Source organism: Synechocystis sp. PCC 6714 (assembly GCF_000478825.2).
Taxonomy (GTDB): domain Bacteria; phylum Cyanobacteriota; class Cyanobacteriia; order Cyanobacteriales; family Microcystaceae; genus Synechocystis.
Window position 1 is genome coordinate 2,243,805 of record NZ_CP007542.1, and the last position, 57,671, is coordinate 2,301,475.

Here is a 57,671-nt window from a genome sequence, read left to right on the forward strand (position 1 = left end):
TTAGAAAAACCAGACGATATAATGTTAATTACCGGGAAACTTCAACAGGAATTACCGCACCTAGAGGGAAGATCCAATAAAGCTAAATCTTCCTTGGCCAATGGAATTGATTACCGCCGCCATTTAACTTGGATAATTAAAGGACAACCCGGACAAAAATTGACTATCACTGCCCAAGCTGAGCGGGCAGGCACAGTACAAGCTGAGTTATTTTTACCCTAGGATGCTGACAATGGCAAAATCTTTTTCAAGTAACCCAACAAATCAAAAAAATAAGGAATGGGTATGACTGTAATTTTGGTATTGATAGCATTGGTAATCATATTTTTACTGGTAATTTTATTCCAGGGAGGATCACCGAAAAATAGTGAAGATTTTATTGACATTGAGCAAAAAACTTCCCAACTATCAGCCGGAGAGAAGAAACAAATTATGATATTAATTGGGCAAGGCAGAAAGATTGAGGCGATAAAAATCTGTCGCTCCCTAACTGGTTACGGGTTAAAAGAAGCTAAACAAATAGTAGAAAAACTGGAGAAGGAAATGTGAACGCACTCTTTTCTATCCCAGGTATAGCAAAAAGTGGGCTGTTTAGGACATTTTCAATTTTAAAACCCTTATTTGGAAAGGGTCTCAGTGATTATTCATCCTAACCGTCCTAATCTTTGCTATAACGGCCAACACCTAGGTTGACTTCGGGTGACAGTGGAGTTATTTATACACAAAAAGTGATTGAAGAGCAGGCAATCAAATCAAATTTTTTACTGGATAACATCAAATAACACTTGGCTCATATATCGTTCTGCCCAGGCGTCCCCAAATGCTTTTTCCAGCACCCGGCGGGTTTTGTCATTTTTTTGCTGTTGTTGACAGTAATGGATTTGCCCCTGACGATGTTCCAGTGCTTGAATTTCATTCAAAGGCTCGGCGGCAATCGCCTGATGGCAGTGAATTTGGAGGAAATCAGCCACTAGTTGTACAAACTGCTCTTCTTCAGTGGCATTGCCAGGGCGAATGAATAAACAATAATCGGAAAATATTTCCCCCCAGGGAGGCAGTTCCCGTTGTTGCTCAAATTCCGGTTTGTCTAACTGAGCCAACGCTTTTTGGTACCCTGCCGGTAATTGGCGATCGCCTTGGGTGGGGGAAAGATCCGCAATGGCCGCACTAACTCCGGCGGGCCCTGCCACAATGTCACAGCCAAACAAGGGTAAACCGTATAAAGGCTCGGGAAACATTACACAGTGGAGAATATCCAACCCCTTGCCCACCTTGGCCAGCTCCAGATGCATTTTGCGGAACTGGGACGTTTGATAACAGCGATTTTCAATCACCAATTTTTCGCCTTCCAATCGGCCTTCCACGTAGCCCAAATCCTCCGGCAATTGATAGGGTTTGAGGGGCAAAGTCTGCCAACTAGTGGAGATGGCCAGGGCCAACTGTTGAATCATCGGGTTCAACGTCGCCATGAGGTAGGAATTAGTCAAATCTAAATCGGTGACGGCCATAAAAAAACTCAAATTTAGGGCAAATTAATCGAACAATAGAATAATAGAGAGAATAAGTGAACTAAATGTAAACCTTTTAATATTCTGGGCAAATGCCACAGTCTATGCAGGAGTGCTACTTCCCTCCTCTATGGAAAGTTCCAAGCAATAGCCCGCCCCATAGACCGTTTTGATAAAGCGAGGCCGGCGGGGATTTGGTTCCAACTTAGTGCGGAGATGGCGAATATGTACCCGAATGGTCTCAATATCATCATCCGGTTCATAGCCCCACACTTCTCGCAAAATATCACTGGGGGAAACCGTCTGCCCATGGCGTTGCAGTAGGCAATGGAGCAATTCAAACTCCAAATGGGTCAACTTAATACTTTTGCCAAACCAAATGGCCTCAAATCTTTCCGGTACTAAGGTCAGGGGCCCTTGGTTGAGAATTTCCGAATGTTTAGCGGCCTGGGGAATGCGATCGGTGCGCCGCAAAAGGGCTCTCACCCTAGCGAGCATTTCTTCCACGTCAAAGGGCTTAGTCAGATAATCATCGGCCCCAGAGTCAAAGCCTTGGATCTTATCCTGGATCTGTCCCAACGCCGTTAGCATTAACACTGGAATATCGGCAGTGCGGTCATCCCGCCGCAAACGTTGACAGACGGTAAATCCATCCACTTTGGGTAACATCAAATCCAACATGATCAAATCCGGTTGCAGCTGCACCGCCAACGCCTGACCCTTAATGCCATCCATCGCCTGCTGGACATCGTAGCCCGCCATTTCTAGATTAATGGAGACTAAATCTGAGATTGCGGGGTCGTCATCGATGATCAGTATTCGGGGCATGCGCTGGAACGAAGGGAAGACAAAATAATTCTAAGGCGCAAACCATTATAGGAGCTTTTAAAGCCCAAAGGCTCGAAATTATTGGCTTTTTATCCCCAACCATGGAGCGCATTAGTTCCTTTTGACTAGTTTTAATGCTCTATTGATGTGGACAAAATTGACCGTTTGGGCTTAAAGTTGCAAATCCACAGACACCCGATTAGAAAATTGGGAGAGTTTCACCACCAAAGCCTCGGCGGAGATGGGATTAAGACCCAAATTTTTACTCCATGTTAATCATCAGAAAAATGGGTTTGAAACCCCCGGCTTTAGCAAGGCTTTACATTAAAATGGGAGTGCCGAAAACGAAAACCAAGTAGTCGGCACAGCACCTTGAAAACTAGGCTTAGGGGGGTCTTGCTAGGAATGCTTGGCAAGGTAAAAAGTCTAAGCACTAAGTACGAAAAGCATTTTACTTAAACCGTACCGATGGGCTATCGGGATCGGACTTCTGAAATGGAGTGAAAGTCTGTGGACTCTGTGTAAAACAGTACATATCTTTTTAGCTGTGGTATGCGACAGTGAATGAAACAGAAAATTGAATCGTGAGGCTCAGTGATCCTTCGCCTTTAGGCCAAGGAGGATGTCAATTCTATTCCTGGGGCATTGGGGCAACGGGGATAGCTGTTCCCTCCGCAGGAATAACTTGAATTAGGTTATCTTCCGCCGGATTCTTGCTGGCGGGGGGAGCAATGGGATCGGCACCGGGTAAGGCTTTTTTCGGGGCTGGATTGTTGATAATAGCTGTGTCGACGGCTTTTTGTTCAATGGGAGCCCCCAGGGGACTATGGAGTGGGGGTGTGGAGTTTTCTACCGGGGCACTCTGTTCTGAGCTAGTGGTGGTTTCGATGGGAAGAATATTTTCTTCAATTTGTTGGCTAGCTTCGGTTTCCACTACTTTGGCTGTTTCGGGGCTGGGAACACCAATTTTGTCTGATTTATCCCTTGCCGAAGCATTGGGAAGCAAACTGGAATTAACCAGTCGGGCAGCATTATCCTGGGGAGTGGCATTTTCCGGTTGGGCGATCGCCGGAGGACATTCGGTACTGCTGAGCCCCACCCGACAACGCAATTCTTCCCTAGCCAGGGAGACAAAAATGCCAGTGCCCGAAAGGAGTAAAGCGAAAACAGTTAAAACGTTTCTCATGACTACTAACTAAACTTGAATCGGTGTTGTCGTCCGGGCCACTGATCTGAATGATCCCGGGCCATTGCTTTAACTAAAGTGAATCCATGGCTATCGATCCTAGCCGATGGCAACGGAAAGTTTCAGCGTCCAGGGCCATTTTGGCGATCGCCTGTGGTATCCAGTGGACTGAATCGAATCAATTCCAGAATGAGCTAATCGAACCAACCAATGTCCTCATCACTCAAACGGGTCGGGGGCTGTTGGGGAGCCACGTAACGGGGAGGCATGGCCCTGGGGAGGGTGGTGATGGCCCTACTGGATGTTGTGGTTAAATCCCCCTCTAGATCCTGGATTTTGCCGTAAAGCTTGCCCACTAAATTTTTTTCCTCTGTCAACTCGGTTTGCAACTTCTCCACCAATTGCACTTTGTCCCGGAGTTTTTTCACCCGGGCCTGCTCTTGCTTCAAACTCTGCTCTAACTCTTTAACCCTTTCCTGCGTTGTTTTTTCCTGCTGCTGGCGATCGTTCCACTGTTGCAATTGCTGTTTTAGTTTTTGCCCCTGGTTTTTTTCCTCTGCCAAGGCCGTTTTGAGGCTATCCAGTTGAGCTTGGAGTCGGGCTAAATCGGCGCTGGAAGTTGGTTCCTCTGGGGTAGGCGGAGAAGGAGCAGAAACCTCCGCTTCGACTTCCGGTTGGGACTGGGCTTGAACTTCTTGCTTGAGCAAATCCGATAAACTTTTTCTGGCCATGGCAAGGGAAGTAATATGAAAGGGGATTTAAATTAGGCTCTGGGGAAAAATGGGCAAAGCAGAATAAATTTGGGTAAAAGCAGCGAAAATCCTAGAGTAATTCCCGCAAAAGTTCGTCCGCCACCCGACGATAATCTGATTGGGCTTCCTTAGCGTGTTTACCTTTCCACTGGGTAATGGCCACCCCATCCAATACTGATCGTTCATGGGCCTTATAGCTACGCACAAAGGCGTGGTAAGCGGGAATACCCAATTGCAAAAGGGTGTTTTGGGCTTCTAGGGTTTCATTAAGGCTACGGGAGTCCACTTTAGTCAACAGCACCCGATGGGCCACCTGTAGGGGATTGACGGCAGTCTTGACTGTGTCGATCAACGCAGTTAAATCCATGGGGGCCGGAGGAGTGGGCAGGACTAAATAATCCGCTAAACGAATAACCGTTTTTAAGGCCTCGGAACGGAGAGCCGGGGGAGTATCCACCACAATGATTTGATAGTTATTCGCCTGGGGTAAATCCATCAATACCCGGGGATTATTTTCCCGGCTGAGCTGGAAACCCATTTTTTCTTCACTGCGCTCCACCCACCAACTGGCAGAGCCTTGGGGATCTGCGTCCACTAAAAGTACTGAGAGCTTTTCCGCCAGAATCGCGGCCAGGTTAACTGCGGTTGTGGTTTTGCCAACGCCGCCCTTGCCGTTAACTACTGCCAAAATCTTTGGTGTTGACACCGGTTTTCCCTGCCTTGCCCTATTGCCATTGCCCCCCAACATACCATAATTGTTCCTTGGATTTAGGGAATTATACTGGGGGCAAGAGTTCATTTTTGCCCATATCCTGGGGACTTAGCTGGTATACGAAATTCGTTGGTTGTTGATCGTACTGATGGCATCTCACCCTATTCCCCTCGAACAATCGCTCATGGAGCTGGTTTGTCATCCCCCAGCCCACGAATCGGTGCCCCCACTATTGGCGGAAAGGTTGGGACAAGCCTTAGGGGCGGCAGGGGTTGTCTGGGTGGTTGGCCAAGGACAGCCTTGGTTTTGGTGTCCAGAGAAAAGCCATGGCCGTTGGCCAGGTGGGGATTTTTGGCAGGGTTGCCACTCCCAAACCCTAGAGGCGATCGCCAATGGACGGGCACTGATTTTAGCGGGGGAGGATTGGCCGGAGCTACAGGAATTTTTTCATCTACATTCTCCTAGGATAGAAGCCATTAAAACTTCTTTTCAAAGGAAAGAAAATGGTTGGGTGATAATGGTTGGTGACCCCCAGACTATGGGCAACTCTGCAAGAAAAAATCAGTCATTTCCTCTACAAAGCCTACAAGATAGTTTGGGGGTTATTAATCAACTGCTATTGGAAACTGATCTGCCCAAGGATGAATTGTTGGAAAATTTCCCCATGGCAGGCATCTACGATCCAGGGGTAATTTGCGCCCCCTATATGTCCCGTAGTTTTTTTGAAAAGAGCCCCATTTTAAGAATTTGGTATGAAGCTAGTCGGCAACAGCTAGAGCAACAAAAACAATGGAATGAAAACTTAATTAACAACATTGTTACCACTATGAGTGACCAAACTCGTAACCCTTTAGCGAATATTCGCATGGTGGTGGCAACCTTACGTACCAGTACTCCCACCCCGGAAAAATTAGCGCAAAGATTGGCTATTCTTGAGCAAGAATGGCATAAATTGAACGAAATTAATGGCAAGATTTTACAGTTACGTCAACTTAAGCAAGAACAAAATTCGTTACAATTGCAGGATTTTGACGCCATTCCCTTACTCAAAAAAGCTATCCATCAGCACCAATGGGAGAAAAAGAACCAAGGGATAGCCATGGAATTCCATTGCCCAGGGGAAATTTATTTAGTTAAAGCAGATTCTGTTTCCCTGGGGCAAATTTTCCAAGAATTGTTAATCAACGCTCAAAAATTTGCTCCGGCTAGTAGTGTTGTTACTATTACCATAGACAATTATGACCAGACTCTAATCCAAGGAACAAGAATGGTCAAATTTACCTTTAGTAACCAGACTAACGCCATGGATAATAAGAATTTGGAATATTTGTTTGATCCGTTTTATCGGGAGCAATGGGTAATTGATTCGGCGATCGCCGGCATAGGGCTAGGCTTGACCATTGTCCGCACTTTAATCGAACAGCTCAATGGTAAGATTAGCGTTGTTGGGGAGCCCTCCAGCCAGCCAGGCCAAAGCGTGATAACTTTTACCCTAATGATTCCCGGGTCTGGGGCGACTGAATAATTTTTCCTCCATTGATGATGCTCATTTCGCAACCGGTGGCGGATCGGTACCTGAGTTGGTCAGGCTTGTCCCGTCGGCCCTGGCGCAGACAACTAGCGGTCACTAGGGTTTTTCTATCTTTTCTCTTTTTTTTATTCTGGGATCGGCTCACTGCCCCCAATTCTAGCCGACGTCGTTATCACCGAGCCCAATGGTTGGTGCAGCAGTTACTTTACCTGGGCCCCACTTTTATCAAAATTGGCCAGTCCCTCTCCACCAGAGCCGACATTATTCCCGCTGAGTATATCCAAGCCTTTGCCCAACTCCAAGACCGGGTGCCCCCCTTCGATTCCCACCAGGCGATCGCCGTCATTGAACAGGAATTGCATGGGGCGATCGAAGACCTTTTTCAACAATTTGAAATCACCCCCCTAGCTTCAGCCAGTTTAGGGCAAGTACATCGGGCCGTACTACCCACTGGGGAAACGGTGGTAGTGAAAGTACAAAGGCCTGGGTTGGACAGTTTACTAAACCTCGATTTTGAGCTTTTACATCAAACTTTAAGACTGGCCAGGCGGTGGTTGCCGGGGTTTCATAGCCTAGCTCAAAAATATGAAGTTGAGGCCATTTACCAGGAATTTTTTTCCCTACTCTTTTTAGAAATTGATTATATTCACGAAGGCAAAAACGCGGAAAGATTTCGCCAAAACTTTGCCGATTATCCCCGGGTCAAAGTGCCAAAAATATATTGGCAATATACCACTCGTATGGTTTTAACATTGGAATACTTGCCCGGTATTAAAGTAGACGATCGCCAAGCATTGGAAACCGCTGGCATTAATTTAGATTTAGTCATTCAAACAGGTATTTGTGCCTATTTAAAACAACTATTAATTGACGGCTTTTTCCAGTCCGATCCCCATCCAGGTAATATGGCGGTGGATAGCCAGGGGGACTTGATTTTTTATGATTTTGGCACCATGGCGGAGGTAAAAATCATCGCCAAAGACCAGATGATACAAACCTTTTTTGCTGTGCTAAGAAAAGATGTCAACCAAGTGCTAGAAGCCCTAATTTACATGGGACTGGTGGAGCCAAAGGGGGATTTAAGTCCCATCAAGAGAATTATTAATTTTTTGCTGGATAACTTTCGCGATAAACCCATCGATATTAAAGCCTTCGATCAGGTGGGAGAAGAGGTATATGCCATGTTCCAGCAACAACCTTTCCGCTTGCCACCCCAAATGACTTTTATTTTAAAATCTATTTCCACCCTGGATGGCATCGCCCGGGCCTTGGACCCCCGTTATAATTTAATCGCCGCCAGTCAGCCCTTCATCCAAAGTGTTACCGTTGCCCAACCTAAACGCTCCCTAGTGATGGCCCTGGTGCGGCAAGTTCAACAATTTGTCCTCGACCAATTGAACAAACCCTCCCGTAATCAACAGTTTCTTCAGGAATTAACCGCCAAACTAGAACGGGGCGAGTTACAATTTGCCACCCGTTCCCCGGAAGGCGATCGCCTATTGAGGAAAATTCACTTGGCTCTGAAAAGTCTCATTTTTGCTTGTTTAACCGGGTTCACCCTACTGTCGGCGACGGTATTGCTGTCCACAATTTATGCCCGCTTTGCCGTGGTCGGTTTTGGTTTGGCTGGGCTATTTAGCCTCTTCTTAATCCGTTCTTTGCTCAAGTTAGCGGTGCAAGAAAGGTTAGACCGACTGGTGCAAAAAAGGTAGCTAGGGGAAAGGAACCCTCCATTGCTGAGCTCAGATCAAGGATCGGCTGCTTCTAGCACGAGTCAAGCTAAGTCCATTGTTCAATCCATTGTTGCAAAATCGGGTTCACCACCTCCGGGGCCTCATCTTGGGGACAATGCCCCAACCCCGGCAAGCTGATAAATTCCTCCACACAATCATAATTTGCCAACTCCCTCCCCAAGGCGATCGGTTCCCATGGATCCCCTTCTCCCCAAATGAGCACCGTTGGGCGATTAATGCGGGGTAACAAATCCTCCGGCAGGGGACCTTGGGAATAGCCGGTAAAGGCGAGAAAGACTTCCGCTGCCCCTGGATCCTGGGCTGGTCGCAGAAGCATTGTCACCAAATCTTCGGTTACCGCATCGTTGTTCACATAGGCTTGACAGAGAGCTTGACGCACAGTGTTAGGCCGGGCTATCTGTCGGAAAAACAACTTGCCAATCTGGGGATAACCAAGCAATGTCTGCAGTATGCTCGCTCCCACTTGACGATACCAGGGCAAGGCTGAGCGCTTCCGGTCATGGAGTAACCGCAGGGAACAGTTAAGCGCAATTAGACCAGTGACCAGTTCAGGATATTCTGTGGCGGTTTGCATGGCTACCACACAGCCAATGGAGTTGCCAATCAAGACAGTGGGTTCACCGATTATTTCTCGACAAAAATCTGCCACTAGGTCTCCCCATGTTGTGAACGTATAGCCCAATGCTTCACTGGGCAAGGGTTTAGCCGAAGCACCAAAGCCCAACAGATCGATGGCGTAGCAACGACAATATTCTCCCAAGACGGGGATATTTTTACGCCAGTGACCCCAAGAGGCACCAAAGCCATGGATTAACAACACCGCCGGGCCCCGATCGCCCCTTTTTTGATAGGCGATCGCCTGGTTGCGCCATTGCCAAAAGAGGGGGGGAGTGTGGGGAGATAGGGCGGACGGAGAAGACTCTAGGGATACCATAACGGAGAGAAGCCAATGATGAAGCAATGATTCTCTATGGTGACGAAATTTTCCCTGGAATTGCCACTCATTAACGGCATCTGTTTAGGAAACTTGCCGATTGTGGGGAAAGAGTGCCCGAATTATCCAGCTAAGAAAAAATAATTTGGGAACCGGGAGCATTAATTTTTACTGACAAAATCTGGTGATTTTTAAAGGTTTCTGCTAGACGGGGATGCACCGACGGAGGCGCAAAAAAGAGCATAAAGCCCCCGGCCCCGGCCCCCAGTAGCTTCCCGCCCCAAGCCCCCGCCTCTCGACCTTGTTGGTAAATGTGATCGATATCGTCGTTGGAAATACCCACATCCAAACTCCGTTTTGCTTGCCAAGCTTGGTCTAGGAGTTCACCGAAAGCAGACAAACATTGATTGCTAGTTAAAATATCCCAGCCTTTGTCCACCATTGAACGCATTAGTTTAAGGGTTTCCTTGTTATCACCCACCCGTTTTAATTGTTTTTCCACCACATTAGCCGCCCGCCGTTTAATGCCCGTAAAAACGATAAAAATGTGTTCTTCAAACTCCGCCATTCTTTCTGGGGCCATGGTCACTCGGCTGACCACAATATCATCTTCTTTACGAAATTCCACCAGATTAAATCCCCCCACGGCCGCCATTAACTGATCCTGACAACCCACTTTGTCATTAACCAAATGTCTTTCCACATAAATGGCTTCATAGGCTAAATCCAAAGGACGGATAAATTCCCCTTTAAAGGAATGGAGCGCCTGGAGTAGGGAAACGGTAAAAGCAGAAGAGGAGCCGAGGCCGGTAAAGGCAGGTAAATCCGCCACGTTATGAAGCTCAATATCCTTTTCCAAACCACAAAACTTCAGACATTCTCGAAAGACCAAATGCTCCATGTCACCGGGATTTTTGACCAATTCTACTTTGCGGTAGGAAACTCGAATGGAATAGTCAAATAAATGACTTAAAAAAGGGCTGGCAGTGACGTAGGAAAATTTATCGATCGCCGTGGCCAGAACTGCACCACCATGCTGAAGAAAATACTCAGGATAATCGGTTCCCCCACCAAAAAAACTAATGCGGACGGGGGCACGGGAAATCAGCATGGGCCTGGGAAAGACAAGGTTAACGACAGATACATTATTGCCGACTGGGGGGCAATATCAGCACCCAGTACTGAAACCTCTTGTTAAATTTAACCCTGGAGGGGAATCCGTCCCTAGCCCAGGGAGTTTTCCTCCCCTGAGTAGCCGTTTCATTTGTCAAAATTAAATTGTTGAAATTGTTCTTTCTCCCCCCAGCACCCCATGAAATTTTCCCTCGAATCCCTCTATGGCTGGTACCGTCAAATGCTCCAGCATCCCCGGTACCGTTGGTGGATTGTTATTGGCTCTTTAGTTTATCTCCTCAGCCCCATTGACTTTCTGCCTGACGTTTTCCCCGTAGTGGGTTGGATTGACGATGGTTTAATTGCCACTTTGTTGGTGTCGGAAATTTCCCAAATGGTCCTTACTAGCCTAAAAAATAAAGCCGTCAAACAGGAGAAGGATTTTCCCCAGGAACCTGTGGTGGTGGATGTGGTGGGGCAGGACGTGGCCCACAGTTAATTTGCTAGATTAGATTTACCAATAATTCTTCGAGCAAAGCTCCCCCAAGCAGATTCCTTGCCCCAGGGAGTTTTACTTTGTCTGTACAATTACCTTTTCAGCCATAGTTTGGGCTAAACGTCGAGCCTGGTCAACGGATTCCCCTTGGGCTAGGGCCACCCCTAAACGGCGATGGGGTCGGGCGTTAGGCTTGCCAAATAAACGCACATCGGTGCCCGGTTGGGCCAATGCTTCCGTTAGTCCCGTGTAACTAAGCTTTTCCCCAGCTTGCGGGGCCAGGATGACTGCGCTTGCGGCGGGCCCCATTTGTTGGATGCGGGGAATGGGCAAACCTAAAATGGCCCGTAAATGTAGCTCAAACTCGTTTAAATTTTGGGAGATGAGGGTCACCATGCCAGTGTCATGGGGTCGGGGAGACAATTCAGAAAAAATTACTTCCTCCGGAGTAATAAAAAATTCCACCCCAAAAAGACCAGCTCCCCCCAAAGCGTCGGTAACCGTTTTGGCGATCGTCTGGGCCTGGGTTAGTTGTCCCCGATTTAAAAGGGCCGGTTGCCAAGATTCCTGATAATCTCCCCGTTCTTGGCGATGGCCAATGGGTTCACAAAAAAGGGTTTCCCCCTGCCACTGGCGAATGGTTAGCAACGTAATTTCCAACTCAAAAGGAATAAATTCCTCCACAATCACCTTGGTTTGATCCCCCCTCGCTCCGGCGATCGCCGCCTGCCAAGCCTGGACTACCCCTTCACTACTATTGACTACGGACTGTCCTTTACCAGAAGAGGACATCACCGGCTTAACCACATTCGGGAAACCAATGGCTCGACTAACTCGTTCCAGCTCTGCCAAACCCGTGGCGTAGTCGTAACGGGCGGTACGGACTCCCAACTGTTGGGCCGCCAACTCCCGGATGCGGTCCCGGTTCATGGTTAAATTGGTAGCCCGGGCAGTGGGAATGACCCGATAACCCTGGGCCTCTAACTCCAATAATTTTTCTGTGCGGATTGCTTCCACTTCGGGCACAATCCAATCCGGCTGATATTTTTTTACTACTGCCCCTAGGGCTTCTCCGTCTAGCATGGAAATGACTTCCGCTTGCTGGGCAACCTGCATGGCCGGAGCATCGGCATAGCGATCCACTGCAATTACCCGATTGCCCAATCTCTGGGCTGCAATGGCAAACTCCTTGCCCAATTCCCCAGAGCCAAGTAGTAAAAAGGTTTGGGGCAGAGCGACGGGGTTGACCATGGTTAAATATTGGGGGGCAGGGGTTAGCTACCAGTGGGAATGCCAGAGATAATAATTAACCCACACCTGCTTGTTGCAGCAAATGTGGGGATGGGGAAGGGAACTTCCCAGGACATATTTCATTAAACGGAAGCGGGCACCTTAGCTTCGGCAGTTAACTGCTCGTAAACTTCCCGCATTTTTAAGCCAACCAACACCTGGAATAAACCAGTGCCATTGTCTGTGCCAGGGTAGTCCTTGTGCTTGAGCAGCAACTCGGTCATTTCTCCGTAGTACTTGGTGCCGGTTTTGCTCAGGTGGTTTTCCACATAAACCATTTCTTCTAAGTTCTCAAACCTACCGTCTACTTCCAGCAGGGAAACTTCATTGCCCATGAAACTGTCAGGACCATAGTACATTTTGATACCAGGATAGGTACAGGTCAATTTCCGACCACAGGGGCGCCAATCGATGGTAGAGCCTTCGTCAAACAGATAGGCGGGTTCGAAGAATTTAACCCCTTCTTTTTGTACCAAACGTACCCGCAGGAGCTTACTTTCCTTGTCCTCAATTAGACGGGTGGGTAGCACCTGAATTACCACATCGGCATACTGCTTTTGGGGCTCAATGTAGGCGGTGAAGTCAGGCTTACGGGCATTGATGGAAGCCAAAATATCTTCATAGGTGTGGCCCCGTTCGGCCATGTCCCGCTGGATTTTCCAGTTAATTTTTACCTCTTCGCTGATGTCGAGGTAAACGCCGAAATCCACTAGTTCCCGCACCCGTTCGTCGTAGAGGGGATGCAAACCTTCAATGACCACCACTTTGTTAGGTTCAACTTTTTCCGGTGGATCCAGCAGGCCCGTTTCGTGGTTATAAATGGGCTTCATGATTGGTTGACCACTTTTGAGCGTTTTAATTTGCTCGTACATGAGGTCAAAATTGTTAGCCCTAGGATCCAGTGCGGTGACGCCAGCGGCTTTTCTACCCTGACGATCCAAACTGTGGTAATCGTCCAAACAGATTACCGTCATAAACTCTTCGCCGAACAAATCCGTCAATCGACGTAGGAAAGTAGACTTACCGCAACCGGAATCCCCGGCAACACCAATAAGAACCACGCGGTCTAGCTGTGTGGTCATAAGATCCCTCAAAAATGCAAAACTGATTGTTAACCCGGTTTCCTAAAAAACTTCTCCTCACCCCAGGCGGCGTGTTGGAGAGACAAACCAGAGCCTATGGGCTTGTTAACCCCCTGTCAAGGGCCGACAGGAAACTAGTTATAATGTCTAGTCGTCCTGGTCAACCCCAGATAACGCTCTTCGGTTCTAGCCAGGGATATAGCCTGACCCACTAAATACTGAGTATGAATTCTATCAGAATTGTATTCCCTTCTACAAGATTGCCCCAACCCAATTGGTAACTCTACGAATATTTTCATAAATCGGAATTAGTCTAGGGAGAAAGTGATACAAGGGTTACATTTTATCAGGGTTAACTTTGTTAGGGTGATAAAACTAAATCTCCGCTTCTAACCCCACTGCTCCTCCCGGCTACGGCGATCGCCTGACGATGGTAGGCTTGATAATACTGCGATAAATTTCTGTCAGTATTATTTGATTGAGTAGGGAGCAATTAACCCATGTACAGTCCCGGTTACGTAGCGACTTCATCCCGCCAGAGCGATGCCGGTAATCGTTTATTCGTTTATGAGGTAATCGGCCTGAGTCAGAGCACCATGACTGATGGCTTAGACTATCCCATCCGCCGTAGCGGTAGCACTTTCATCACCGTCCCCCTAAAGCGGATGAACCAAGAAATGCGGCGCATTACCCGGATGGGAGGAAAAATTATCAGCATCAGACCTCTGGAGGGAGATTCGCCTTTACCCCACACCGAGGGCATTCCCAAACCTAGTCAATCCGAGGGTAGTGGTTCAGAAGCGGCGGCCGTCCCAGCCCCTGAGTCTAAGAAAACCATGGCAACAACCCCCAAAGAAAAAAAAGCTGACGACATTCCCGTAAATATTTACCGTCCCAAAACCCCCTATGTGGGCAAAGTTTTAGAAAATTATTCCTTAGTCAGGGAAGGGGGAATTGGCATAGTACAGCATTTGACCTTTGACCTATCCCAGGGCGATCTACGCTATCTAGAAGGGCAAAGTATTGGCATTATTCCCCCCGGAGAAGATGATAAGGGCAAACCCCATAAATTAAGACTCTACTCCATTGCTTCCACCAGGCACGGCGATTTTGGGGATGACAAAACTGTTTCTCTCTGCGTGCGTCAATTGGAATATCAAAACGAAGCCGGGGAAACCGTCCAAGGGGTTTGCTCCACCTATCTGTGCAACATTAAAGAAGGGGACGACATCGCCATCACCGGCCCTGTAGGCAAGGAAATGCTGTTGCCCCCGGATGAAGATGCCAACGTTGTTATGCTGGCCACCGGCACCGGCATTGCTCCCTTCCGGGCGTTCCTGTGGCGTATGTTTAAAGAACAACACGAAGATTACAAATTTAAAGGTCTAGCCTGGCTCATTTTCGGTATCCCCAAATCAGAAAACATCCTTTACAAAGATGATTTGGAAAAAATGGCGGCGGAATTCCCCGATAATTTCCGTTTAACCTATGCCATCAGTCGGGAACAACAAAATGCCGAAGGTGGCAGGATGTATATCCAGCATCGGGTGGCGGAAAATGCCGAAGAATTGTGGAATTTGATGCAAAATCCGAAAACCCACACCTACATGTGTGGTCTCAAAGGTATGGAACCCGGCATTGACGAGGCGTTCGTTAACCTCGCTGAACAGCGGGGTACCAATTGGGCTGACTTCCAGCGGCAAATGAAAAAAGAACACCGTTGGCACGTGGAAACCTACTAAGGTCCCTTGGCAGAATATCAATTTGTCTGAATCTCAAGGGGGGTTTGCCGTTGGCGAGCTCCTTTTGTTTTGCACAACCACGGTTAACCCAGGGGAATAGCTGGGGTTGTTCCCAAGCAAAACTTAGTCAAGGCTAGGGAAACACCGTCTTCTTCCACGTCCCCGGTTACCCAATCCGCTCTTGCTTGCACTTCCGGAGGGGCATTCCCCATGGCCACCCCTACCCCAGCATATTGCAACATTTCTAGGTCGTTAAAGTTATCACCGATCGCCAGAATTTCTTTGGGGCTGATGCCTAATACTTCTTCGGCTAGGTGTTGGACAGCCAGGCCTTTGGTGGCTTCGGCGTGGGTGACTTCAAAATAAATTTCGGTGGATTGGGTGAAATGAACGTTTTGCCCCTGGAGTTTTTGCCCCAGTTCCGTCATCAGTTGGGCCATCAGAGGAGCATTGCGGCTAATAGCTAACATTTTAGTGGTGCTCCCCAGGTTAATAATAGTACTTAAATCCCCACTGGCTTGGGCAATGGCCCCGGATCTGTCCATGTAAATGTGGGTTTCTGGAGTGATCTGCCGTACATGGAGTTGATCGTCGTGGTAGCAATGGACTTCTAAATGGGGGGCTAAGGCCGGTTGCTCAAAGTGGGACAAAATCCCTAGGGCGATCGCCTTGGGCAGGGGTTTTTCCCGCAATACTAAGCCGGTGTGGGGATGCTTGGTCAAGGCACCGTTATAGCTAATCAAAGGCAGTGTAGACTGGATTGCTCGATGGAAACGCAGGGCGGAGCTAAACATTCTACCGGTGGCCAGGGCCACCTGTATGCCTTGGCTTTGCACCCGTTGGATAGTTTCCACCACAGCGGGATTAATTTGGTTGGATTTACCGGCGATCGTGCCATCAATGTCCAACACCACTAACTTAATTGACACCGTTAAACTCCCTGACTGCTAGTTAACTTCAGAAATATTGTGCTGGAAAGCCTAACCATTTTGGCAACAATGCCGGACATTGGCGCATCGGGACAAAGCGGCTATGCTGAGAAAACAAATATTACCGGTCTGAACGGTGGAAGTTCAGCTCAAGCTCGGCACATTACCCTGGTCGAGCCCGTTAGTTCCATTGTTGTTCCCGGTGGATAGGACTGTAATCAAACCGAAAGTAAATCTGGAGAGACATTGGGGTGGCAACAACCAAAACACAACGGAATATTTGGGTTTATGTGGGTATTGGGGCGATGGTCAGCGCCCTAGTGTTATTTTCCCTCGTGCCCCTAGTAATGGCCCTCTGGCAACCCCGACCCCCCGTCGATGGAGTGGTTAACGGTGCCACTTCCCTGGAAAGTCAAGCCTTGGGCTATCAGCTAGTACTGGAAAGGGAGCCGGATAATGTCAATGCTCTCCAGGGCCTATTGGAAATTCGTCTGCAACAAAAAAATCTCCCGGCGGCGATCGCCCCTTTGGAAAGGTTGGGGCAAATCCAGGCAGATCAAGTGCAATACCGTATCCTTTTGGCCCAGCTGAAAGCCCAACTGGAAGACAATAATGGAGCGGCCCGGGTGTATCGGGAAATTTTGAATCAGTTTCCCTACAACATCCAAGCTTTGCAAGGTTTGAGTGGTCTGTACGCAGAACAGGAACGGCCAGCCGAAGCGGTGGCCATTGTGCAAAATGCCATCACCCAGGCCATTAAAAGCCAAACTACCGTTCCCGGTGCCGTGCCTCCAGAGCAAATTACTTCTCTACAATTACTACTGGGGGAAATTTACCTTAGTCAAAACCGCCCCGACCAGGCGATCGCCATTTACGAAGCGGCCAGTAAGGTAAATAGCAACGATTTCCGTCCTGTGTTAGCCCAAGCCCAGGTAATGGCGCAAACGGGCAAATTGAAAGAAGCAGATCCCTTTTTCCAACAGGCGATTATGCTCGCTCCAGTGCAATATAAAGATTCGATTAAAAATATTGCTCTCCAGGTCACCAACCAAGCTTTAGCCAACCAGAATAATAACCCTAATACTGCTAGCTCCCCCCCACCGGCACCGATTCTCAAAGCGGATTGACCTATCCTAAATGTTCTGAAACACGGGGTTTCAAATCTTGTTTTTTAATAAAAACAAAGCCGTTTTTAGTGTCAATCAATGCCGATCGGGTCTACGTCAATATCCAAATAAACGGAACTGGGACAAAGTTGTTTTAGCTTATCCAGCGGCACAATGAGCTGATTGTGGCCAGGACATTTAAGTAGCAACTGCCAGCGGTATCTTTGGGCAATGCGGAGAATACTAGCCGGGGCTGGCCCCAAAATTTCCACCGTTTCCGGCAAAATTTTCCCACATAAAACGGCGATCGCCTGGATCGTTTTTTCCACCTCCCTTTCATTGGAACCCAGACAGCGGAGCAAAATTAACTTGCCATAGGGGGGATAATTTAACATTTCCCGTTGGGGCAACTCCTGGGCAATAAAACCATGGTAATTGTGGCTTTTAACGGCTTGGATCACAGGATGGCGGGGGGTATAGGTTTGAATAATCACCTGACCCGGCTCATCTCCCCGGCCGGCCCGGCCACTCACCTGGGCTAGGGTTTGAAAACCCCTTTCAGCGGAACGGTAATCGGCAAAATTAAGCAAGCTATCGGCGGCAACAACCCCAACTAAAGTTACCTGGGCTAGGTCTAGCCCTTTGGTCAGCATTTGCGTCCCCACCAGTAAATCTGCTTCCCCCCGTTTGAATTGATCCAACAAAGCTCGATGGGCTCCTTTGCGACGGGTGGTGTCACTGTCAAAGCGAATCCAACGCAGATCGGGAAATTCCGCGGTTAAAGCCTCGGTCACTTTTTGGGTGCCGCTGCCAAAAAATTTCAGATAGGGGGAAGAACATTCCGGGCACACTTTGGGCTGGGTTTCAGCATGGTTACAGTAATGGCACCGCAGTAAGGGTTGATTATCCCCTTGGACGTAATGATAGGAAAGAGACACGTCACAGTTGGGACATTCCAACACGTAACCGCAACTGCGACAGGAGACAAAAGTGCTATGGCCCCGCCGGTTAATGAATAAAATGCCCTGCTGTTGTTTAGCTTTGAGTTCCCCCAGGGCTGTTTGCAAAGCCCGGCTAAAAATGGAGCGATTGCCCTGTTTTAAGTCCGCCCGCATATCGACGATTTGTACGGGAGGCAGAGGTCGGGATTGTACCCGTTCCGGTAATTCTAGGTAATGCCGTTGGGGATGTTTTTTTTGCTCGGCAATGCCCTGCCAGCTTTCCAAAGAAGGGGTGGCGGAACCGAGGATGAGGGGACATTGTTCTAGTTCAGCCCGGCGTTGGGCTACGGTGCGGGCGTGGTAGTTGGGGGTTAACTGGGTTTGTTTAAAACTGCTGTCGTGTTCTTCGTCGAGGATGATCAGTCCTAGATTGGGTAGGGGGGCAAAAATAGCGGAACGGGTACCAATGACAATTTGTTCATGGCCTAGGAGAGTTTGGCGCCAGGTGTCGTACTTTTCACCCGAGGACAGACCACTATGGTACACAGCCACTTTATTACCAAAGCGGGCCCGAAAACGATCGGTTAATTGGGGCGTTAAACCAATTTCCGGCACTAACACCAAGACGGATTGGCCCTTGCCCAGGCGATCGCCGCAGATTTGTAGGTAAACTTCCGTTTTGCCGGAGCCGGTGACGCCGTGGAGTAAAACCTGGTGATAACCCTGGAGAGGCAGGATAGTTTGGCAAGCTTGCTGTTGGGCTGGAGTTAAGGTTGGAGCCGGGCTAACATGAACGGTTGGGTGGTGGAAAAGCCGCAACTTTTCCCGTTCGGCGATCGCCACTAGCCCTTTTTTTTCTAAGGATTGAATGGTGGAAGCGGAACAGGGCACTGCTTTGAGCAAATCCGTTAACCACATTTCCCCCCCTTGTTTTTTCAGCACCGTCAAGGACCTGGCCTGCAATTCCGTCAGTTTGATTCCAGGATCAAAATCCAGTAAGGTCACCATTTTGGGTAACTGGGGCCGCAGCGATTTGGGAGGTTCGAGGTAACTTTCCACCCATTGCCGTTTGAGCAAATCCCGCAACCCCTTGGCTAAACCGGGTATTTTTTGTCGCAGGTAACGGTAACTGTAATCCCCTTCCTTAGATGATTGCAGTAGGGTCAAAATTTGCCTTGCCCCCTGGTGGGAAGGTTGACTAAGAAATAACGGCCAATCCGATGGCAGGCGATCGCCATTTAATTTAATGCGTCGTTGAGAACGCTGGAGTAACCCCGGTGGCAAAGCCATGCGAATGACGGTGATCAACTCAGTGCAGTAATATTCCGCCAACCAATGCAACAGCCGCCAATAATGGGGGGCAAAAAAGCCCGACACAATTACATCCTGAATTGGCTTAATTTTTTCTGGAGGTAAATCCGGGGGCAGGTTTACCAAACAACCCACCACGATACCCCCCAACTGTTGGTTGCCAAAGGGCACTGCCACAATGTCTCCATCCTGCACCGTTAAGTCCGGGGGAATGGCATAGGTATAAACCCCTTCATTTTGAGGTAAATCCACTAGCACTACTGCCCAGGGGCGCACTGAATCTTCTTCCTGGTAATTAAAGCCCAATTCTGCCAGAGCTAGGGGAGAAACAGTCATATTTACTTACTTTTTCCCGTTTTTACCCTTGCCATTTACCGCCAAAGATCCCGTGGGATAGACCTGCCAGGAATGCCACGCCGCCTTCACTCCGGCCAGAAAACGCTGGGAACCGCCCTGGATTTTTTTCGCCCCTTCTTTGGTGATGGTCACGCCCCGGTCAACGGTCTGGACCACGTCTTCCACCGTTCTCACCCCCTGATTTAAGTCATCCGTCAGCTCACTGATTTCCAAGCCCGTTAAACGAATGGCTTCCAACGTCGGCGGAAATTCCCGATTGAGGCTGTCGAATAATTTTTCTGCACTGCGGGCCGCCCGGGCCAGTTCCCGTAATGCTGGCAGGGCCACCACCAACACAGCGGTTAGGCTAATGGAGACCAGGGTGAGGGAAAGACCCAGCCAGAAAAGAGGTTCGGTCATAGGTACGGAAAAAGTCAACTTAAGGTGGCAGAACGTAGATTAGCGACGGTGGAAGGGTGGGATAGTAAAAATGGTGAGGAAGTTTCTAAGGAGTTCCCCCCTATTTTCTCGTTGAAGTTCTAGTATCCGTGGAGAAATCGGACAGACGTAGCTCATTGGCATAGATAAACAGACAAAATTAGCTGATTAACGATCTGCTAAAGTACTTTCCACCGTAATGTCCTTCGGTTGAGCTTCGCTTTCCGACACAACGGTGCCCTGGCTTGCTTCTACCCCGGCGGCGATCGCCTCTTTGAGCCGTTCTAGGGTACCTTGCCAATTGCGTTGGGTGGCTTCAGAAAGGTAATCGGCCTGGAGTTGGAGGGTAGTGGCCAAATCTTCCGCTAGGTCTGGCAGAGCATCAGCGGATTTTTTCAACAGTTGCCTGGTTTGCTTCCCGGAACGGGGGGCCAACAGTAAACCCACGGCCGATCCCACTAAACCACCAATCACCATGCCCGCCAACAGAGCGCCACCTTTGTTATTGCTGGCCATGTTCCCCCGCAAAAAGAATTTCCCCCATTCTAGTGGACGGGGAGAAAATGCTGGCCCAATTCCCCCATTTGTCTGGGTTAATCCGTTCGGCTAACTTTAGCTGGCGGTTAATTTTTGATGAAACTCGTCTATGGGCATGGGACGACCGTAGAAATAACCCTGGTAAACATTACAACCCAATTGGGCCAGGAATTGCACCTGTTCCTTCGTTTCCACCCCTTCCGCCACGATCGCCAGATTAAAGGTGTGGGCAACGCTGATGATGGCCTCCACCAAGGCGGCATTGTTGAGATCTTGGGGCACATCCTGGACAAAAGCCCGGTCAATTTTTAGTTCATTCAGGGGTAATCGTTTTAAATAGGCCAGGGAAGAATAGCCGGTACCAAAATCATCCACTGAAAAGTGGACACCCAAGGTTTGTAACTCGAACATAGTGGCGATCGCCTGATGGGTATCCTCCACAATTAAACCTTCCGTCACTTCCAGGGTGAGGCGGTAGGGGTCCACCCCAGTGGAATCTAGTAGGGTTTTAGTTTCCTTTGCAAAATGGGGTTGGCGAAATTGCCGGGGACTGACATTAACGGCAATGCGGAGACTGGAGCCCAACGGTTGTAAACGGGCTAGATACTGACAGACCTGCTCCAGGACAAAATTGCCAATGTTGTAGATCAAGCCAATTTCCTCCGCAATGGGAATGAACACATTGGGGGGGATAAAACCCTGACTAGGATGGTTCCAACGGAGCAAAGCCTCCGCCCCAATCCAGATGCCATTACTATCCACCTGGGGTTGTAGATAAACCTGGAATTGTTTTTGCTCCAGTGCATGGCGTAGGTCTGCCTCCAGGGCAAAGCGGGACTCCACCTCCAATTGCATTTGCGACTCAAACAAACAAACCTTATTGCGACCCGCCTTTTTAGCTTGGTACATGGCGGTGTCCGCCTCTTTAAATAGGTCGTTGACCTTCTCATTTAGTTTGGGAAAGAGGGTGATGCCGATACTGCCGCTGATCTGCACCTCTTCCGCTTCCAGACTGAAGGGGGTAGCCAAGGCCCTGCGAATTTTTTCTCCCACACTCAGCCCTAAACGGGCGGCCAATTCCCGGTCATGGGCCAACTCCGGCAATAGCACAACAAATTCATCCCCCCCCAACCGAGCCACTGTGTCGGAATCCCGCAAATTATCCTGTAATCTTTCGGCCACCATTTGCAACAGGCGATCGCCACTGTCATGGCCCCGGGCATCGTTGAGGGTTTTGAAACCATCCAAATCAATCAACGCAATGGCCCCATAATGCTCAGAGCGTTGAGCTAAGGCTAAGGCATTTTCCGCCCGGTCCAACAACAGACGACGGTTAGGCAAACCAGTGAGGGGATCATAATAAGCCAGAACTTCAATTTGAGCCTCTGCCCGTTTCCGTTCCGTAATATCAGTCAAAATGCCCAACATCCGCAGGGGTTTGCCTTGGGGATCCCACTCGACAATTTTGCCTAAAGACAGTAACCACTTCCATTGCCCCGTCATGGTCAATTGACGACACTCCACTTCATAATGGGAAATCTCCCCCTGAATATAATTGCGGTAAATCCCTTCCACTGCCTTCCGATCCTGGGGATGGATCCGCTCCAACCAGTTTTGCTCCGTTTCGTGGAAATGGTCGGGGTCATAGCCCAGAATTTGTACGTACTGGGGAGAAACAACTGCTTGGCCCGTTTGTAGATTGAGGTCATAGAAACCTTGGTTGGCTGCCTCCAGGGCCAGCCGTAACCGTTCCTCATTTTCTGCCAATTGTTGCTGAGCTAACTGGTGGGCCTGGTCGGATTGAATTGCATTGAGAGCAAAGGAAATATTGTCGCCAATTTCCTGTAGTAAATCCTGTTCATCTTCGGTGAAAAAGTCCACTTCCCGGGAGTAAAAAGTCAACACTGCCACCACCCGATGATCTTGCCAAATGGGAACAGACGCAGAAGACAGAAAACCATAACGCATTGCATTGCTACGCCAGGGAACCATTCTCGGATCTTGGCTAATGTCCGAGCAAATGACCAATCTTCCTTCCCGCACAGCGGTGCCACTGGGACCCTGGCCACTGGGTTCATCCCTAGCCGTAATGTGAATATTGTCTAGGTATGCAGTGGTGTCTCCCCCGACAATGTAGGGGACAATGGCCCGACTATCAGGGTCGATCAGCCCAAACCAGACCAGGGGAAATTCGCCGATTTCTACTCCTACGTCACAGATGGCCCGGAATAATTCGTCCCGCCCTCGATTTTCGATGATGGCCTGGTTAACTTGACTCAAGGTGGCATAAAGGCGGGATAGGTACTCGATGCGGCGCTGGCTTCGTTTGCGCTCACTAATGTCCCGGACCACGGCCAGTAGACGGGCCTTACCGTCAATCACCGTCGGCCGGATGGATATTTCTACCCAAAAAACATGGCCATTTTGTTTTTGGGCTAACCATTCAAATATTTGTAGTTCGGAAGTCCTAACCTGACGGATTTTTTTGTTAATTTCTACTTCTGTTTGACCCTGTTGATCAACACTGAAATCCCTAATGGGTCTCCCAATCACTTCTTCTTTATTGCCATAGCCATACATGCTCAACATGGATTGGTTAACATCGATAATTATGCCGGTTTGAATATCTTGAATAAAAATCGCTTCGTGGGTAGAGTTAAAAATTTCCCGGTAATTGCGCTCATTTCTTTCTAAGACGATTTCGGTGTAATGGGATTCGAGGAAACGACTAAGAAATTGACCAATGGTGTTGAGTAGAGCTTTTTCTTCGGGCAAAAAATCTCGCCCTTGGCTGTAGCACACTTCCAACTGGCCGCGGTGGATATGATCCGTCTGAAAATCTACGGTCAAACAGCAGTCAGTTTTTTGATAGTTGGGGGTCTGGTAGAGGGAATTCCCCCAGGTCAAACGGGCGGACGCCAGTTTTTCGTAGTGGAAAGCCTGGGGCAAAAGATCCACTATGTTTTGCAAAAACTCATCCAGCACTAAATCCGATTGTTGGGCCATCTGGGCGATCGCCACCAGGCAATCCATTTCCTTAATCCGTTCCCGTAATTGCCCCAGGGTTGCTCGTAATTCTTTGGTTCTTTGCCTGATCTGGTGGGTGAGATTGGCCTGACTGTTAGTAATAATTGCCACAATGATTGTGACGAGAATTGTGATTCCCGTACCCACCCCAAAGGCAATCATGGCTACTTGGTCGGGATGTTTCTGATTGAACTCTGGCCCGGGCGAAAGTAACAGCGCATAGGCTTTGCCAAAAACAAATAAAGGGTAAACTTCGAAAATGCCCTTGTTCTCCTGCCAATCATCCAAAGAGAACGGAGGAGGGGAAGACGAAGCCAAAACCAGGGGAGCTTGATTCACACTCAGTTGCAACCACTGTAATTCCAGGGATTTATCGCCAAAACTAATTTCCCCAAAGGTTTGAGTCAAAAACTCGTTTAATCGCAACACCACCGCTGCGACCCCCATGGGAGGATTTTTCAGATTATGGCCCGCAAAAACTGGAGAATAGGCAACAATACCCCTTTGATTTCCCAATTCTTGGATTAGGGTAAGGGGGTTGGTGGCGCTGGCCAGTCCAGACTCTAGGGCTTCGTCCAAAGCTATTTTGGCGGATTCGTTGGAACTGACATCGAAACCCAGGGCCATTTCATTGCCCGCCAATGGTTCTGCATAAAAAATCGGGTAATAAACTTCTCTTCCCCGAGCAGGAACAATTTTCCCCCGACGATCAAGTTCAAAAATTTGGAAGTTCTTCAGTCCATCCTCCCGGGCCTTACGCTCAAAATTTTCCTTATCCGAGGCGGTAACTTTAGGAATCCACTCCCAGGCCTGAATACTCAATTTCCTGATCATGGGTAAGGTAAAACGGGTAAACTCGGCCCGGGTTACCTCCTCACTGGACTCAATAAAGCTATTGAGGCTGGAAAGGCCATAATTCTGCAGTTCCCAAAGTCTTTGGGCGAACAGGTTGGCCCTGGGGATGGCCAGTTGGCTAAAGTTTCTTTGGCTATTTAGTGAAGCATTCTCATGGATAAACATCGTTAGGGCCAGGGTTAGAAACAATCCAATGATGGCCGTAACCAGGCCCTCCCCTTGGTTCGTGATAAAGGAATTTCCCCAACGGCGGCGTTCCTGCAGGAGATAATCTCCCCCCAAGACTAAGACTATTAACCCCATCGAAAAAAGCAAGGGGCCCCAGACTTTTCGCCGCAATTTTTTATACCACTGACTTGCTTCCATATCTATGGCAACGATCACCAAAACCTTTTCGGACCGGGGTTGTAGGATGGGGGCGTAGGCTGAGACAAAACTGCCCTGTCCACTGTGATAAGGGCCAATGACCGTTTTTTTGGGGGGAGGATCGAATAACTTTCGGACTACCTCCGGGGGATTTTCGTAAATGGCACCGGGGGCACGGGCAGGAAAGTCTCCGGACTTGAGACTATCGGGTCCAAAAAGAATTCTCCCGCTCTGCATAACCATGGTGTAGAAGCTATGGTTATGGAATGTCTGGGCATAGGCGGCTATCTGGTTATGGAGTCTTTGGAAGGAAGGATTGCCCAGGTCTTCTCCAGTAAAGGAAAGCTCTTGAAACAGTCGAAAGTTGAGGTTTAGGGAGACCATTTCCACCTGGTTAAGCAACTGTTGGCGGATTCGTTGACTAGCCATTTCCATGCGCCAGCGAGCAACGGCAAATCCCCCCAGGATAATGAAAAAAATTAGACTAAACAGCACGAAACCCCGCCAAAAAGTGCGCCCCTGGTGGGGGGCAACCGAAGACGGAGGAGGAGAAATCATAGGCATTGGAAGGTCAAGAATAGATTACCCAGGAAAAAATGCTAGGTTTACTATCTTGACCACTAGTTTAAACAAAATTTGTCTAATTTCTGCCAAGGGCAATACCGTTGATTTTTTGCCACGACAACAGGTCAGAGTAATAGGGCACGGAAAAACGTTGTAATGCTTTACTCTGGAGTTTTAGGTAACGTGGCACTGAGTTACGTTCCATCACCGCCATGGATTTATTGGTCCGGTCCACAAACGGCAATGGCTCTAGGTAGACTTGATAGGAAAGTCGGGCTTCTTGATGGGTTTGAAAACTACGATGTAAAGCCTCCGTTTCCTGGGCAAAACAAGCCCAAAGCATAGCCTGACACTCCTGGGTAGAAAGACCAAACAAAGGCGACGTTAACAGTTTTGCAATGGTGTTGTACAAAGCGGGGTCGTACCAAAAAATGCCATTGACGGCAACGGATACATGGTAATGGTCTTTTTGACACCCCCTAATACCTAAATTTATTAATTTTCTTTCAAAGGCAGTGGGGGAATTGAGGAGACGGCTAACATCGTGGGATAAAATGGTAGAAGTGTTGAAATGAAAGCTTTCATCGAGGAAATGATAGTGGGAAATTTGCGTCGGAATGGGACTTTTTTCCGGCTCCGATTGTTGCTGATAAAAATTGCTGAGTTTATGTTGTACTAATTTGCCATTTAAAGTCCGCAATCCCCTTACAGTTAAATACTGGCAAGCTAGAAAAGCATTATTGGCAGAAAGTAGGCCAAAACCCTGCAGTTGTAATGCTTTCCACCAATTTTTAAACCAATTTGTATCGGCAAAAATCATTGTTTCTCGAAACGGCGATCGCCGGGGCTGGCCAAATAAATTACCATTGAATAAAGATTGTTCCACCTGGTCAATGACGGTTTGAAACGCATGGATATGGCAACGTTCCTGGGAAGTTTCCAGGTCTAGGGTGTCACAAACTAGGCGAAAATCCCTGAGGGGATATAAACCAGTGGCACTGGTCTGATTAAAGAAAATGGTCGCCACTTCCGCTGCGATAATTTGGCTATAGTAGGCAACCCAATAAAGATGGTTGAGAATTAACTTTTGCCCTGGACTAGCTTGTTCCCAAAGAGGCGTGCCATAAAGGAGGGAAAATTCCGGAGCTTGCCAATACTGATACCGGCATTGTTGATAATCAAATTGGTCCGCTAGCTGATCTAAATCAGGGCTGTGGTCCATTTGCTTAGCCCGACGGTAATTAAGCTCTAATTTTTTTCTGGTTTTGCTATCTTTTGCTAACGGGGAAACTGAAATGGTATTAGCTTTGCCGGAGTCATCGTTAACAGCAATCATAGAATACATTGCTCAGCACTGTAGGGAATAAAATATCTTTGTTCTTCCAGACGAATGAGAATTTTGGGGGGTACCCCATGGCTCATTAAGGAACGTAAAAGATTGAGTTTCTGTTGACTTTGTTCTTCTGTCTTTAATTCTTGAAAAATTTGTTGGCGATCGCTGGGGGATAAATAGCCTTTAATTTTTTCCACCGCTTTAACTAACCTTTGGGGACCCGCCTGTACCATATGCAAAAATTCCCTCAATGCTTGGTAAATATTGGTCAAACTTTGCTGATTGTATGGCCAGGTTTGTAGTTGCTGGACTCCGGCAGCGTGGTGACGGGCTTCCGCAGTTAAAAAACTTTGTAAAGTGGCTTTTAAATTATCGTCTCGACAATGGTGAGCGAGGGAACGGTAATGGCTCAGTCCCCAACCTTCCAGCACCACTTGCACCATGGTCAGCAATAAAGCTTTGTCGTTGGATTCCAATAACTGCCCCATAAAACTTAAAAAACTATCATGGTTAAACTCTGGTTTTTGCTGAAAAAATTGTTCAATTTGGCATAGATGTTGAGCTTCATCAGCGGCGAACAAACCGTATAAAATGCGCTCTTCACAGGTTTCTGCCCCTAATATCATTTTGGCCATGTAACCCACCCCCGCCTGCTCCACCCAATAAATTTCCGTCAGCAAATCCTGATTGGCGATCGCCAAAATTTTTGCCTGTTCAACGGTGCTCGCTTGCTGAAATAAAGTTACCTGGTCTAGACCAAAGTATTCTACAGACCAATATGTTGCCTCAATATCATTGGGGGTCAATGGATCCACTGATCCATTCAGGGCAGAATTAAGAATTTTACCAAGGCGATCGCCGGAACCAAGTGGGGGCAAAGTAAAACCACTAACTGATTTTTTCATCAATTTTTACCCTTCCGTTTTGATTAACTGTGAGCCCATTGGCTGAGCATTTTTTCCCGTCGATGGTTTGCCAAGTTTGCCAATTTAAGCTTGGTTGTTGTTCTGCATGGTGGATAAATTCAAGGATTGGTCTATCTTCCGCAATGGGAGTTTTTAAGGCGAATTTAATCGTCTGAAAAATTTTTGTATCCCCCTTAGCAAAGTAATTTCCCACTAGGCTGGTTAGCCAAAGAATGATGCCATTACTGAGCCAACCCCATGGCCCCGGACGATATTTGGTCAACAGGACTGTCTGTCCTTCGGTTTGCCCATTTTTGCCTAAACGGAGGGTGAACATAATGTAAAAGTGCAAAAAATCTGGCCCAATGGTTACCATTCCCGTACTACCAAACCAATAGGACAAATTATAGGTGCCTGCCTCCCGATAAAAAGGCTTAATTAAACGAACCAAAAGAGAATTGTTCCCTCCCTTAGTAATGTTTTCAAAGTTAATTACATTTTGATTAACAACCTGGGCTTTAAAATTAATCTCCACTGGAAAGTTATGCACTGTATTGAAATGATGGGCATCAATGGCATTAACCATGACCACATTAGGATGGCAAGCTTTAGTAAATTTTCTGCCTAGGGAAGTAGATACTTTTTGATTAACTAATTCCGGTGGGAAGGGGATTGGTTGGCTGGGTTGATCTCCGGTCCAGAGCCAAATTAAACCGTAGGCTTCCGTTACAGGCCAGGTGTTAATTTTAACCGGCAATGCTTTTCCCAAACAGGGCACTTCCAGACATTGACCATCACTATCAAACTGCCAATTGTGGAAAAAACAACGCAGACTTTCTCCCTCCACTTTTCCCTCTGCTAAATGGGCTCCCATGTGGGGACAATGGGCATCCATTGCTACTACTTTTTCCTCATTAGTGCGATAAATAGCTAAATCTCTACCTAATAAAAATACGGACTTAACTTGCCCCCGTTTTAACTCCTTTGACCGCAATAACCAATACCAGCCTTTAATGAAACGCTGGGGATGGTTAAACACTTTGGGGGAGTGGGGCGGAGAAAGCACTGTGGTTAGACTAATTCGGCAACAAATCAATCAAGAATATTTACAGCATAGCTGGAATGCCAAATTCTTAGCCCTGCTTTGGTCAAATTTTCCGCTGACACCTCCGCTAAACACACCAACTCATCCCCTTCAACATGACCAGGGTTTTTTTGTAAAAAGAATTCCACATGGCGATCGCCTAATTTTTCCTCCGGTACCCGAAGGAGATTGGGGGTTAAGACCTGGGGTTGGGGCAAACGCACAATGCCCAAGCTGGAATCATAATGTTCCTGGAATTTTTCTTGGGCCAGATAGTCGATAAAATTTTGTACTGATGGAGGCGTGGGGCAACGGTAATGGGGATAAAATTCTTTGGCAAAAATACTCAAAAAACGATAGGTACGATAACCAGAAGAAATTAACAACCAATAGAGTTTTTCCGGCCTTTGCCCATGGAGCGTTTGCATAGCTTTTGTCCAAGCTTTGGCTAGGGCGGGGTTAGACCAGATGGAAGGGTCGGTAATGGTGTCACCGGAATAAACAATTCTGAGGGTTTCTCCTTGCCAGTGAATGGGGTAAAAGCAAAAAGTTGTAAAACCTTTCAATACCCCCGCCAATTTAAGCAAAATCACCCAATCTTTACTGTTTAAATCCCCCTGAAATTGTGGCCAAAATACCCCTTCAAAATGGGTTTGCAGCAATTGAAACATTGCCAATTGATCGGCATCAGCAATTTTACTAACTGGTACAAGTAAAGCTTCGATCATAGATTTTTCGGGAATTTTTGCAATCCGGCCAGCAAAAAGGACAGTCCCTATCTCCACCCCAAAAAGGGGCGATCGCCAAAATTACCCAACACTAATCAAAAGCATTGCTGCAAAGTCAGCGGATCCTATTAATTCATTATGGTCTCGGGGGCGAGCTTTTGCCGTCAAACCACCATCTCCTTTAATGGGTTAATTGTCCAAATTTCCCCGGGAAAAGAGGCGGCCAATAATTTCCTCGATGGGAGGGTCAGACACACTTAAATCCGCCACTGGTAGCTCGGCCAACAATCTGGCGATCGCCGTGGTTAAATTTTCCCGCTTGAGCAAAAAGCGCACCAAAAGACCTTCTACGCTTTCCACCTCACCGTAGACCTGTAGCTTTTCCAAGTCCATGGGCATAGATAATTCCACCACCACTTGCCGGTACGGGGAAAACCGTTCCACTAATTGGGCCAAATCACCGTCGTACATCAACTGTCCCTGGTGAATTAATAGGACTCGCTCACAGAGGGTGGTAATATCCGCCATGTAATGACTAGTCAGCAACACAGTGGCCTGGTAACGCTGGTTATACTCCTGTAAAAACTGGCGCACTGCCACTTGGGCATTAACATCCAGCCCCAGGGTGGGCTCATCTAAAAACAGAACGGTGGGATGGTGGAGCAGGGCTGCTAACAACTCGGCTTTCATCCGTTGCCCTAGGGATAGTTTCCGCACTGGTTGCTTCAATTCGGCGGTCAGATCGAGCATTTCGCTCAATTCCCCCAGCCGTTGCTCAAAAATTTTGTCGGGAATTTCGTAAATGGCCCCGTTAATACGGAGGGAATCCAAGGTAGGCAAATCCCAAATTAGTTGTTGTTTTTGCCCCATCACCAAACTGGTACGGCGTAAAAAAGCCGTTTGTCGCCGGAAGGGATCGAACCCCGCCACCCGCACTTTTCCCCCCGAGGGTTTGATCAACCCTGTGAGCATTTTAAGGGTAGTGGTTTTGCCCGCTCCGTTGGCCCCAAGAAAACCCACCATTGCTCCGGGGGGAATGGTAAAGGAAATGTCTTGTACTGCCAGCACTTGACGATAACGCCTTTGCCAAAAATGCTGGAGAGTCCCCTTTAGTCCGGGGGACTTGAGGGCAACGGGGTAAACTTTACTGAGATTTTCCACCACAATGGCGGGGCCGGACATTGAGGCCAAAGGAGTTTCTAGCCTAGACAAAGCGTCGTGACCTATGGCAAAAGTTCTAAATTAGTGAAGCGGAAATCGGTGCAGGTTTTTTCTCCCCCAGTGGCGATCGCCTCCACCGTTTGGCGGCTGGGTAGATAATAGCCCCCTAGTTCTTCATAGGTTTCGATGAAATCCCGTTTGCCTTTGAGGGTATTGGTTTTGGGATCTTTAAAAATAGCGTTGTATTTGACGGCAATATAGCCGGAGCCAGTGTCTAAGCTCTCCTCGGTATTGATGGTGAAAGCCACCGGTCCCATAACCCGACTAACCTGACAAATTTCCGTGCCCCGGATTTTATAATTTGACCCCATGGCATCTCCTTTCACATCAATGGCGATCGCCCCGGAAGCATCGGTTTCCCCAAAGCTAAACTGATTTTTGCCGTGGGACTTTTCGAAATTCCCCTGTTTGCGGTGGGTGACAATATCACGCATTTGGTTATAAACACTCTCCTTGACAGTGTCATCGCTAAAGCCCGTCACGGTGACGGTGTAATCAGCCTTAACTTCCACTTCCCCTTCATAGTGTTCATCCCCTTGGGTAACGGTGAGCTGAGCCCGGTAACCGGGAAAATTTTCGTCCCAGGTGTAGCGGTTTTCATAGGCAGCCCGAAAGGCTTCTTGGGCAGTTACGGTAGCAGTCATAGGGTGCGATAAGAGTTAACTGAGTCATGCTCTAGCATTACACAGGAATTGTTAGTCAGACTAGGCCAAGCTTAGCCAATACCGGGGCAGTGGAAACCACATGGCGCTCCAAGCCTAGATCCCTAGGATTAATCCCCAGAGCCAAACCCACCAATTGGGGCAGATGTAAGACCGGCAAATTAAGATTTTTACCTAGTACTTTGCTAATTTCCGGTTGGCGGGAATCCAATTGTAAATGGCATAGAGGACAAGGGGTAATTAAACAATCGGCCCCGGCGGCGATCGCCGTTTGTAAATGCCGGCCAGCTAGTTGAAAAGATTGAGGCGTAGCATAACTGGAAATGGGCCAACCACAGCATTGGGTGCGGCCTTCATAGTAGATCGGGTTAGCCCCTAGGGTGGTAAAAACTTGTTCCAGGGATTGGGGATCAAAGGGATTGGCTTCTGGTAAATTTTCCTGGGCCCGCAGAAGATAACAACCATAGAAAGAAGCACAGTTAAGCCCGCTTAATTTTTGTTTAACCCGCTGAGCCAACGTTTCCAGTCCAAAATCCTGCACCAAAGCCCAGAGTAAATGGGTCACCCTGCTGGAACCTCGATAGGGGGCACAGCTCTCTTTTTGCAAATAACCGTTAATTTGTTCAACGTACTTGGGATCGTCTTTTTGAGCTTTTTTCAGCCGTTCATCCACGTGGGCAATCACCCCCTGACAAGTGCTGCAATGGGTGAGCAATGGCAAGTTTAATTGTTCCGCCAAGGCAATGTTGCGGGCATTAACACTATCTTCCAACAGTTGGGAATCCTCTTTAAATGTACCGGAGCCACAACAGGATGCTTTTTTTAGCTCCACTAACTTGATTCCCAAAACCTTGCTCAGGGATGTGGTGGCCAGATGCAGTTCTCCACAGGCCCCCTGGGCAACACAACCGGGAAAATAGGCATATTCAAGGGTCTTAGTCATGGCGACGGGGGAAGGGGGAAACTTGTAGGTAGTATATCGCGGGCTTTTGGCCTGGCATCAAAAAACCGTGGTCTCCCTAAACTTTGATCAATTTATTTCTCACAATCCACGGCGCGGGAATCCCCTCCCAGATTTATACGTGGGGAAGTACCTTGGGTCTAACTTCTTTGCTAATCAGACTCTTAACGTAGTCCCTTAAGATTTCAGACATTGAAATTCCCTGCTCAGCGGCATAAGCCCTAAACATTTCCAATTCCCGGTCAGATACGACTACTTGAATCTTTTTCTGTCTGATGGCCATGGCTCAAAGTTTGATGTATAATTCTAAGTATAACAACCAAGGTAATCAACTGCTCTAAAAACCCAGTGGCCCAATGGCACTACGTTGAGGCTTGGGAATCAAAGATATGTGGTTCCATCCAATAGTTCTAGTTTCTATCTATGGATAGGTAAAATTTTTGCAATAACTAGACCACCAGCTTTGGGACTAATGTTTGAACTCAAACAAACTTTGGAGAAATTCCACTACCCAGTGGCACTGGGAAAGTAACGCTGGGGGAGAGGACTACCTATGTCTAGGGCTTCGCAAGGAATCGCAGACATAGTAGTTTCTAGTAAGATTGATGCAGTCAAATTCACCGAAAAGCTTGTCAATAAAGACTTAAGCAGTCTCGAAATTATTTGAAATGACTATAAGTGAGTGGACTCACTGAACCAAGAATCCCCCGGATTCATCCCTGGGGAGTTTCGACTTTGGTTGTCCGATTCCCTTGATCACTGGAAATTCCGTTGTTGTTTTCTAGGTTTCAGTGTCAATGTGCAGTAGGTAACCAGCCCCCACCACCGTTTCTAACCATTGCTCCCCTGGGGCGGTTTTTCCAAAGGTTTTACGAATTTCCATCGCGAGCCGGTCTAGGTCCTGTTCACGGGAACCAAAATCATCTGGTCCCCAAATGGCGGCAATTAATTCTCCCCGGAGACAGACAATGGGGATGCCTTGGTTAGCCAAATTTTTGTTGGCAATGTGATGCAACATTTTCCTGACCTGAGACCGCATATGCATCTTCTGGCGATCGCCATTTTGCACCTGGAAGAGGGTTTGTTAGTTAATGTTGAAAACCCAGGGTTTAGGAGGTTTAGCAGGGGTTACCTGGGAGCGAAGCAAAACCACCTGGTTGGTTTGGCTTGGGTCAATGAACTTTAGTTGCCAATGGTGAATCCAGATCACATCCTCCGAAGCGATGGGCAACTTGCGACCCATCTGATGGTTCAACTCTAATCTTTGTCCCTGTCTTTTAATAATGGTGCCATTAGTACTTTGGTCGATGACCAACCAACCCTCCACTTCCCCGGCGATGACACAGTGGTGAATACGGGTAATTATTCCCTCCTTCTCCGGTAACACAATGTCATTGCATTAGGGCAAAAGACCGATAGTATATGAAGTTTTGACCAGACCGAGTCGTTGTTCCCCACCGTCGGGAGCCTGAATTTTTAGGTAGGGGATCAGACCGTCGATCATAGATTTTTCAAAAGGTTTACAATTATATTGACCCAGGAACAGACGGATATTTCCCCAGTGAGCCCCCCGCTTGCCAGGGTCACTCTAATGCCGAGGCCAACGAAAATTAAACAATTTAAACAATGTTACCCTTGTCCTAACATCGAGTCCCAGTCACCTCCGGATCTCCATGAATAAGCCGAGCAACGATGAGCCGCCCCCCACCAATGTAAGAGATTTGGAAGCTTTGTCGCCGCTGGAGGAAGGAGAATTAACTGTGGACTTGCAGGATTTGGAATACACCGTTGTTGCCCATCGTCAGCCATCCAGTACGGATTTAGTCCGCCTTTACCTCCAAGATATTGGCCGCATTCCCCTACTCAAAAGGGACGAAGAGGTGCAAGTGGCCCAACAGGTGCAAAGTTACCTTCGTCTCCTGGCAATACAGAACCAGGCGGCAGAATCTAACCCTGTGATTGAAAAATATCAAACGGCGATCACCATCCATGATCAACTATTGTCCCAATTGGGTCATCGCCCTTCCTACGAACGTTGGGCCAAGATTTTAGGGGAAACAGTGCCAAATCTGAAAGAAACCCTCAAAAATGGCAAACGGGCCTGGGCAGATTTGGTGGGGTTGACAGTGGAAGAATTAGAAAAAGTGGAAAAACAGGGCATTGAGGCCAAGGCCCACATGATCAAAGCCAATCTCCGCTTGGTGGTTTCCGTGGCTAAAAAATATCAAAATCGGGGCTTGGAACTGCTAGATCTAATCCAAGAGGGCACTTTGGGGTTAGAGCGGGCGGTGGAAAAATTTGACCCCACCAAGGGTTACCGTTTCAGTACCTATTCCTACTGGTGGATTCGTCAAGGCATCACCAGGGCGATCGCCACCCAAAGCCGAATGATCCGTTTGCCGGTGCACATTACCGAAAAGTTAAACAAAATCAAGCGGGCCCAAAGGAAGATTTCCCAGGAAAAAGGCCATACACCCAAAATTGACGAAGTGGCAGAAGAACTGGGCATGACCCCAGAGCAAGTGCGGGAAGTGCTTACCCAAGTGCCCCGTTCCGTCTCCCTAGAGCTCAAGGTGGGGCAAGATAAAGACACGGAACTGATGGATTTACTAGAAACGGACACCCAGTCACCGGAAGACGAACTGATGCGGGAGGCCCTCCAGAGTGATATGCAGGAAATTTTGTCAGATTTAACCCCGAGGGAACAGGAAGTCATTGCCCTCCGCTTTGGTTTTCAGGACGGCGTGGCCCACTCCCTATCGGAAATTGGGCGCATCTTGAATTTATCCAGGGAACGGGTGCGACAAATCGAAGCTAAGGCTTTGCAAAAATTACGCCATCCCCGCCGTCGGGACCGCATTCGGGATTATTACGAAAACCTGGGCTAGGTTGGAAGTCTCCATGGTTAATCGGCCAAAACTTTAACGGCGATCGCCCCTGGGCCATCAATGGCCAAAATACTTTGGGGCGGACAGGCTTGCCATTGGGAATCAGCAAATAGGGGTTCCGAGGCAATAATTACTCCCCCTGGGCACCGCTTACCATCGGCCAACCAATATAGGGTTGGCTCCGGTTGACGGCTAGCGTAACGACAGGCCACAATGCGCTGGCCATCCGCCAGGATAATATTGGCAGAAAAATAGGTGTTATGTTGGCGGGCCAATGCGCTCAAAGTTAACAAACTCACCTCCAAAGCTTTATCCAAACTAACTTCTGACCCATTCAAATCACCCTGGCGGAGATGCCGGAGATTGTCCAAAATTAAGGCAAAAATATGTTCTGAATCGGTGGTGCCATGGATGAATTGATAACTGGCATCGCTGAGTAAATTACGGAGAGGACGATAAAGGGTAGTACGAAAATTATTAATAAATCCATTGTGGACAAATAAAAGACCTTCCTCCGTGAAAGGCTGGCAATTGGTCAAATCCACTGCCAGGGGAGGGGTTGCACTCCGGACATAACTGACAAAGCAACCGGATTGGATATAGCGGCTCAGGTGGGGCAGATTAATGTCACTCCAAATGGGCAGGACATTTTTGTAAAGATAGGGATTGGGCAGACTCTCCTGGTCAAACCATCCCAAACCGAAACCGTCAGCATTCAGCAATCCTGCAGTCATCTCCTGGGGTTGATAGCTCTGGACAATAAGGGAATGTTCCGGGCGATAAATCAGTTGCTCTGGCCGTAGTGGTTGACCCAGATACCCTAAAAGACGACACATAAACAATTGTTGATAATCTTGGCAACCAGCTCAAATCCTCTCAAGCCGGGGAAGAATGGAGTGGGCACTCACTTTGGGGCGCAGGGGGGGAGCATCAACCTCATCGAAAAGCATTCGTGAATAAAAAAGGGCAAGAAAAAGCCCCTGGGCGTCTTTCCTTGTTTCGACTCCGGGGGCTTCAACTTACTCCTCACACACCTCTAGATAATAACTCTACTAATTTTGTCACCCCCAAATATTGTGCCAGTTAGAAGATTGTCATAGCTCCCAGCGGCATGTCATAAAATGCTGACTTTTGCCCCTTTTCCCTGTCGGAAGTGGAACCCCAAAAACATAAAAGTTTACACAAAAAGTTATAATTTCATAACATAACATCTAGTTAAATGCCTGGAAATCCGTTTAAAGCCTGATTTTAAAGCCTTGATCCCCTTGACGTGACGCCGACGCTCTATGTTACAAAAGTTGAAGTTCTTGATCCCCGCTGGCTTTTCGGTGGCGATCGCCCTGATTAAAAGTCATTAACCCTATCCCATTCGTTGTTGGATCCCTCTGTGCCCATCATTTGGAAATAAATAATTCTGTCCTTTTCCACATACCGATTGTGGAAGTAAATCCCACGGACTATCCCATAAACCAAAAGTAATTGTTATGGCTAAAGAAGACCGACCCTCCCTCGAAGACATGACGCTGCGACAATTACGCCGAGTTGCCAGTGAATGCAATATTTCCCGGTACAGTCGGATGCGTAAATCCCAGCTACTGGCAGAGGTGGAAAAAGCCCTCAATAATCCAGCCTCTGCGCCATTTTCTGTTAAACCCCTTAACCGTCCCCAGGAGGAACAAGCTGTGGAAGCTTCTAAATTTGAACTTGGTCAAGATGATAAATTTGGTGCCCCCCTCACCGCAGTGGATGAAGGCCTGGGGGATTTACCCGGCGGTTACGGCGAAAGCCGCATTACCCTGATGCCTAGGGATCCCCAGTGGGCCTATGCCTATTGGGACATTCCCAAAGAACATAAAGATGCTCTCCGTAGTCAGGGTGGCCAACAGTTAGCCCTGCGACTCTACGACGTGACGGACCTCGATTGGCAGACCAGTAGCCCCCACAGCGTTCAGGAATATCTCTGTGATGAATTGGCGCGGGAATGGTATCTACCGATCCCCGTCAGCGATCGGGATTATGCTTTGGACATCGGTTACCGCACTTTTGATGGTCGTTGGTTGACCCTGGCCCGTTCCACCCCCATTCGGATTCCTCCCGTTTATCCTTCCGATTGGGTAGAGGATGTATTTGTCACCGTTAATTGGGATGAGGATCTCCAAGGCAAAACCATTTATCAACTGGTTCCCCCCAGCAAGCGCACTGTGGGAGCTTCTACCGCTGTCTATGACCAGGTGTTCGACATGGCCCAAGGGGCTGAAGCCCTGCGGATGGCAGGTTCTCTCTACGGTTCTATGCAACATGTGCCAGGTTCCCTTACCCATGAGCAAACCCTCAGTTCCTATGTGTTTCCCTCCGGAGTTGGCATGTGGGCGGCCCCCAATGTTTCTGGGTTGAATATGTCCGGCATTGGCATGGGTTATGGTCTTTCCAGCAGTGAGTTTATGGCCTCAGAAGCTCCGGTACGGCCCCGGCAGTTCTGGTTAGTGGCCGATGCGGAGTTGATCGTTTACGGTGCCACGGAACCCGATGCCACAGTTACCATTGGTGGTCGTCCGATTAAACTCAACGAAGACGGGACTTTCCGCTTCCAAATGTCCTTCCAAGACGGCTTAATTGATTATCCCATCGTGGCAGTGGCGGCGGATGGAGAACAAACCCGTAACGTTCATATGAAATTTACCCGGGAAACTCCTTCGCGCAACACTAATACCAAGGAAGAAGCTGTACCGGAATGGTTTAGCTAGACTTTCCCAATCTAACTTCACTTTTTCCTCAATAAATAATAAATAAATTCCCCGGCTAAAGGATTTGATTAATTTACATTGCCTTTGTCGGGGATATTTCTTGGCGGAATGGGGTTACCTTGGTAAAAAGATTGTTTAAATTTACCCAAACCAGCCCAAACACTAAAACCCAGGGCAATAAAGGTGGTTAATGCTACCCCCAGCAATAAATTGGGGGCACCGGCCACCATGGCTATAGGAGTTAACGCAACAGATAAAATGGCGATCGCCAGACTGATCTTTTCAATCCGTTCAATGGTAGCCAAAGCCTTACGGCAACTATGACAGTGTTTAGTGTGGGAATGGTAACGATCCATTAATTGCTCTACGGATTGGCGATCGGGTAGTTTACTATCCCCAAAAGGTTTGACTTGATATTGGTCAATCCAACGGTGAAATTCCGCCACGAATAAATCTGCTTTAGTGGGTAAATAACAGGCTTTTTCGTAGTTGGGCGATCCGCCTTGACCCTGTACAAATCTTTCCTGCCAATGGAGAAAAATTTGGTCATCTTCCAACACCCGATTTTGGCCTAAATGGGAATACCAACGAGGCGTTAAGCCAATCACTAACCGGGGAAATTTACTAGGAAATTTGAAAGGAAAACGGGCAAATAAACGGCATTCCCCTGGGCGAATGGGGGTTGCATAAACCACCGTTAAAGTCCGGCCAAACTGCTGGGAAGTTAAATCGTGCCACATTAATCCCGGCGCAATGAACGTGGTGGTTTGTTTCCCCAAAGTGCCTTTCCTTGGCCCCTCTTCCCAAATGCCCGTAAACCCCTGGCGCGCCGCGTAGCGGATCTCTGCGAGATCGCCGTGGATAATTTCTAAATCCACCGGGCTGACGTTGCTGCGTTTACCAACGGTTTTATGGTGCGTGTAGGGAATATGGCTCGAATCCAAGACGTTTTCCATCAGAGTAAAGGCATCATAGGGCAGATCCCGAAAGGTATTGAGACAAACCCATTCAGACTGATCTTCCTCCAATACATCCACCAACGGGAGAGATACTTTTTCCGCCTGATCCCTTTCCCCTGGAAAAGCAAAGAGTAAACCCTGAGCTACCCGGGTCGGGAGGGAACGTACACAGGCTCTCCTACTAGTGTGGGCTTGGCCCTCAACATATTGTTGGGGAATGGTTTGACATTGCCCTGACCCCGCAAAAGTCCAGCCGTGGTAGGGACATTCCAAATGGCCAGCCTCGTTTATTCTGCCCTCCGATAATGGAGCGAGGCGATGGGGACATTGATCGGCGTAAACCCGCCATTGTTGAGTATTTGCTTCCCACCAAATCACCAAATCTTCCCCTAGCAGGGTAAAACGGCTTGGTTTGCGCTTGTCCAAATCCTCCTCGTAGGCCAGGGGATACCACACTGCTCGACAATCAAATTTGTTTTGGTCTAGTCCCCCCGCTGGTAGGGTGTCGGTGACAACTGGAGCTTGGGGAGGGGAGGTTAACAAACTGGTCATAGAATAACTGATTAAGTTCCAAGTCAAGGCACAGCCATAACCGGTGGTGAATTATTAAGAATTGTAACGATTATTTGCAATCTTTGGCTCCATTAAAAAACGATCGCCTCCCTGAAAAATTGAGCATGGCGATCGCTGTTATTGGAGTTATTAGTTCGGGAATCCCTGAAGGCTAAGCAAAGTTAAGTAATTAAATAATCAGCAATAGCCCAGTCCGGACAGTACTTTATTCTAATCCCGCACTTCCAAGGGTTGGGGATAGAGGGAGCTTAAACAGGGCAGGGAAATTTTTTCCACCATGGGGGTGAAACCCAACCACTGTTGGGAAAGTTCTGCAAACTGTTGGGGGCAACCACTGACGGTGAAACGGGTGGCAATGGACATTTCGGAATTTCGCAGTCCCATGACCTCCAGCTCCTGACGGGCTGCTTTAACCACATGGCTAGCGGGGTCCACCAGACGGATATGGGAGGGTAAAATTTGCTGGAAAACAGGGGTTAAATGGCGGTAGTGGGTACAACCAAACACTAGGGTATCAATGTCCGCATCCAACAGTGGTTGTAGATAGCCCTTAGCCACTTCCAGGGTGTAGGGGTCATGGAGGCGATTTTGCTCAATCAGAGGGACAAATTCCGGACAGCCCATCTGCCAGACCAATGCTTCTGGATTGACTTCGTGGATAGCATTACGATAGGCATTGCTCGCCGCTGTGGCGGGGGTAGAAATAACCCCAATGCGCCGGCCTTGGCGGACTGCGGCCCGGGCCCCAGGGAGAATCACTCCCAAAATTGGCATATCAAATTCCTGCTGTACGGTCTCCAGGGCCAAAGCAGAACTGGTGTTGCAGGCCATGATTACCATTTTTACTTCCTCCTCTGCCATCCAAGTCAGGATTTCCCGGACATATTGAAGGATTACTTGCGGGGATCTGTTGCCGTAAGGTAGCCGTGCCGTATCGCCAAAATAAAGAATTGACTCTTTAGGTAATTGTCGATACAGCTCACGTAGAACGGTTAACCCACCCACACCACTATCAAAAACGCCAATTCGGCTACGCTGGGGCTCACGCATTTTGTATGGAACTATACCTGTTAATTAAGGAAAGATGTTTGTCATTGAAACACGAATAATAGATGAAGTAAATAGGTTTTAGCTACCCTATCCTTCATATAAGTCAAGTTTCTCTGAATTTGAATTCTATGGACGAATAAGTCTTACCTTTGTTGCAGATACTCCAAAACCCCCCGGGCGATCGCCTGGGCCATCTGTTGCTGAAAATTGGGATCCGTAAGTTTGTAATTATCCTCATTGCCCGTGACAAAGCCCATTTCCACCAAGGTTGAAGGCATGCGGGAATTGCGTAAAACGTAGAATCTGGCCTGGCGCACCCGCCGATCCCGCACGTTTAGGGAATTAACCACATTACGGTGGATTGCCTGGGATAAACCGGCATTGCCGTGGTAGTAAATCTCAAAACCATTCACGTCGGGACGTCCCATGCCCATGGAATTGGCGTGGATACTGACAAACAAATCTGCTCCGGCTCGGTTGGCCATGTCGGTGCGGCCCTGCAGGCTGATGAAATAGTCCCCAGTACGGGTCATCAACACCCGGACCCCCTGTTGTTCTAGATATCGCTGTAGATACTGGGACACGGCCAAAACCACGTCCTTTTCCTGTACCCCCCGTATACCGATCGCCCCGGGATCCTTGCCACCATGGCCGGGGTCTACCACCACCAACCGGCTTCCCCGAGGAACAGATGGTAAATTGCCTGCGGGGGGATTGCTCCACTCCGGTGGAAAACTGGGGGCTGCATTAGCCGGCGGGGGTTGGACAGCAATGGGAACCTGCTCTCCACTATTCCCTCTGGGTGGATTGCCGCTTGGCAAATTTCCCGTAGGGCGGCTAGCCGTGGCATCGGGGATTAATTCTAGGGCGTAAAGACTGCCCCCGGAACGAAACAAACGGCCAAAACGACGCCCCATGTTGGGCTGAACCAAAATTAAAACCGAATCCGCCGTTTCCTGGCGAATATTGAGTTGATAAATGGGGCCACCGGTGGCCAGTTCCGGACTTCGGAATTGGGGGGACAATTGGGCCCGTTCCAAACGAATTTCGTAGTTGCCCGTTAAGCGGTTCAAATTGCCCCTGGCATTAATCTGGCGATCGCCACGGATAATTAACTGGCTATCGTCCCTGGTCACCTCAATGGCGGTTATATTAGCCAAATTGCGATTGGGAGCCTGACTCACTAGGCGATCGTTAGAGCTACCATTGCCGGAAGAAGGGGAAGAATTATTAGAGCTGTTATTACTGACCGGAACGGCCGCCGATCCGGGAGCTTGGTTAGAACCCCCAGACCGGTTAATCTGCTTTGGGAGCAGGACTACGCCTCCCCCTACTCGGCTATAGTAAGCATTCCAGCCACCGCCACTGTCGGCCAAGGCCAAAGAAAGCCGGGGATTGTTGGGGCTATCGGAAAACTTAATTTCCTCCACTCCGTATTCCCCCACTAGGAGAGACTTCCCCACTAAACTTTCCGGAAGTACCGCCCCCATAAGTTCAAAATTAACTGTGGATTGGCGGGGGTTGGGTTGGACGCGAATACCGCTATTGTCGCCATTTTTATCCAGACGAACGAAAAGCCCATTACCCGTGACCTGTAAATCCTGGGCACCGCTGACTGGAGAGCTAGAAGTGTTAGCGGCAGTCAAATTCTGGCTAGGTAGGGAGGAGCCATCGCCATTGGGGGCTGGGGCATTGTTATTGCTGGCGGGGGCCAATTCCGGCGTAGGCAATTCCACTACCCATTGGGTTGGGGTAATGCCTCGAACTTTTACCTGCTGGGGATCTACGGTATAGCCCGCTTCTAGCTCTATTACCACCCTGGTGGTGAAGCTATCAGGCTCCCCAATGCGAATTTCCTTGACCCGTCCAGAGCCTGCCTGGCGTACTGTCGGCCCGCTTAGGGTGGTGCCAGGTAAATCCACCACAATGCGGGTGGGGTTGGGAATCATTTGCGCGGTGGGTTGCACCCGAGAATTGGTGTAGAAAGTAAACCGATTTTGGGAAGCATTAAAATTCCAGTTCACTAACTGCCCAGCCATGGCTGGCAGACTGGTTAGCAAAACCGATAAAAAAGTAAGAACAAAACCAGACAATCTTGACATAGGAACTTCTCAACTCAATTAGCCGCTGAACGGACTTTTTGTTCAGCCCGGATGATCCATTCGGAGCACTGGGGCACTAATCAGTCATCCAGCGGATTGTCAGGGGCCTCCGCCAACGGGAACATCGATCACAACGGCGTATAGTCTTGGGAGATAGTAACCGCAATACAGTTCCCAAAGCAAGCAAGCTGGGACTTCCAGGGCCCGACTCACTTTTCTCCTCCCGGCAATCTTGCTGGCGATCGCCGGAGAAGGCAAGCTTTTTAGACGGTATTCAATTCAGGAAGGTTCATTTTTGAGCCAATTCCCTAGGGGGCGGGTCAGCCAATTTAAGCCCACAGTTAGTTGGTGTTGCCAGGTGGGGAAGCGATAGAGATAGACTAACCGGCGGGCCAGCACAGCGGCGGGGCCCGTTAACTTAATGCCTAAACCATTCAGTACTGCACTATCGATGCCCAAGGCAAGCATTTCCCCTAGGGGTTGGTAACGACACGGTAGGAGGGGACGCCCGGTTAAGTTAGCCCAGATATTCCAAGCACAATAATCAGCCTGTTGAAACGCTCCCTGGGCTGTGGGGGGGATTAACTGACCGCTGACATCACGGCATTCGGCCCCATCCCCCAGGGCAAAAATATTAGCTTTTCCTTCCACCTGTAGTTGAGCATTGGTTTTCAGTAAGCCCTGGTCATTGTGAGGCAGGGGTAAACTGCCAATGAGGGGAGCAACTTCGGTGCCCACAGTCCAAAGCACCAAATCCACAGGAATGACATCCTCTTGATCTCGGAATTTTAGGGTGAGATCATGGGAGGTAATGGCGGTGACAGTGGTTTCCGTATCTACCCAAATGCCTTTGGCGGAAAGGCTAGCCTGGGCCTGTTGACGGTTGAATTCCGGGGATAACCCTAAAATTTCTTTGCCCCGTTCGATAATGCGGATGCGGCCCCGAGTTCCCAGGCGATCGCCTAGTTTGGCCGCTAATTCCACCCCGCTGTAGCCACCACCGACAATGGCAACCCGAATTTTTTCAGTGTTGGATTGTTCTAGAACTTTTAATTTTTGCTTGAGTTTATAGGCATCTTCCAAGGTCCGAAATCCCAAGCCATAATCCTTTAGTCCCGGCAGATTTGGTAAAGGAGTTCGACCCCCCAGGGCAATCACCAATTGGCTATAGTCTAAATTTTCTGAATCAGTCCCATGTCCTGAATTATCTGGGGATTTTAACTGTACCTGTTGACGGACAATATCGATGGCGGTTACTTCAGCTTGGCGAAAAATTACCCCCGATTCTGCTAACAGTTCCCCGAAGGGTGGGGCAATTTCCCAAGTTTGCATTTCCTCCGTCACCAATTCGTAGAGAAAAGGGGCAAACAAAAACCGATCCCGTTGATCGACGAGGACAATTTCCGGTGGGGTATGGCCCTCCCAGGGCAGTTGACTGAGGCGCAGGGCGGTGTAAAGCCCCCCAAATCCTCCCCCTAAAATGCAAATCCGTGGTCGAACGTCCGTCATAATCTCTAGCCAGTGGTGAGGGCTTGTTACATTTCGTAATCAAATTGCTCCTATTCTAGCCGTTTGAGCATGGCGGTGCGGGCTTGCTGGGCCAGGCGGTCATCCAAGGGGGTTAACTGCACTGAATCTTCATACTTCTTCTCCAACGCAGTGCGGATTAACCAATCAGCTAAAAAGGGATTTTTGGGTAGCAAAGGGCCATGGGAGTAGGTGGCGATCGCCTTTTGGTGGAAAGCTCCTTCATAACCATCTTCACCGTTGTTACCATAGCCCACTTTGACTTTACCCAAGGGAGAAACGGATTGCAGATAGGTGCGGCCGCCGTGGTTTTCAAAACCAATTACTGTCGGGATTTCCCCCGTCATCGCTTCCAACTCCCGCCGGAGGGGTTCAGCGGTAATTTCAAACACCACATTGCCAATACAGCGTTTAGCTTCGGGGCCGGGATGTTTACTAACCATATCCAGCAATCCCAAACCTTCAATCCGTTGTCCCAAAGCGGGTTCATAGTAATGCCCCAACAGTTGGGGAGAGCCGCAGGTAAATACACCGGGAATCCCACTGTCTAACTGATTTTTTAGGGCCTCTGCCTTAGCGCCTTGGAGATCCCGCATGACAATTTCCTGCTGTCGATCCTGGGCTCCCCCCCCCACAATTACGTCCGCCTGGAGAAATAGTTCTGCATGGCTGGTCTGTTCCAGGGGAAGAATTTTCACGGGAATATCCCGCCATTGACAACGACGTTGAATGCAAATGACGTTGCCCCGATCGCCATAGGTGCTCATGAGTTTGGGGTAGAGCCAGCCAATTGTTAATTCCATACCTTGTCTATTGAGAGGAGAAAGTGTAGCTCCTGTAAGGCTGTCGGATCGATGCAAAACTTAGTTGCTCCAACTATGATCAGAAAACGACCTGCCAATGAAATGATAGTACGGAGAGCGAAGCTAAGTTCCACCGCTTGCCCTATTCCCGAAGGAAAGAAACTTCCCGGGAGATATTTTTGTTAAAATCGCTGGAAATTTAGGAGGGATCCTTGATGCCATTTTTGATTTTAGTGGTGGTGGTCCTATTTGCCGGGGTTCAACTTTTCCAATGGTTATTGGGGGCGATTTTACCCCTGCCTATTTACATTATGGCCGGAGCTTTTTTGGCGATCGCCAGCAATTACGATAAAGGCATGGCCATTTTTATCAACCGGAGCCAAGGGGCCCCGCCCCATTGTGAAGCCCTGGGGGAAACCATGACAGCTGAGCTAGAATCCCCTATAGAGGTCTCAACTAGCGCAACGGAAACCAACTAAAACCTGTCTAGTCCAGGGATGATACCAATTACGAAAACTGGCTCTCAATCCCCAGCTACGGGTGGCCCAACTTCCTCCGCGCATTACCCGGTGTTGCCCATCAAAATAAGCCTGAGAATAGCTCCGATAGGGATAGGGTTGGAAGTTGTCATAGGGCTCGAAAGGGGAAGCGGTCCATTCCCACACATTGCCCAATAGGTCGTAACAATTAGCTTGATTGCGGCCTTGATGATAGTAATTCACTGGGGTGGTTTGCCCATGGCAATTGTCAAAGTTACATCGTTCTTCACTAGGCAAGGTTTCTCCCCAAGGATAAGGACTAGAGGAGTGTTGGCTAGACCAACGGGCAGCCCTTTCCCATTCCCTCTCTGTAGGTAAACGTTTACCAAAAAAGTTGGCGTAGGCTTCCGCTTCGTAGGCACTGACCCCATAAACGGGATGGTTGGATTTTTTTCCCGCACCTTGCCAATAAAACGGTTCCGTAATATTTTGTGCCGATCGCCATTGCCAACCGGCTTCTGTCCAATACTTGCTCTGTTGATAACCCCCAGCGTCAATGAATTTTTGATACTGGGCTTGGGTGACCGGGTACTGGTCTAGCCAGAATTGTTCCACTTCCACCCAATGGGCTGGCCGTTCGTTATCTTGGGCCCATATTTCTCCACTGCCTTGGTAAAATCCCCCAGCGGGTATGGCCACCATGGGTGCCTCCAACATCTCCCTCTGGGGATCAACTGCAAAATCATGGGTATTAACCCCCAGGTCAATGCCGGCCAGATGGCTTAAAAAACTGATGGTTTCGCTGTGTTGCACTTCATGTTGCAGCAGCCACCACCATAATCTTATCTGGCCTTGATCCGAGGACCCAATGGAAGATTCCCAGACCAGTTCCACCGCGGCCCTCACTGCCCCTAAATATTGTTCAATGGCGTCACGGCCAGGCAATGCACAACGTTCAGATTTGGCTAAACCATCGGCCCGGAATAATTTTTGGTAGGCGGGAGGATGAAACTTTTCCCGTTCCTGTTCAGGCAATAGCCAAAGGGCTTCCGTAAAAGCAATGTGGCCGAAATGCCAATCAATGGGGCTAAAATCCGGGTGCCACTGGCGATCGCCTAGGGCCGGGGGAATGCGGTGCAGGAGACGGATGGTTTCCACCCGACACTGGTCCATGGCCAGTTTAATACCGTTAACATTCTCAACCACAGTGTTTCTGGAAATTCAGGGCAGGTTAATAATTTCCACCCGGGAGGTGACGAAACGATTCATCCAATTTTCCAAATAGGCCCGATTGGTTTCCTGTTCTTGGGGATCATTTGTTTCTAGGGGGTAGGGGGCTAAACCCCGAATGGCGGCGGTGGTGACGCAAAACATGGACTTCTGAAAACTCTCACAAATTTGCACCAACAAATCCCCTTCCTGTCTTAGGGATGCTTGATAAACCCGGTGGAGATAGTCCGGTAAAAAGTGGCGCATATCCTGCATTAACAGAGTGGGGGGAATACCCGCCCCACCAACGGGTAAGGGATCGGCATAGAGAGCGCCATAGGTGAATAAACTTTGGTCCGGCGGAATTTGTCCTGCCTGGGCGTTGTAGGAAATAGTTCCAGGGAAAGGAGTACCCCGGAAAAATACCGCTTCCACGTAAGGCACAGCGGTTTCCATTAAAAAAGCCAGATTGGCACTGGGGGACAGAATGTCGTAGGTAATTCCGCTCAGCTCTAATTGGTAGGTAACGGGACGGGCGGCATCGGCCACTAGGCCATCCTGAATATGTTGTACCACCGCAGGGATAGTTTTGATTTCTCCCCGGTCATAACGGTCGGAAAGACTTAAGAAAATATCTGCCATAACCCGCCAAAATTGCCCCAAGGCAGAATAGTAGGCCATCATTCGCATTTGTTCGGGCAAAAATTCCGGAAAAATCCTGTTGAGCAGTTGTAGAAACGGATTCCCTTTAATCTTTGCTCTGATTAATTTACCCACATTGACTTTGAATTCCACACCATCCAAATATTCATCTAATTTTCCCCCCCCATGCCACATCATCGCCTTCATGCAATATTCCGCATATTCATAATTAATCCGATTGTGCCACCAATGTTTCAATAGGCGATCGCCAGTAACACTGCCGTTGAAATACTTAAAAAAGGGAAACAACTTGAGATACTGAGTGTTAGCAATGTATTGCAGATTGATGGAATAGGCATCGAGGATCACGCCATAACTTTTGAGAATGCCCACCACTTCTAAGGTATTTTCTGGGGAATCCGCCAACAGAGCCTGGCCCGCTTCTAGGTTTTGAATATATTCTCTGAGAGGATGACGGGATGGAGCGAGGGGAGCTTGGGTCATAACTTCAGGACTATGGTTTCAATGCAGAAGCTCAGGGTACGGACCATTATCCCAGTAATCCAGGCCAGAATGCCAATGGCGAAGAAATTTCTTCCGGGTTAATGGAACGTCCGACTAGGGAACACTATGACAAAATCCGCCATTAACTGAAGCTAACCGCCAAACAATAGGGTTTGGATCTCCTGTAGTCGAGGTTTAATCACATCTAACTGATCCTGGAGGGGTTGGAGGGCCCCCCGCAGTAGATTGGCCCGGACTTCCAGGGCCGCCATTTCTTTCTGCAAATCTTCCACTTCCCGGCGATCGTGCTCAAAATTAGCCTTTTTATCTTGATATTGCCGGTCCAGGTTGGCAATCATAGTCTCGATTTCCCCCAGTCCCTGCTTAGTTGATTGCAAATTCTGTTCCAACTGGGCCTTTTCTCCCTGGAGTTTATGTTTGCGCTCTTCCAATTGTTGGATGACCGGATCCAAATCAATGTTGGGGATGCTATCGTCAATTTCCACCAGGCCCTGACGGCGACGGAGGATTTTTAAATGTTGTAACAGCACTTCCTGACGTTCTTTAAGGTTGCGGCGCTGGCCAATCAAGGTTTCATCCAGCATACGTTTCCTTTCCTGTTCTTCGTTTAACTCTTGCTCAATGGCCAAACGACCGTAATCATCAGCGGCTTCCAGGCGGGCTTGGATGGCGTTCACCTCTTCACATTGGAGAGTCAGCTCATCCTCTTGGTCATTAACAAAGCGGGCCAGCTTTTGCATGTCTGCTTGCAATTCTTTGACCATTTCTTCCAGCGCCCCCAGGGGGAGTTGCTCCAGGTGCTGAATGTCAATTTGATGGTCTTTATCAACGCTCATCGCTCCGGTAGCCAAGCGATACAGATTAGTTTGTAAACTTTCTGCGACCGCAATTTCAGTTTTTAACTGGGACAAAAGCTTTTGGCCATTGAGTACCCCCTGTTGTTCCACTGTCAATTGCACTTTAGCCTTGGCCAATTCCTGGCTGATGGCCTCTAATTCCTGTCCATGGATAGCCAGCAATTCCTGTTTTTGTTGAATTAAACCCCGATGTCTTGCCAATTCTTGTTCCGCACCGGTAACTACTTGCCAATGGTCATTAAAAGTCTGCTGTTGTTGCTCGGTGCTTTGGTAGGCATTGGCTAAGGCCTGGAATAGGGAAGGGATGGCTTCAGGATAGGCCCCCAAACGCTGGAGTATGCCCTGCAAAACTTCTCGATTTTCGGTACTGTTTTCCAGTATGGCCCCAAATTGTTTTTGTAAACTTGCCAGTTGCTCCCTTTCTCCTTCTAACCTTTGCCAGGCCTGGTCCACTTCATACTTTTGCTGTTCCACCTGGGCAAGTTGACTGGCTCGGTCTTCCACCTCCGATTCCTTGGCTTCAATCTCCATTTCCCGCTGGCTCAGCTCCTGGAACTGAAAGGTGAGGGATTCCCGCCAACGTTCAATCTCCCCCTGTTGTTCTTTCAACTTTTCCGAGAGACGGGATAGTTTTTGCAGTTGACGCACCAACTCCGGTGCCGCCGTCTCCGGGGAGCCCTGCAGAGAACGATTACTGCTCAGGTTCAGCATCCACAGGGTTCCCTCTTTGGCTTCCCCCATGTCATCGGTTTGGAAGCTTTCTTCGTTAGGCAGAGCACTCCAGGTCTGATCACTGTGCTGACAGGCCAGAAGTTTTAACTCGGTTTTATAGCCGCCTAAAAAGTTTTTGGTTTGTTTCTTGATTTCAGCCAAATAGAGCACAAGTCGTTGTCCTGAGCGGTGGAGACGATTTTGTCGGGAGGGTTCTCGCTTTATTCTAATCCTAAGCCCGCTGGACAGGGCCATGGAAAAATTTTTAGGCCATCCTTGGGGCAGTCGCTAAATTTTGACTCTCTAGCTTTCATCTTGCCTTTAGATGGTGGAAAATTGCTCAAAATTGCAAAAAAAAAGGAGGTGAAGGAGATTTTCCCTCGCCTGCCGTTAGTGATGAGTGATGGGAAACTAAGCATGCCGCCCGCTAGCCTGGGTTAACTTCTGAACGAGAAGTTAGCCGGTTTCCGGGGCCAACGGACAACTTTCTGCTCAGTCCCTACAGTCATCGTCCCTGTCGCCGGGGCATTTACCGTTGTAAACAACGGTATGTTCCTCGAGACTAGAAAAAGCTGCCGTTGCTGCTGTTTCCAAGCCGATAATCATCACTAAGGCGATCGCCAAGGGGCTAGCCCAAGAGCGTACCGCTCGACGGACAGAATTGTGGGGTTTGGGATGCTGTAATTTCATCAGCTTCTCTCCTTGACACGTCCTAACACACCGAGACCAAATTAGAGCTTTATTGCTCTACTTCCACCATAGGATGGAGGTCAAGGGATGTCAGTCCCATCTTTAGGGGGATAAACATGGAAAAAAGTGGAATAGGGCAAATTCACTGTTGACTCTTTTTATTGTTACCGCCATGGGCCGACCGTTTAAATCCTGATCCAGAGGGTCATTTTTTCTGTCACCATATAACCCCTGGACGGGCTGGATTTTGGGACTATGGTGGGGGGACAAGCCAACTTTTGGGCTATCCTTGGGGAGTGGATTCGACTGTGCAGGGGAGTTTTATCTAGATGCTACGTCGTATTAGTCAATTGGCGATCGCCATGGTGTTGGCATTGGGGTTAGTTTCTCTGGCATTGTTGACCATGCAAAATGTCACCCTCGTTTCCTTGAGCTTTTTGACGTTGCAATCGATTCAGATGCCGGTGGGTTTACTATTGGTGTTCGCCGTGGCGGGGGGATTGGTGGCAGGGAGCCTATTTTACCCATTGTCTAGGGGAAATCGTCGGCGGGGTATCCCTTCCCAAAGAGAATTAGACCGAGAATTCGACTTTGATGATCTGGTATGAATCCTTTGTTGCAATGGTTGGGAGCCATGCCGGTTTCCCTTCGATCGCCATTGGCGATTATTTTAGGAGCCATACCGGGGGCTTTATGTCGTTACTATGCCACTATTTTTCTCGCTAGACTTTTTGGCAATGATTTGCCCTATGCCACTTTTCTAATTAATTTCTCTGGCTGTGTAGGCATGGGCTTAGTGGTGACCCTAGCAACCCAACCAGCTTTGATGTCCCCGGATTTACGCCTACTCTTAGCGGTGGGTTTTTTGGGTTCCTACACCACCTTTTCCACCTACGCCCTGGAGGTGACTGCCCTCTGGCGCACAGGACAGTTAGCGGAAGGACTTATCTATGGTCTGGGTAGTCTGGTGGTGGGGGCGATCGGCGTATTATTGGGAAATCTCATTGCCCATCGTTTTACCCTCTAGGTTTTGCTACTCAGTATTAGATTAGATCTGTATTAATCTGTGGCTAATTGGGGTCTGCGGCCCAACAAACCAGTCATCAAACGCAAAGCGAACTTTTTCGCCGGGGGCACTTGCCGCAACATTTCTAAGCCAAATCTTCTTAAGGCGATCGCCGGTAACCAATGGCTGGAAAAAAAACGGTCTAACAGATCAGTGAAGCCGAGGATGAGCCAATTTTCCGGTTTTCGCCAATGTTCATAACGTTTCAGCACCGTTAAGGAGCCCCAATCTTCCCCTTGGCCATGGGCAGTGGCAATTACCTGGGCCAGGGCTGCCCCGTCCCGGATGCCTAAATTTAACCCTTGGCCTCCCACGGGGTGGCAACAATGGGCCGCATCCCCCACCAATGCTAAGCGGGGTTGCACGTAGCAATTACTCTGCATCAGTTGCACCGGAAATAAACGCCGGCCATTAACTAAATGAAATTCCCCCAGGCGATCGCCAATGCGTTGGCGTAATTCTGCAATAAAATCCGCTTCCGGTAAGTTAACCAAAGTATGGGCTTTATGGTGGGGCATAGTCCAGACAATCTGGGCCCGATCGCCCGGCAGGGGCAAAATTCCCATGGGACCAGTGTCACAAAAACGCTCAAAAGCCGTGTTATTGCTGGGGGCTTGATGGTGAATGGTAAAGGCAACGCAGGACTGCCAATATTTCCAACCTTTGGTTTTAATACTTGCTAAGGAACGTACGCGGGAACGGGCTCCATCCGCCGCCACTAATAATTTGGTCTGTAGGATGATTTTCTTTTTCCCCTGTTGCAGGGTGACTTGTTTGTGGTTTTCTGAATTGGTGAAACTGAGCAACTCGGCAGGACGGAACCAGGTAATGTGGGGACAGTGCTCCAAACAGTTTTCCAAGGCTTGCAAAATCACCGGATGTTCTGCCACATGGCCCAGGGCCAATTCATTGACATCTTCCTTAGCAAAGGGGACGATGCCCCGGTAATCATTGTCGGAAATTTGGATGCGGTCGAAATGACCGATGGAGTCCTTGATACTTTCCCAGACCCCCAGCCCCGCTAAAATTTTGCCCGATAACAAGGAAACGGCATAGGCTTGGGGTTTGGTGAGGGCCTGCTCCTTGGGCAAAGCTTCAATAATGGCAATTTTTAAACCAGTCTGGCGTAACCCCGCCGCCAATACCAGCCCCACAATGCCCCCTCCGGCGATCGCCACATCGAATTGATTGTCAGTTATGCAGGGGAGCATAGGAATCATGGGAGAAAATAGTTGGGTAATTTTTACGCCGTCCTCAATGCCGGTAAAGCTTCCCAGGACAGGGCATTGAACCCTATTGTATCCAATTTTTAACAATGGTGCCCCGGCGCTAGAATTGCCCCAATGCGCCCTGAGCAACGGAACTTGATAGCCAATTTTTCGGTAAAATAGTGCCCCGTCGTCACCTTGCTGATTTTTAGCCGCTTTATCCACACTAGCCCCAATAATTTTATGGAATCCCCTGGGGAAACAACCAAAGTATCGGAGAATATTCTTGCCATTGCAGGCCAGTTTAATCACCAGGGAAAAATTGTCCAGATCAAACCCTTTGGTAATGGCAATATCAATGACACTTTTTTAGTCGATTTAGATTTAAATGGCCAAGGGCAAACCAGTTTTATTTTGCAACGGATTAACCATCAAGTGTTTAAAAATCCGGCGGCGGTAATGGGCAATATGGTCTGGGTAACCACCCATATCAAACAGAAACTGCAACGGTATCCCCTGGGGCGTCCTTGGTCCATGCCCGAGGTGATTTTGACCAAAAATAACCAAGACCATTGGGATTCTGGCACTGGACAATTCTGGCGGGCCATTAGTTTTATTGAAGGCTCAGAATCTTTTGATATTCTGACTAGTCCGAGGCAAGCTCAGGAAGTGGGCACTGCGTTGGGCATTTTTCACCAATTATTGAGCGATCTTCCCCCAGCAAAATTGGTTGATACCCTGCCCGGATTTCACCACACCCCTGGGTATCTTCAGCAATATCACCAAGCGTTGGCCAGCAGTCAAAGGGCCGTGGGAGAATTTAACCGGGAAATTGCCCATTGTCGGGCTGTAGTTGAAGAGTGGACTCCCGTAGTTGAAGTATTGGAACAAGCAAAGGTAAAGAGACTATTACCACTCAGGTTAATGCACGGTGACCCCAAGGTTAATAATATTTTGTTCGATCGCCAATCGGGGCAAGCCGTCAGTGTGATTGATTTGGATACGACTAAACCAGGATTAATCCATTATGATTTGGGGGATTGTTTGCGCTCTGGCTGTAACCTGTTGGGGGAAGAAACGGAAAATTGGTCCGCCGTTGAATTTGATCTGGATCTATGTCAGGGCATTCTTCAGGGTTATTTGCCCCAGTGTCGACATTTTCTCACCGCCGCCGACTACGATTATTTTTTCCCCGCCATTGCTCTGATTTCGTTTGAGTTGGGACTTAGATTTTTCACCGATTATCTCAATGGCGATCACTATTTCAAGGTTAAATATCCTCCGCACAATCTCATACGGGCCCTAGTGCAATTTCAATTAGCTACCCGGATCAAAAGTCAGGAAAGCTCCATTCGTCAAATGATTGAGGAAATTAGCGGTTGATGTTGACTAAGACAAAAATTGAAGGGAGTTCCCCTTTTTCCTCGACCATGCCACAGACAATCAATGGACTCCTGGTCATTGACCTGGCAAAAGCCATCATCAGAAAAATGGGTTTGAAATTCCATGCCTCAGCACGGCTTTATACTAAAACTAGAGTGCCAAAGACGGAAATCAAGTAGTCGGCTAAGCAAGGGAGGATGTCAAGCCAATGGCTGATCGCCTCCGGACTAACCGAAACGGCCGCTGACGTAATCCCGGGTAGATTGTTGGGTCGGATTTTGGAAAATTTCCTCTGTGGGGCCATATTCCACCAGACTACCCACTTTAGCTCCTTTCTCCACTGATTCCACGTTGAAAAAGGCAGTGTAGTCCGAAACCCGGGAAGCTTGTTGCATATTGTGGGTGACAATCACAATGGTGAACTGCTCTTTTAGTTCGTGCATTAGCCCTTCAATTTTGAGGGTGGAAATGGGATCTAAGGCCGAACAAGGCTCATCCATCAAAATTACTTCCGGCTGAACGGCGATCGCCCGGGCAATGCAGAGTCGCTGTTGTTGACCGCCGGAGAGGGAGAATCCACTGGCTTTCAATTTATCCTTCACCTCGTCCCAGAGAGCCGCCCGACGCAGGGACGTTTCCACTAATTCATCCATATCTCCTTGAAAGTTGTTTAACCTAGCCCCCCAAGCAATATTTTCGTAAATGGACTTAGGAAAAGGATTAGCTTTCTGGAACACCATGCCAATGGAACAGCGTAAACCCACTGGATCCACTGTGGGGGAATAAATATCGGCACCATGGTAGGTAATCCGCCCTTCCACCCTGGCGATCGCCACCAAATCATTCATACGGTTGAAGCAACGGAGCAGGGTGCTTTTGCCACAGCCGGAGGGGCCAATGAATGCCACTACCCGTCTTTCGGGAATGGAAATATTGCAGTCTTTGACCGCTAGGTGGGAGCCGTAGTAAACGTTAACGCCCTGGGCTTCTAACACTCCCTTAGTGGCCACGCCGTTGGAAACGACCATAATTAATATCCTCCTGAAAAATCACTAAATAATCGAACTAACCAACCATTAACAATAAATAAGGTTTTTAACTCAGACACCATTAGCCGAAGCGGCCACTGACGTAGTCCTTGGTTTCCTGCTCTTGGGGGTCACCAAAAACCTTGCTGGTTTGATCAAACTCCACTAGGTAGCCCACCTTATTACCTTTTTCCGTGGCCTCTGCGTTGTAAAAAGCGGTGTAGTCCGCCACCCTGGTGGCCTGTTGCATATTGTGGGTAACAATAATGATGGTGTAATTCTCCTTCAGTTCATTCATCAACTCTTCCACTTTCAGGGTGGAAATGGGGTCCAACGCCGAGCAGGGCTCATCCATCAACAGTACTTCCGGTTGCATGGCGATCGCCCGGGCAATGCAGAGTCGTTGTTGCTGACCACCGGAGAGGGAAAAACCACTGGCTTTTAATTTATCTTTCACTTCGTCCCAGAGGGCGGCCCGTCGGAGAGAATCTTCGGCCAACTCTTCCAAATTGCCTTTATAACCGTTGACCCTAGCACCGTACACCACGTTATCGAAAATGGTTTTGGGAAAGGGATTGGGCTTCTGGAAAACCATGCCAATATATTTACGCACCGCAGTGACATCGATGTTGGGCGAGTAAAGGTCTTGGTTATGGTAAAGAACCTTGCCCTCCAGTCGAAAACTTTCAATCAGGTCATTCAGACGGTTAAAGCAGCGTAAAATCGTGCTTTTCCCACAACCGGATGGCCCAATGAAGGCGGTGATTTTATTTTTGGGAATGGTCATGGAAACATCCCGCACTGCCCGATGATTACCATAGTAAATGTCAAGGTTTTGGGCAGTAAAGACAGGAATGGTTTCAGTTAATGTCCGAGCAGGGGATTCGTTCATGGTGGGTTCCTTATTTAATCAGTATCTAATAAGCCTTCTTCCGAGTAAAGAAGCGAGCGGTGATGTTGGTAATGAGCACCAAAAACACCAGCAACAACGAAGCTGCCCAGGCCAATTCTTGCTGAGATTTGTAGGGTACCGAGGCAAAGTTATAAACCAATACAGCCAGTGTCGCGATGGGTTCTTTCAGTCCCCGGGGCCAGAAGTTGGAATATAAGGCAGTGAAAATTAGGGGGGCCGTTTCTCCAGCAGCCCTGGCGATCGCCAATGTGACCCCGGTGATAATGGAAGAAAGGGCAGCGGGCAGAACGACGAATAAAACGGTCTGGTATTTGTAAGCTCCCACCCCCAGAGCTGCCCAACGAATATCCTGGGGCACAATCTGTAACGCTTCGTCGGTGGTACGGATAATGGTGGGCAACATCAACACCGCCAGGGCAACGCCCCCCGCAATGGCAGAAAAGCCAAATAGTCCCGAAGACACCAACGCCCCATAGGCAAATACCCCCGCAATGATGGAAGGAATGCCACTCAACAGGTTGGTGGCAAAACGTACTGCCCGGGCCACTTGGTTATCACCGCTAAACTCGGAAAGATAAACCGCACTCAAAACTCCAATGGGCACAGCAATCACCGTGGCGATCGCCACCACGATAAAGGTTCCGATAATGGCATTGCCCACTCCACCACCAGCCAAACCCGGGGCCGGGGGTAGTTTGAGAAATAGGTTAAGGTTAATGCTGCGGAAACCCTGGATGGCAACAAAAATTAGCACCGCAAACAGGGGAATAATGGTGGCCAATAAACAGGCCCCCGACACAGCAGTCATAGAGTAACCAAAGATGGTTCTCAGGTTAGATTTTTTCTTTTGGAGGTTAACGGCGGTCATTGGTTTGGGCGGCCAGGGCCTAGGGGAATTTAAAAAACGTAACTCTAAGCAAAAATACTTGTAGCCAAAATCAATTTAATGGTGGAAAAAACTAATATTTAGCTTTGACTTTGTTCACAATCAGCTCTGCCAAAATATTGACAACGAAAGTCAGAATAATCAGCACAAAACCCGCATACATCAATGCAGAAACCTGCATCCCCGAAGCTTCAGCAAACTGGTTAGCCAACAGAGATGCAATGGTGTTGGCAGGATTTAATAAAGACCAACTAAGACGGTTAGAGTTACCAATAATCATGGTTACGGCCATCGTTTCCCCCATGGCTCGCCCCAGGGCTAACATAATGCCCCCAACAATGCCGGAGAAAGCGGCGGGAATTAGCACCCGAAAAATAGTTTCCCACCGGGTAGCTCCTAGTCCCAAGGAAGCTTGACGCAATTCCGGCGGTAAGGAAGCCAAAGAATCTCTGGCGATCGCCGTAATGATGGGCAAAATCATAATGGCCAAAACAATACTGGCGGGTAACATACCAGGGCCCGCAGGCGGGGTGCTAAAGAGAGGAATCCAACCAAAATATTCGTTTAACCACATGCCCACCGGTTTGATCAGCGGAATAATGACAAAAATGCCCCACAATCCATAAACAACACTGGGAATAGCCGCTAGCAATTCCACCATAAAAGTTAGGACAGTGCGAATTTTAGTAGGAATGAAATCTTCACTTAAAAACAGTGCCGTGCCAATACCTAGGGGAATAGCCAACAGCAAGGCCAAGCCGGAGTTTATCAAAGTTCCCACAATAACCGCCAAGGCACCATACTGACTTGTGACGGGGTTCCAAGTATTGTTGGCGATAAAGCCCAGCCCAAAAGCTTTAATTGCCGGCACTGATTGGAGGAAAATTAGGACGGCGATCGCCAGCAAAATCAGACCAATACTGACGGCAAAGGCTAAAGTTAAATACTTAAACCCTTTCTCCAAATTTTTTTCAATATCGGAGCGGGAAGCCAGGGGCTTTGTCCGGGAATAGGGCGCAGTGGTCATGGAAAAATGGGGGATTAGGAAAGGAAAATGGGAAGGAAGATCAACATCAATAATGGTGATCGCCTCCCCACCCAAATATTTGGGACTGAACTATTTCAGGGTGATAGTGTAATCAGGGGAAATTTTGTCAGCGGCGGCGGCCACCTTTTCCCGCACATTTTGGGGCAGG

At 48.5% G+C, this 57,671-nt stretch carries 53 protein-coding genes (2 of these 53 cut by a window edge); 14 read left to right on the top strand and 39 right to left on the bottom strand.

What is annotated here, in order from left to right; genetic code table 11:
* Positions 1-222, top strand: partial view of a M14 family metallopeptidase gene (locus D082_RS10265; RefSeq protein ID WP_028947761.1) — the final stretch only. It extends 1,455 nt beyond the left edge of the window; only the last 222 of its 1,677 coding nucleotides appear in the window; the start codon falls outside the window, past its left edge; the stop codon is at positions 220-222.
* Positions 223-285: 63 nt separating this feature from the next.
* Positions 286-549: a ribosomal protein L7/L12 gene (locus tag D082_RS10270; RefSeq protein ID WP_238546689.1), complete on the top strand. Its 264-nt coding sequence runs from the start codon at positions 286-288 to the stop codon at positions 547-549.
* Positions 550-761: 212 nt separating this feature from the next.
* Here the strand turns inward: D082_RS10270 and D082_RS10275 are convergent, their stop codons facing one another.
* The 5 genes from D082_RS10275 to D082_RS10295 form a co-directional block, all read right to left on the bottom strand.
* Entirely contained in the window at positions 762-1,508 is a 747-nt protein-coding gene (locus tag D082_RS10275; RefSeq protein WP_028947759.1) for a phycocyanobilin:ferredoxin oxidoreductase, read from the bottom strand.
* Positions 1,509-1,610: 102 nt separating this feature from the next.
* Positions 1,611-2,336, bottom strand: a complete 726-nt coding sequence (gene rpaA / locus D082_RS10280; protein ID WP_028947758.1) for a two component system response regulator RpaA — start codon at positions 2,334-2,336, stop codon at positions 1,611-1,613.
* Positions 2,337-2,967: 631 nt separating this feature from the next.
* Entirely contained in the window at positions 2,968-3,522 is a 555-nt protein-coding gene (locus tag D082_RS10285; RefSeq protein WP_028947757.1) for a hypothetical protein, read from the bottom strand.
* 194 nt (positions 3,523-3,716) lie between these two features.
* On the bottom strand, positions 3,717-4,253 hold the full coding sequence (locus D082_RS10290) for a hypothetical protein (protein WP_028947756.1): 537 nt from the start codon (positions 4,251-4,253) through the stop codon (positions 3,717-3,719).
* A gap of 91 nt (positions 4,254-4,344) precedes the next feature.
* Positions 4,345-4,980 carry a ParA family protein gene (locus D082_RS10295; RefSeq protein WP_028947755.1) on the bottom strand — a complete coding sequence of 212 codons (636 nt, stop codon included), beginning with the start codon at positions 4,978-4,980 and terminating at the stop codon, positions 4,345-4,347.
* Positions 4,981-5,134: 154 nt separating this feature from the next.
* On the opposite strand from D082_RS10295, the gene D082_RS10300 reads away from it, so the two are divergent.
* Positions 5,135-6,511, top strand: coding sequence for a sensor histidine kinase KdpD (locus D082_RS10300; RefSeq protein WP_028947754.1), 1,377 nt, complete (start codon positions 5,135-5,137; stop codon positions 6,509-6,511).
* 14 nt (positions 6,512-6,525) lie between these two features.
* Complete coding sequence (locus D082_RS10305) at positions 6,526-8,229, top strand: AarF/ABC1/UbiB kinase family protein (protein ID WP_028947753.1); 1,704 nt, start codon at positions 6,526-6,528, stop codon at positions 8,227-8,229.
* A 67-nt stretch (positions 8,230-8,296) separates the two neighbouring features.
* Here D082_RS10305 and D082_RS10310 read toward each other — a convergent pair whose 3' ends face one another.
* Entirely contained in the window at positions 8,297-9,205 is a 909-nt protein-coding gene (locus D082_RS10310; protein ID WP_028947752.1) for an alpha/beta fold hydrolase, read from the bottom strand.
* A 130-nt stretch (positions 9,206-9,335) separates the two neighbouring features.
* Positions 9,336-10,316: a GHMP kinase gene (locus D082_RS10315; RefSeq protein WP_028947751.1), complete on the bottom strand. Its 981-nt coding sequence runs from the start codon at positions 10,314-10,316 to the stop codon at positions 9,336-9,338.
* 201 nt (positions 10,317-10,517) lie between these two features.
* Between D082_RS10315 and D082_RS10320 the strand changes: the two genes are divergently transcribed.
* Complete coding sequence (locus tag D082_RS10320) at positions 10,518-10,817, top strand: YkvA family protein (RefSeq protein ID WP_028947750.1); 300 nt, start codon at positions 10,518-10,520, stop codon at positions 10,815-10,817.
* A gap of 72 nt (positions 10,818-10,889) precedes the next feature.
* Here the strand turns inward: D082_RS10320 and purT are convergent, their stop codons facing one another.
* Complete coding sequence (gene purT, locus D082_RS10325) at positions 10,890-12,065, bottom strand: phosphoribosylglycinamide formyltransferase 2 (RefSeq protein WP_028947749.1); 1,176 nt, start codon at positions 12,063-12,065, stop codon at positions 10,890-10,892.
* 122 nt (positions 12,066-12,187) lie between these two features.
* Entirely contained in the window at positions 12,188-13,186 is a 999-nt protein-coding gene (locus D082_RS10330) for a phosphoribulokinase (protein ID WP_028947748.1), read from the bottom strand.
* Between the two features lie 500 nt (positions 13,187-13,686).
* Here D082_RS10330 and petH point away from each other — a divergent pair, with 500 nt between their 5' ends.
* Complete coding sequence (gene petH / locus D082_RS10335; protein ID WP_028947747.1) at positions 13,687-14,928, top strand: ferredoxin--NADP reductase; 1,242 nt, start codon at positions 13,687-13,689, stop codon at positions 14,926-14,928.
* A gap of 83 nt (positions 14,929-15,011) precedes the next feature.
* Here petH and D082_RS10340 read toward each other — a convergent pair whose 3' ends face one another.
* Complete coding sequence (locus D082_RS10340; RefSeq protein WP_028947746.1) at positions 15,012-15,857, bottom strand: Cof-type HAD-IIB family hydrolase; 846 nt, start codon at positions 15,855-15,857, stop codon at positions 15,012-15,014.
* A 39-nt stretch (positions 15,858-15,896) separates the two neighbouring features.
* Here D082_RS10340 and D082_RS18585 point away from each other — a divergent pair, with 39 nt between their 5' ends.
* Both D082_RS18585 and D082_RS10345 read left to right on the top strand, forming a co-directional pair.
* Positions 15,897-16,067 (top strand): hypothetical protein, encoded by a 171-nt coding sequence (locus tag D082_RS18585; RefSeq protein ID WP_158506509.1) that lies wholly within the window; start codon positions 15,897-15,899, stop codon positions 16,065-16,067.
* Positions 16,068-16,108: 41 nt separating this feature from the next.
* The gene (locus tag D082_RS10345) at positions 16,109-16,984 is read left to right on the top strand and encodes a lipopolysaccharide assembly protein LapB (protein WP_028947745.1); all 876 of its coding nucleotides are present in this window, start codon (positions 16,109-16,111) and stop codon (positions 16,982-16,984) included.
* Between the two features lie 71 nt (positions 16,985-17,055).
* Here the strand turns inward: D082_RS10345 and priA are convergent, their stop codons facing one another.
* The 13 genes from priA to D082_RS10410 form a co-directional block, all read right to left on the bottom strand.
* Entirely contained in the window at positions 17,056-19,551 is a 2,496-nt protein-coding gene (priA, locus tag D082_RS10350) for a primosomal protein N' (protein ID WP_028947744.1), read from the bottom strand.
* A gap of 6 nt (positions 19,552-19,557) precedes the next feature.
* On the bottom strand, positions 19,558-19,971 hold the full coding sequence (locus D082_RS10355; protein WP_028947743.1) for a hypothetical protein: 414 nt from the start codon (positions 19,969-19,971) through the stop codon (positions 19,558-19,560).
* Between the two features lie 186 nt (positions 19,972-20,157).
* Positions 20,158-20,505, bottom strand: coding sequence for a YtxH domain-containing protein (locus tag D082_RS10360; RefSeq protein ID WP_038530718.1), 348 nt, complete (start codon positions 20,503-20,505; stop codon positions 20,158-20,160).
* A gap of 96 nt (positions 20,506-20,601) precedes the next feature.
* A complete protein-coding gene (locus tag D082_RS10365; RefSeq protein WP_238546690.1) occupies positions 20,602-25,332 on the bottom strand; it encodes an EAL domain-containing protein in 4,731 nt (1,576 codons plus the stop codon).
* A gap of 82 nt (positions 25,333-25,414) precedes the next feature.
* Entirely contained in the window at positions 25,415-26,674 is a 1,260-nt protein-coding gene (locus tag D082_RS10370; RefSeq protein WP_238546691.1) for a P-aminobenzoate N-oxygenase AurF, read from the bottom strand.
* A complete protein-coding gene (locus tag D082_RS10375; protein WP_028947740.1) occupies positions 26,671-27,576 on the bottom strand; it encodes a ferritin-like domain-containing protein in 906 nt (301 codons plus the stop codon). The genes D082_RS10370 and D082_RS10375 overlap by 4 nt, the downstream gene beginning before the upstream one ends.
* Positions 27,560-28,642 carry an aromatic ring-hydroxylating dioxygenase subunit alpha gene (locus D082_RS10380; RefSeq protein WP_238546692.1) on the bottom strand — a complete coding sequence of 361 codons (1,083 nt, stop codon included), beginning with the start codon at positions 28,640-28,642 and terminating at the stop codon, positions 27,560-27,562. Before D082_RS10380 ends, D082_RS10375 begins: the two co-directional genes overlap by 17 nt.
* A 26-nt stretch (positions 28,643-28,668) precedes the next feature.
* Positions 28,669-29,388 (bottom strand): hypothetical protein, encoded by a 720-nt coding sequence (locus D082_RS10385; protein ID WP_038530723.1) that lies wholly within the window; start codon positions 29,386-29,388, stop codon positions 28,669-28,671.
* A gap of 189 nt (positions 29,389-29,577) precedes the next feature.
* The gene (locus D082_RS10390) at positions 29,578-30,552 is read right to left on the bottom strand and encodes an ATP-binding cassette domain-containing protein (protein ID WP_028947738.1); all 975 of its coding nucleotides are present in this window, start codon (positions 30,550-30,552) and stop codon (positions 29,578-29,580) included.
* A 59-nt stretch (positions 30,553-30,611) separates the two neighbouring features.
* Positions 30,612-31,253, bottom strand: coding sequence for a DUF3386 domain-containing protein (locus D082_RS10395; protein WP_028947737.1), 642 nt, complete (start codon positions 31,251-31,253; stop codon positions 30,612-30,614).
* 55 nt (positions 31,254-31,308) lie between these two features.
* A complete protein-coding gene (locus D082_RS10400) occupies positions 31,309-32,214 on the bottom strand; it encodes a CoB--CoM heterodisulfide reductase iron-sulfur subunit B family protein (protein ID WP_028947736.1) in 906 nt (301 codons plus the stop codon).
* A 799-nt stretch (positions 32,215-33,013) separates the two neighbouring features.
* Positions 33,014-33,250: a winged helix-turn-helix domain-containing protein gene (locus D082_RS10405; RefSeq protein WP_028947735.1), complete on the bottom strand. Its 237-nt coding sequence runs from the start codon at positions 33,248-33,250 to the stop codon at positions 33,014-33,016.
* Positions 33,251-33,316: 66 nt separating this feature from the next.
* Positions 33,317-33,619 (bottom strand): hypothetical protein, encoded by a 303-nt coding sequence (locus tag D082_RS10410; RefSeq protein WP_028947734.1) that lies wholly within the window; start codon positions 33,617-33,619, stop codon positions 33,317-33,319.
* 286 nt (positions 33,620-33,905) lie between these two features.
* Between D082_RS10410 and sigC the strand changes: the two genes are divergently transcribed.
* Positions 33,906-35,120, top strand: a complete 1,215-nt coding sequence (gene sigC, locus D082_RS10415) for an RNA polymerase sigma factor SigC (protein ID WP_028947733.1) — start codon at positions 33,906-33,908, stop codon at positions 35,118-35,120.
* A 17-nt stretch (positions 35,121-35,137) separates the two neighbouring features.
* Here sigC and egtC read toward each other — a convergent pair whose 3' ends face one another.
* Positions 35,138-35,956, bottom strand: coding sequence for an ergothioneine biosynthesis protein EgtC (gene egtC / locus D082_RS10420; RefSeq protein ID WP_051738808.1), 819 nt, complete (start codon positions 35,954-35,956; stop codon positions 35,138-35,140).
* Between the two features lie 648 nt (positions 35,957-36,604).
* On the opposite strand from egtC, the gene D082_RS10425 reads away from it, so the two are divergent.
* The gene (locus tag D082_RS10425; RefSeq protein ID WP_028947732.1) at positions 36,605-37,864 is read left to right on the top strand and encodes a DUF4912 domain-containing protein; all 1,260 of its coding nucleotides are present in this window, start codon (positions 36,605-36,607) and stop codon (positions 37,862-37,864) included.
* A gap of 68 nt (positions 37,865-37,932) precedes the next feature.
* Here the strand turns inward: D082_RS10425 and D082_RS10430 are convergent, their stop codons facing one another.
* From D082_RS10430 to D082_RS10450, 5 genes are all read right to left on the bottom strand, one after another.
* Positions 37,933-39,375: a Rieske 2Fe-2S domain-containing protein gene (locus D082_RS10430; protein WP_028947731.1), complete on the bottom strand. Its 1,443-nt coding sequence runs from the start codon at positions 39,373-39,375 to the stop codon at positions 37,933-37,935.
* Positions 39,376-39,606: 231 nt separating this feature from the next.
* Entirely contained in the window at positions 39,607-40,446 is an 840-nt protein-coding gene (gene murI, locus D082_RS10435) for a glutamate racemase (protein WP_028947730.1), read from the bottom strand.
* Between the two features lie 143 nt (positions 40,447-40,589).
* On the bottom strand, positions 40,590-42,548 hold the full coding sequence (locus D082_RS10440) for an N-acetylmuramoyl-L-alanine amidase (protein ID WP_028947729.1): 1,959 nt from the start codon (positions 42,546-42,548) through the stop codon (positions 40,590-40,592).
* A gap of 279 nt (positions 42,549-42,827) precedes the next feature.
* Positions 42,828-44,057, bottom strand: coding sequence for an NAD(P)/FAD-dependent oxidoreductase (locus tag D082_RS10445; protein WP_028947728.1), 1,230 nt, complete (start codon positions 44,055-44,057; stop codon positions 42,828-42,830).
* A gap of 50 nt (positions 44,058-44,107) precedes the next feature.
* Positions 44,108-44,878, bottom strand: a complete 771-nt coding sequence (locus tag D082_RS10450) for a type 1 glutamine amidotransferase (protein ID WP_028947727.1) — start codon at positions 44,876-44,878, stop codon at positions 44,108-44,110.
* Positions 44,879-45,093: 215 nt separating this feature from the next.
* Here D082_RS10450 and D082_RS10455 point away from each other — a divergent pair, with 215 nt between their 5' ends.
* The gene (locus tag D082_RS10455; RefSeq protein ID WP_038530733.1) at positions 45,094-45,357 is read left to right on the top strand and encodes a hypothetical protein; all 264 of its coding nucleotides are present in this window, start codon (positions 45,094-45,096) and stop codon (positions 45,355-45,357) included.
* On the opposite strand, the gene D082_RS10460 is transcribed toward D082_RS10455, so the two are convergent.
* The 4 genes from D082_RS10460 to D082_RS17755 form a co-directional block, all read right to left on the bottom strand.
* On the bottom strand, positions 45,331-46,563 hold the full coding sequence (locus D082_RS10460) for an SUMF1/EgtB/PvdO family nonheme iron enzyme (protein WP_028947726.1): 1,233 nt from the start codon (positions 46,561-46,563) through the stop codon (positions 45,331-45,333). The two genes, D082_RS10455 and D082_RS10460, sit on opposite strands and share 27 nt — an antisense overlap.
* Before the next feature lie 15 nt (positions 46,564-46,578).
* Positions 46,579-47,712 carry a CO2 hydration protein gene (locus tag D082_RS10465; protein WP_028947725.1) on the bottom strand — a complete coding sequence of 378 codons (1,134 nt, stop codon included), beginning with the start codon at positions 47,710-47,712 and terminating at the stop codon, positions 46,579-46,581.
* Between the two features lie 152 nt (positions 47,713-47,864).
* The gene (gene hmpF, locus D082_RS10470) at positions 47,865-49,556 is read right to left on the bottom strand and encodes a pilus motility taxis protein HmpF (protein ID WP_238546693.1); all 1,692 of its coding nucleotides are present in this window, start codon (positions 49,554-49,556) and stop codon (positions 47,865-47,867) included.
* Between the two features lie 237 nt (positions 49,557-49,793).
* Positions 49,794-49,991, bottom strand: a complete 198-nt coding sequence (locus tag D082_RS17755) for a hypothetical protein (protein ID WP_071880792.1) — start codon at positions 49,989-49,991, stop codon at positions 49,794-49,796.
* A 329-nt stretch (positions 49,992-50,320) separates the two neighbouring features.
* Here D082_RS17755 and D082_RS10475 point away from each other — a divergent pair, with 329 nt between their 5' ends.
* Both D082_RS10475 and crcB read left to right on the top strand, forming a co-directional pair.
* Entirely contained in the window at positions 50,321-50,599 is a 279-nt protein-coding gene (locus D082_RS10475; protein WP_028947722.1) for a lipopolysaccharide assembly protein LapA domain-containing protein, read from the top strand.
* Positions 50,600-50,625: 26 nt separating this feature from the next.
* On the top strand, positions 50,626-51,018 hold the full coding sequence (crcB, locus tag D082_RS10480) for a fluoride efflux transporter CrcB (RefSeq protein WP_238546694.1): 393 nt from the start codon (positions 50,626-50,628) through the stop codon (positions 51,016-51,018).
* Between the two features lie 32 nt (positions 51,019-51,050).
* On the opposite strand, the gene D082_RS10485 is transcribed toward crcB, so the two are convergent.
* Positions 51,051-52,277 carry an FAD-dependent hydroxylase gene (locus D082_RS10485; RefSeq protein WP_028947720.1) on the bottom strand — a complete coding sequence of 409 codons (1,227 nt, stop codon included), beginning with the start codon at positions 52,275-52,277 and terminating at the stop codon, positions 51,051-51,053.
* Between the two features lie 186 nt (positions 52,278-52,463).
* Between D082_RS10485 and D082_RS10490 the strand changes: the two genes are divergently transcribed.
* Positions 52,464-53,648 (top strand): phosphotransferase enzyme family protein, encoded by a 1,185-nt coding sequence (locus D082_RS10490; RefSeq protein ID WP_238546696.1) that lies wholly within the window; start codon positions 52,464-52,466, stop codon positions 53,646-53,648.
* Positions 53,649-53,875: 227 nt separating this feature from the next.
* Here the strand turns inward: D082_RS10490 and pstB (D082_RS10500) are convergent, their stop codons facing one another.
* From pstB (D082_RS10500) to pstS, 5 genes are all read right to left on the bottom strand, one after another.
* Positions 53,876-54,676 carry a phosphate ABC transporter ATP-binding protein PstB gene (gene pstB / locus D082_RS10500; RefSeq protein WP_028947717.1) on the bottom strand — a complete coding sequence of 267 codons (801 nt, stop codon included), beginning with the start codon at positions 54,674-54,676 and terminating at the stop codon, positions 53,876-53,878.
* A gap of 82 nt (positions 54,677-54,758) precedes the next feature.
* Complete coding sequence (gene pstB, locus D082_RS10505; protein WP_028947716.1) at positions 54,759-55,568, bottom strand: phosphate ABC transporter ATP-binding protein PstB; 810 nt, start codon at positions 55,566-55,568, stop codon at positions 54,759-54,761.
* Positions 55,569-55,593: 25 nt separating this feature from the next.
* Entirely contained in the window at positions 55,594-56,457 is an 864-nt protein-coding gene (gene pstA, locus D082_RS10510) for a phosphate ABC transporter permease PstA (RefSeq protein WP_028947715.1), read from the bottom strand.
* Between the two features lie 91 nt (positions 56,458-56,548).
* Entirely contained in the window at positions 56,549-57,502 is a 954-nt protein-coding gene (pstC, locus tag D082_RS10515; RefSeq protein WP_038531599.1) for a phosphate ABC transporter permease subunit PstC, read from the bottom strand.
* A gap of 90 nt (positions 57,503-57,592) precedes the next feature.
* On the bottom strand, positions 57,593-57,671 hold the final stretch of the coding sequence (gene pstS / locus D082_RS10520) for a phosphate ABC transporter substrate-binding protein PstS (protein WP_028947713.1). The gene runs 1,058 nt beyond the window's last position; the window shows 79 of its 1,137 coding nt (coding positions 1,059-1,137); its start codon lies beyond the right edge, outside the window; it ends in the stop codon at positions 57,593-57,595.

What these genes read in the sequence shown, in the direction of transcription:
- purT (WP_028947749.1), bottom strand. Translation starts at nt 12,065, where the DNA reads ATGGTCAACCCCGTCGCTCTGCCCCAAACCTTTTTACTACTTGGCTCT.
- rpaA (WP_028947758.1), bottom strand. Translation starts at nt 2,336, where the DNA reads ATGCCCCGAATACTGATCATCGATGACGACCCCGCAATCTCAGATTTA.
- pstB (WP_028947716.1), bottom strand. Translation starts at nt 55,568, where the DNA reads ATGAACGAATCCCCTGCTCGGACATTAACTGAAACCATTCCTGTCTTT.
- hmpF (WP_238546693.1), bottom strand. Translation starts at nt 49,556, where the DNA reads ATGGCCCTGTCCAGCGGGCTTAGGATTAGAATAAAGCGAGAACCCTCC.
- petH (WP_028947747.1), top strand. Translation starts at nt 13,687, where the DNA reads ATGTACAGTCCCGGTTACGTAGCGACTTCATCCCGCCAGAGCGATGCC.
- D082_RS10360 (WP_038530718.1), bottom strand. Translation starts at nt 20,505, where the DNA reads ATGGCCAGCAATAACAAAGGTGGCGCTCTGTTGGCGGGCATGGTGATT.
- D082_RS10305 (WP_028947753.1), top strand. Translation starts at nt 6,526, where the DNA reads ATGATGCTCATTTCGCAACCGGTGGCGGATCGGTACCTGAGTTGGTCA.
- D082_RS17755 (WP_071880792.1), bottom strand. Translation starts at nt 49,991, where the DNA reads ATGAAATTACAGCATCCCAAACCCCACAATTCTGTCCGTCGAGCGGTA.
- D082_RS10475 (WP_028947722.1), top strand. Translation starts at nt 50,321, where the DNA reads ATGCTACGTCGTATTAGTCAATTGGCGATCGCCATGGTGTTGGCATTG.
- D082_RS10445 (WP_028947728.1), bottom strand. Translation starts at nt 44,057, where the DNA reads ATGACGGACGTTCGACCACGGATTTGCATTTTAGGGGGAGGATTTGGG.
- D082_RS10440 (WP_028947729.1), bottom strand. Translation starts at nt 42,548, where the DNA reads ATGTCAAGATTGTCTGGTTTTGTTCTTACTTTTTTATCGGTTTTGCTA.
- D082_RS10370 (WP_238546691.1), bottom strand. Translation starts at nt 26,674, where the DNA reads ATGATTGCTGTTAACGATGACTCCGGCAAAGCTAATACCATTTCAGTT.
- D082_RS10300 (WP_028947754.1), top strand. Translation starts at nt 5,135, where the DNA reads ATGGCATCTCACCCTATTCCCCTCGAACAATCGCTCATGGAGCTGGTT.
- priA (WP_028947744.1), bottom strand. Translation starts at nt 19,551, where the DNA reads ATGACTGTTTCTCCCCTAGCTCTGGCAGAATTGGGCTTTAATTACCAG.
- sigC (WP_028947733.1), top strand. Translation starts at nt 33,906, where the DNA reads ATGAATAAGCCGAGCAACGATGAGCCGCCCCCCACCAATGTAAGAGAT.
- D082_RS10315 (WP_028947751.1), bottom strand. Translation starts at nt 10,316, where the DNA reads ATGCTGATTTCCCGTGCCCCCGTCCGCATTAGTTTTTTTGGTGGGGGA.
- D082_RS10485 (WP_028947720.1), bottom strand. Translation starts at nt 52,277, where the DNA reads ATGATTCCTATGCTCCCCTGCATAACTGACAATCAATTCGATGTGGCG.
- crcB (WP_238546694.1), top strand. Translation starts at nt 50,626, where the DNA reads ATGCCGGTTTCCCTTCGATCGCCATTGGCGATTATTTTAGGAGCCATA.
- D082_RS10405 (WP_028947735.1), bottom strand. Translation starts at nt 33,250, where the DNA reads ATGTTGCATCACATTGCCAACAAAAATTTGGCTAACCAAGGCATCCCC.
- D082_RS10465 (WP_028947725.1), bottom strand. Translation starts at nt 47,712, where the DNA reads ATGACCCAAGCTCCCCTCGCTCCATCCCGTCATCCTCTCAGAGAATAT.
- D082_RS10355 (WP_028947743.1), bottom strand. Translation starts at nt 19,971, where the DNA reads ATGACCGAACCTCTTTTCTGGCTGGGTCTTTCCCTCACCCTGGTCTCC.
- D082_RS10400 (WP_028947736.1), bottom strand. Translation starts at nt 32,214, where the DNA reads ATGACTAAGACCCTTGAATATGCCTATTTTCCCGGTTGTGTTGCCCAG.
- D082_RS10330 (WP_028947748.1), bottom strand. Translation starts at nt 13,186, where the DNA reads ATGACCACACAGCTAGACCGCGTGGTTCTTATTGGTGTTGCCGGGGAT.
- D082_RS10275 (WP_028947759.1), bottom strand. Translation starts at nt 1,508, where the DNA reads ATGGCCGTCACCGATTTAGATTTGACTAATTCCTACCTCATGGCGACG.
- pstA (WP_028947715.1), bottom strand. Translation starts at nt 56,457, where the DNA reads ATGACCGCCGTTAACCTCCAAAAGAAAAAATCTAACCTGAGAACCATC.
- D082_RS10320 (WP_028947750.1), top strand. Translation starts at nt 10,518, where the DNA reads ATGAAATTTTCCCTCGAATCCCTCTATGGCTGGTACCGTCAAATGCTC.
- murI (WP_028947730.1), bottom strand. Translation starts at nt 40,446, where the DNA reads ATGCGTGAGCCCCAGCGTAGCCGAATTGGCGTTTTTGATAGTGGTGTG.
- D082_RS10310 (WP_028947752.1), bottom strand. Translation starts at nt 9,205, where the DNA reads ATGGTATCCCTAGAGTCTTCTCCGTCCGCCCTATCTCCCCACACTCCC.
- D082_RS10455 (WP_038530733.1), top strand. Translation starts at nt 45,094, where the DNA reads ATGCCATTTTTGATTTTAGTGGTGGTGGTCCTATTTGCCGGGGTTCAA.
- D082_RS10365 (WP_238546690.1), bottom strand. Translation starts at nt 25,332, where the DNA reads ATGATTTCTCCTCCTCCGTCTTCGGTTGCCCCCCACCAGGGGCGCACT.
- D082_RS10290 (WP_028947756.1), bottom strand. Translation starts at nt 4,253, where the DNA reads ATGGCCAGAAAAAGTTTATCGGATTTGCTCAAGCAAGAAGTTCAAGCC.
- D082_RS10375 (WP_028947740.1), bottom strand. Translation starts at nt 27,576, where the DNA reads ATGAAAAAATCAGTTAGTGGTTTTACTTTGCCCCCACTTGGTTCCGGC.
- D082_RS10385 (WP_038530723.1), bottom strand. Translation starts at nt 29,388, where the DNA reads ATGATCGAAGCTTTACTTGTACCAGTTAGTAAAATTGCTGATGCCGAT.
- egtC (WP_051738808.1), bottom strand. Translation starts at nt 35,956, where the DNA reads ATGTGTCGTCTTTTAGGGTATCTGGGTCAACCACTACGGCCAGAGCAA.
- D082_RS10270 (WP_238546689.1), top strand. Translation starts at nt 286, where the DNA reads ATGACTGTAATTTTGGTATTGATAGCATTGGTAATCATATTTTTACTG.
- pstB (WP_028947717.1), bottom strand. Translation starts at nt 54,676, where the DNA reads ATGGTCGTTTCCAACGGCGTGGCCACTAAGGGAGTGTTAGAAGCCCAG.
- D082_RS10450 (WP_028947727.1), bottom strand. Translation starts at nt 44,878, where the DNA reads ATGGAATTAACAATTGGCTGGCTCTACCCCAAACTCATGAGCACCTAT.
- D082_RS10395 (WP_028947737.1), bottom strand. Translation starts at nt 31,253, where the DNA reads ATGACTGCTACCGTAACTGCCCAAGAAGCCTTTCGGGCTGCCTATGAA.
- D082_RS10430 (WP_028947731.1), bottom strand. Translation starts at nt 39,375, where the DNA reads ATGACCAGTTTGTTAACCTCCCCTCCCCAAGCTCCAGTTGTCACCGAC.
- D082_RS10285 (WP_028947757.1), bottom strand. Translation starts at nt 3,522, where the DNA reads ATGAGAAACGTTTTAACTGTTTTCGCTTTACTCCTTTCGGGCACTGGC.
- pstC (WP_038531599.1), bottom strand. Translation starts at nt 57,502, where the DNA reads ATGACCACTGCGCCCTATTCCCGGACAAAGCCCCTGGCTTCCCGCTCC.
- D082_RS10425 (WP_028947732.1), top strand. Translation starts at nt 36,605, where the DNA reads ATGGCTAAAGAAGACCGACCCTCCCTCGAAGACATGACGCTGCGACAA.